At 55.3% G+C, this 57,671-nt stretch carries 52 protein-coding genes (2 of these 52 running past the window's edge); 14 read left to right on the top strand and 38 right to left on the bottom strand.

Annotated elements, in window-relative coordinates; all coding sequences use genetic code 11:
• The 19 genes from ACN06F_RS02155 to ACN06F_RS02065 all read right to left on the bottom strand — a co-directional run.
• Positions 1 to 708 carry the 5' portion of an amidohydrolase family protein gene (locus ACN06F_RS02155; protein ID WP_433924586.1) on the bottom strand. The gene continues 279 nt to the left of window position 1, outside the view, so only the first 708 of its 987 coding nucleotides appear in the window; it begins with the start codon at positions 706 to 708; its stop codon lies beyond the left edge, outside the window.
• Entirely contained in the window at positions 705 to 1,277 is a 573-nt protein-coding gene (locus ACN06F_RS02150) for a 3-hydroxyanthranilate 3,4-dioxygenase (protein ID WP_038480902.1), read from the bottom strand. Before ACN06F_RS02150 ends, ACN06F_RS02155 begins: the two co-directional genes overlap by 4 nt.
• A gap of 10 nt (positions 1,278 to 1,287) precedes the next feature.
• Entirely contained in the window at positions 1,288 to 1,710 is a 423-nt protein-coding gene (locus tag ACN06F_RS02145) for a RidA family protein (RefSeq protein ID WP_253486486.1), read from the bottom strand.
• A 21-nt stretch (positions 1,711 to 1,731) separates the two neighbouring features.
• Complete coding sequence (locus ACN06F_RS02140) at positions 1,732 to 2,499, bottom strand: 2-keto-4-pentenoate hydratase (RefSeq protein WP_253486484.1); 768 nt, start codon at positions 2,497 to 2,499, stop codon at positions 1,732 to 1,734.
• A complete protein-coding gene (dmpG, locus tag ACN06F_RS02135; protein ID WP_433925101.1) occupies positions 2,496 to 3,518 on the bottom strand; it encodes a 4-hydroxy-2-oxovalerate aldolase in 1,023 nt (340 codons plus the stop codon). The genes ACN06F_RS02140 and dmpG overlap by 4 nt, the downstream gene beginning before the upstream one ends.
• A gap of 11 nt (positions 3,519 to 3,529) precedes the next feature.
• Entirely contained in the window at positions 3,530 to 4,471 is a 942-nt protein-coding gene (locus tag ACN06F_RS02130; protein WP_433924585.1) for an acetaldehyde dehydrogenase (acetylating), read from the bottom strand.
• A gap of 11 nt (positions 4,472 to 4,482) precedes the next feature.
• Positions 4,483 to 5,295 carry a 2-keto-4-pentenoate hydratase gene (locus ACN06F_RS02125; RefSeq protein ID WP_120385843.1) on the bottom strand — a complete coding sequence of 271 codons (813 nt, stop codon included), beginning with the start codon at positions 5,293 to 5,295 and terminating at the stop codon, positions 4,483 to 4,485.
• Between the two features lie 14 nt (positions 5,296 to 5,309).
• A complete protein-coding gene (locus ACN06F_RS02120) occupies positions 5,310 to 6,776 on the bottom strand; it encodes a 2-hydroxymuconic semialdehyde dehydrogenase (RefSeq protein ID WP_271910900.1) in 1,467 nt (488 codons plus the stop codon).
• A gap of 223 nt (positions 6,777 to 6,999) precedes the next feature.
• Positions 7,000 to 7,932: a LysR family transcriptional regulator gene (locus ACN06F_RS02115; RefSeq protein WP_433924584.1), complete on the bottom strand. Its 933-nt coding sequence runs from the start codon at positions 7,930 to 7,932 to the stop codon at positions 7,000 to 7,002.
• 281 nt (positions 7,933 to 8,213) lie between these two features.
• Positions 8,214 to 8,669 carry a hypothetical protein gene (locus tag ACN06F_RS02110; protein WP_198350082.1) on the bottom strand — a complete coding sequence of 152 codons (456 nt, stop codon included), beginning with the start codon at positions 8,667 to 8,669 and terminating at the stop codon, positions 8,214 to 8,216.
• A 52-nt stretch (positions 8,670 to 8,721) separates the two neighbouring features.
• Positions 8,722 to 9,339, bottom strand: coding sequence for a rhodanese-like domain-containing protein (locus ACN06F_RS02105; RefSeq protein WP_120385846.1), 618 nt, complete (start codon positions 9,337 to 9,339; stop codon positions 8,722 to 8,724).
• 250 nt (positions 9,340 to 9,589) lie between these two features.
• Complete coding sequence (locus tag ACN06F_RS02100) at positions 9,590 to 10,972, bottom strand: L-serine ammonia-lyase (protein ID WP_038480876.1); 1,383 nt, start codon at positions 10,970 to 10,972, stop codon at positions 9,590 to 9,592.
• A gap of 281 nt (positions 10,973 to 11,253) precedes the next feature.
• Complete coding sequence (purU, locus tag ACN06F_RS02095; protein WP_253486478.1) at positions 11,254 to 12,120, bottom strand: formyltetrahydrofolate deformylase; 867 nt, start codon at positions 12,118 to 12,120, stop codon at positions 11,254 to 11,256.
• A 62-nt stretch (positions 12,121 to 12,182) separates the two neighbouring features.
• Complete coding sequence (locus ACN06F_RS02090) at positions 12,183 to 12,818, bottom strand: sarcosine oxidase subunit gamma (protein ID WP_083000855.1); 636 nt, start codon at positions 12,816 to 12,818, stop codon at positions 12,183 to 12,185.
• Entirely contained in the window at positions 12,811 to 15,861 is a 3,051-nt protein-coding gene (locus ACN06F_RS02085) for a sarcosine oxidase subunit alpha family protein (protein WP_433924583.1), read from the bottom strand. The genes ACN06F_RS02090 and ACN06F_RS02085 overlap by 8 nt, the downstream gene beginning before the upstream one ends.
• Entirely contained in the window at positions 15,858 to 16,199 is a 342-nt protein-coding gene (locus ACN06F_RS02080; RefSeq protein WP_038480866.1) for a sarcosine oxidase subunit delta, read from the bottom strand. Before ACN06F_RS02080 ends, ACN06F_RS02085 begins: the two co-directional genes overlap by 4 nt.
• A 25-nt stretch (positions 16,200 to 16,224) precedes the next feature.
• Positions 16,225 to 17,475: a sarcosine oxidase subunit beta family protein gene (locus ACN06F_RS02075; RefSeq protein WP_083000851.1), complete on the bottom strand. Its 1,251-nt coding sequence runs from the start codon at positions 17,473 to 17,475 to the stop codon at positions 16,225 to 16,227.
• A 47-nt stretch (positions 17,476 to 17,522) separates the two neighbouring features.
• Entirely contained in the window at positions 17,523 to 18,836 is a 1,314-nt protein-coding gene (gene glyA, locus ACN06F_RS02070) for a serine hydroxymethyltransferase (RefSeq protein WP_089039312.1), read from the bottom strand.
• A 289-nt stretch (positions 18,837 to 19,125) separates the two neighbouring features.
• Positions 19,126 to 20,232, bottom strand: a complete 1,107-nt coding sequence (locus ACN06F_RS02065; RefSeq protein ID WP_120387294.1) for a hybrid-cluster NAD(P)-dependent oxidoreductase — start codon at positions 20,230 to 20,232, stop codon at positions 19,126 to 19,128.
• A gap of 363 nt (positions 20,233 to 20,595) precedes the next feature.
• Here ACN06F_RS02065 and ACN06F_RS02060 point away from each other — a divergent pair, with 363 nt between their 5' ends.
• From ACN06F_RS02060 to ACN06F_RS02050, 3 genes are all read left to right on the top strand, one after another.
• Positions 20,596 to 21,882, top strand: a complete 1,287-nt coding sequence (locus tag ACN06F_RS02060) for an aromatic ring-hydroxylating oxygenase subunit alpha (RefSeq protein WP_095604661.1) — start codon at positions 20,596 to 20,598, stop codon at positions 21,880 to 21,882.
• Between the two features lie 180 nt (positions 21,883 to 22,062).
• Positions 22,063 to 22,689, top strand: coding sequence for a TetR/AcrR family transcriptional regulator (locus ACN06F_RS02055; protein WP_433924582.1), 627 nt, complete (start codon positions 22,063 to 22,065; stop codon positions 22,687 to 22,689).
• Positions 22,690 to 22,821: 132 nt separating this feature from the next.
• Positions 22,822 to 24,873 (top strand): FAD-dependent oxidoreductase, encoded by a 2,052-nt coding sequence (locus tag ACN06F_RS02050; protein ID WP_433924581.1) that lies wholly within the window; start codon positions 22,822 to 22,824, stop codon positions 24,871 to 24,873.
• A 40-nt stretch (positions 24,874 to 24,913) separates the two neighbouring features.
• Here the strand turns inward: ACN06F_RS02050 and ACN06F_RS02045 are convergent, their stop codons facing one another.
• From ACN06F_RS02045 to fdhA, 7 genes are all read right to left on the bottom strand, one after another.
• Positions 24,914 to 25,765, bottom strand: a complete 852-nt coding sequence (locus ACN06F_RS02045; RefSeq protein ID WP_433924580.1) for an ABC transporter permease — start codon at positions 25,763 to 25,765, stop codon at positions 24,914 to 24,916.
• 3 nt (positions 25,766 to 25,768) lie between these two features.
• Positions 25,769 to 27,022 carry an ABC transporter permease gene (locus tag ACN06F_RS02040; RefSeq protein WP_433924579.1) on the bottom strand — a complete coding sequence of 418 codons (1,254 nt, stop codon included), beginning with the start codon at positions 27,020 to 27,022 and terminating at the stop codon, positions 25,769 to 25,771.
• A 90-nt stretch (positions 27,023 to 27,112) separates the two neighbouring features.
• The gene (locus ACN06F_RS02035) at positions 27,113 to 28,216 is read right to left on the bottom strand and encodes an extracellular solute-binding protein (RefSeq protein ID WP_433924578.1); all 1,104 of its coding nucleotides are present in this window, start codon (positions 28,214 to 28,216) and stop codon (positions 27,113 to 27,115) included.
• Between the two features lie 79 nt (positions 28,217 to 28,295).
• Entirely contained in the window at positions 28,296 to 29,438 is a 1,143-nt protein-coding gene (locus ACN06F_RS02030) for an ABC transporter ATP-binding protein (RefSeq protein ID WP_433924577.1), read from the bottom strand.
• A gap of 273 nt (positions 29,439 to 29,711) precedes the next feature.
• Complete coding sequence (gene fdhF, locus ACN06F_RS02025; protein WP_433924576.1) at positions 29,712 to 32,546, bottom strand: formate dehydrogenase subunit alpha; 2,835 nt, start codon at positions 32,544 to 32,546, stop codon at positions 29,712 to 29,714.
• 11 nt (positions 32,547 to 32,557) lie between these two features.
• Entirely contained in the window at positions 32,558 to 34,276 is a 1,719-nt protein-coding gene (locus ACN06F_RS02020; RefSeq protein WP_433924575.1) for an NADH-ubiquinone oxidoreductase-F iron-sulfur binding region domain-containing protein, read from the bottom strand.
• 183 nt (positions 34,277 to 34,459) lie between these two features.
• The gene (gene fdhA, locus ACN06F_RS02015) at positions 34,460 to 35,653 is read right to left on the bottom strand and encodes a formaldehyde dehydrogenase, glutathione-independent (protein ID WP_009724036.1); all 1,194 of its coding nucleotides are present in this window, start codon (positions 35,651 to 35,653) and stop codon (positions 34,460 to 34,462) included.
• Between the two features lie 244 nt (positions 35,654 to 35,897).
• Here fdhA and ACN06F_RS02010 point away from each other — a divergent pair, with 244 nt between their 5' ends.
• Together ACN06F_RS02010 and ACN06F_RS02005 are read left to right on the top strand one after the other, a co-directional pair.
• Positions 35,898 to 37,478, top strand: a complete 1,581-nt coding sequence (locus ACN06F_RS02010; RefSeq protein ID WP_433924574.1) for a BCCT family transporter — start codon at positions 35,898 to 35,900, stop codon at positions 37,476 to 37,478.
• Between the two features lie 67 nt (positions 37,479 to 37,545).
• The gene (locus ACN06F_RS02005) at positions 37,546 to 38,433 is read left to right on the top strand and encodes a DMT family transporter (protein ID WP_038480844.1); all 888 of its coding nucleotides are present in this window, start codon (positions 37,546 to 37,548) and stop codon (positions 38,431 to 38,433) included.
• A gap of 157 nt (positions 38,434 to 38,590) precedes the next feature.
• On the opposite strand, the gene ACN06F_RS02000 is transcribed toward ACN06F_RS02005, so the two are convergent.
• From ACN06F_RS02000 to ACN06F_RS01970, 7 genes are all read right to left on the bottom strand, one after another.
• On the bottom strand, positions 38,591 to 39,433 hold the full coding sequence (locus ACN06F_RS02000) for an electron transfer flavoprotein subunit beta (RefSeq protein WP_433924573.1): 843 nt from the start codon (positions 39,431 to 39,433) through the stop codon (positions 38,591 to 38,593).
• Positions 39,423 to 40,730, bottom strand: coding sequence for an electron transfer flavoprotein subunit alpha/FixB family protein (locus ACN06F_RS01995; RefSeq protein WP_231658322.1), 1,308 nt, complete (start codon positions 40,728 to 40,730; stop codon positions 39,423 to 39,425). The genes ACN06F_RS02000 and ACN06F_RS01995 overlap by 11 nt, the downstream gene beginning before the upstream one ends.
• Positions 40,727 to 42,757 (bottom strand): (Fe-S)-binding protein, encoded by a 2,031-nt coding sequence (locus ACN06F_RS01990; RefSeq protein ID WP_231658323.1) that lies wholly within the window; start codon positions 42,755 to 42,757, stop codon positions 40,727 to 40,729. The genes ACN06F_RS01995 and ACN06F_RS01990 overlap by 4 nt, the downstream gene beginning before the upstream one ends.
• Positions 42,758 to 42,957: 200 nt before the next feature.
• Positions 42,958 to 45,030 carry a dimethylglycine demethylation protein DgcA gene (gene dgcA, locus ACN06F_RS01985; RefSeq protein ID WP_433924572.1) on the bottom strand — a complete coding sequence of 691 codons (2,073 nt, stop codon included), beginning with the start codon at positions 45,028 to 45,030 and terminating at the stop codon, positions 42,958 to 42,960.
• Between the two features lie 24 nt (positions 45,031 to 45,054).
• A complete protein-coding gene (locus ACN06F_RS01980; RefSeq protein WP_193061726.1) occupies positions 45,055 to 45,600 on the bottom strand; it encodes a DUF5943 domain-containing protein in 546 nt (181 codons plus the stop codon).
• 81 nt (positions 45,601 to 45,681) lie between these two features.
• Entirely contained in the window at positions 45,682 to 46,659 is a 978-nt protein-coding gene (locus ACN06F_RS01975) for a dipeptidase (RefSeq protein ID WP_089039341.1), read from the bottom strand.
• A 218-nt stretch (positions 46,660 to 46,877) separates the two neighbouring features.
• Positions 46,878 to 48,023: a GlxA family transcriptional regulator gene (locus tag ACN06F_RS01970; protein WP_433924571.1), complete on the bottom strand. Its 1,146-nt coding sequence runs from the start codon at positions 48,021 to 48,023 to the stop codon at positions 46,878 to 46,880.
• A gap of 363 nt (positions 48,024 to 48,386) precedes the next feature.
• On the opposite strand from ACN06F_RS01970, the gene ACN06F_RS01965 reads away from it, so the two are divergent.
• Positions 48,387 to 49,331, top strand: coding sequence for a co-chaperone YbbN (locus ACN06F_RS01965; RefSeq protein ID WP_198350095.1), 945 nt, complete (start codon positions 48,387 to 48,389; stop codon positions 49,329 to 49,331).
• An 11-nt stretch (positions 49,332 to 49,342) separates the two neighbouring features.
• Here the strand turns inward: ACN06F_RS01965 and ACN06F_RS01960 are convergent, their stop codons facing one another.
• Positions 49,343 to 50,506 (bottom strand): MalY/PatB family protein, encoded by a 1,164-nt coding sequence (locus tag ACN06F_RS01960; protein WP_433924570.1) that lies wholly within the window; start codon positions 50,504 to 50,506, stop codon positions 49,343 to 49,345.
• Between the two features lie 39 nt (positions 50,507 to 50,545).
• On the opposite strand from ACN06F_RS01960, the gene ACN06F_RS01955 reads away from it, so the two are divergent.
• Positions 50,546 to 50,977 (top strand): hypothetical protein, encoded by a 432-nt coding sequence (locus ACN06F_RS01955; protein ID WP_038480817.1) that lies wholly within the window; start codon positions 50,546 to 50,548, stop codon positions 50,975 to 50,977.
• Between the two features lie 32 nt (positions 50,978 to 51,009).
• Here the strand turns inward: ACN06F_RS01955 and ACN06F_RS01950 are convergent, their stop codons facing one another.
• Positions 51,010 to 51,252, bottom strand: coding sequence for a hypothetical protein (locus tag ACN06F_RS01950; protein ID WP_231658327.1), 243 nt, complete (start codon positions 51,250 to 51,252; stop codon positions 51,010 to 51,012).
• 232 nt (positions 51,253 to 51,484) lie between these two features.
• Between ACN06F_RS01950 and ACN06F_RS01945 the strand changes: the two genes are divergently transcribed.
• From ACN06F_RS01945 to ACN06F_RS01925, 5 genes are all read left to right on the top strand, one after another.
• Positions 51,485 to 52,291 (top strand): hypothetical protein, encoded by an 807-nt coding sequence (locus ACN06F_RS01945; RefSeq protein WP_038480815.1) that lies wholly within the window; start codon positions 51,485 to 51,487, stop codon positions 52,289 to 52,291.
• A 64-nt stretch (positions 52,292 to 52,355) separates the two neighbouring features.
• On the top strand, positions 52,356 to 52,763 hold the full coding sequence (locus tag ACN06F_RS01940) for an acyl-CoA thioesterase (protein WP_038480812.1): 408 nt from the start codon (positions 52,356 to 52,358) through the stop codon (positions 52,761 to 52,763).
• 39 nt (positions 52,764 to 52,802) lie between these two features.
• Complete coding sequence (locus ACN06F_RS01935; protein ID WP_038480809.1) at positions 52,803 to 53,102, top strand: hypothetical protein; 300 nt, start codon at positions 52,803 to 52,805, stop codon at positions 53,100 to 53,102.
• A gap of 15 nt (positions 53,103 to 53,117) precedes the next feature.
• A complete protein-coding gene (locus ACN06F_RS01930) occupies positions 53,118 to 53,639 on the top strand; it encodes a DUF501 domain-containing protein (protein WP_095604675.1) in 522 nt (173 codons plus the stop codon).
• 69 nt (positions 53,640 to 53,708) lie between these two features.
• Positions 53,709 to 54,260, top strand: coding sequence for a TIGR00730 family Rossman fold protein (locus tag ACN06F_RS01925; protein ID WP_038480803.1), 552 nt, complete (start codon positions 53,709 to 53,711; stop codon positions 54,258 to 54,260).
• 92 nt (positions 54,261 to 54,352) lie between these two features.
• Here the strand turns inward: ACN06F_RS01925 and ACN06F_RS01920 are convergent, their stop codons facing one another.
• Positions 54,353 to 54,865 (bottom strand): hypothetical protein, encoded by a 513-nt coding sequence (locus ACN06F_RS01920; protein WP_095604676.1) that lies wholly within the window; start codon positions 54,863 to 54,865, stop codon positions 54,353 to 54,355.
• Positions 54,866 to 54,913: 48 nt separating this feature from the next.
• Positions 54,914 to 55,408: a tetratricopeptide repeat protein gene (locus tag ACN06F_RS01915; protein ID WP_172419731.1), complete on the bottom strand. Its 495-nt coding sequence runs from the start codon at positions 55,406 to 55,408 to the stop codon at positions 54,914 to 54,916.
• A gap of 251 nt (positions 55,409 to 55,659) precedes the next feature.
• On the opposite strand from ACN06F_RS01915, the gene ACN06F_RS01910 reads away from it, so the two are divergent.
• Together ACN06F_RS01910 and yaaA are read left to right on the top strand one after the other, a co-directional pair.
• Positions 55,660 to 56,691, top strand: coding sequence for an NADP(H)-dependent aldo-keto reductase (locus tag ACN06F_RS01910; protein WP_433924569.1), 1,032 nt, complete (start codon positions 55,660 to 55,662; stop codon positions 56,689 to 56,691).
• Between the two features lie 105 nt (positions 56,692 to 56,796).
• Positions 56,797 to 57,579 (top strand): peroxide stress protein YaaA, encoded by a 783-nt coding sequence (gene yaaA / locus ACN06F_RS01905; RefSeq protein ID WP_433924568.1) that lies wholly within the window; start codon positions 56,797 to 56,799, stop codon positions 57,577 to 57,579.
• Positions 57,580 to 57,588: 9 nt separating this feature from the next.
• Here yaaA and ACN06F_RS01900 read toward each other — a convergent pair whose 3' ends face one another.
• A protein-coding gene (locus tag ACN06F_RS01900; protein ID WP_231658332.1) for an isochorismatase family protein crosses the window boundary here: on the bottom strand, positions 57,589 to 57,671 show its 3' end. Its footprint extends 493 nt past the window's final position; 83 of the gene's 576 nt are visible here — the last part of the coding sequence; its start codon lies beyond the right edge, outside the window; its stop codon occupies positions 57,589 to 57,591.

Raw genomic sequence — 57,671 nt, 5'->3', positions numbered from 1 at the left:
GTCGGCCCGCCCCAGCAAATAAGCAAAGCCACCACCCCCATGGGCAAAGCAGAGTTTTAGCGACGTAGGGATACGCTCAAAGGCGCCGGACAGGATCAGTGACAGAATCCCCAGCTGGGTCTCCGCTGGCATTGCCACCAGCCAGGGCAGCATCCACTTTTTCATGCGCCCATCGGTCATCATGTCCCAAGGGTGCACAAGCAGCGGTATGCCCTCCGCGGCACAGTGCTGCAGAAAGGTAACCAAGCCCTCCTCGTCCAGATCTTTAGGGCCGACATGGTTGCCAATCTGCACACCTAAGTGGCCATCCTCCTTGGCGCGGCTCGCTTCCCGGCAGGCAGCATCAATGTCCTGCAACGGAACCTGGGCGAGAACCTTTAGGCGATCAGGTGCCGTGGCTGTCATCTCAAGGGCTTTATCATTCATTAACCGAGCCCAGGGCATCGCTCGACTCACCGGTTGGTCGTAGCCGAACATCACCGGCGTGGCACACATGATCTGCACGTCGAGGCCCTGTTCGTCCAGATAACCCAGACGCTGCTCAGCATCCCAGAGGAGATCGTTGACCGGCCGGAAAGGCTTATCACCGACCATGATCTGGCCACTACGCCCCTCGGTTTTCAGCCAAGGCGCTCGCTCGGGATCAAGCTGTGCCGCTTCGGCCTGACTGATCCGCGGCATGAAATGAGAGTGAATATCAATTTTCATTGACCGTGCACCTCGCTGAGCATGCGATGCCAGGTTTCCCAGTCACGTCCGGGATGAATTTCGCCACAGTTGCTGCAACGACGCTCCTCCTCACTCGTGGCATAGAAGCGCTCGTAAACCGGCGGCAAGTCCGTGACGATGCTCTCCAGCTGCATTTCGTAGCGCTTGATGAGGTTGCCACAGCGCGCGCAGGACCATTGCAGCGCGTCATGCAGCCCCTGGGGCCGAGTCTTTTCGATAACCATGCAGAGACTGCCGGGCTCTGGACGCTGAGGGGAATGAATCACATGAGGGGCCATCAGATAGATATCTCCTTCCTTGAGATCAATTCGCTCATAGCGACCATCGTTCCAAATGTTCAGGTAGGCATTGCCCTTGAACTGGTAGAAGAACTCTTCCACCGGGTCATCGTGGAAGTCGGTTCGCTGGTTGGGGCCGCCCACCACGGTGATCATGTAATCGCTGTCTTTCCAGACCTGCTGGTTGCCTACAGGCGGTTTGAGCAGATGGGCATGTTCCTCAATCCAGCGATTGAAATTGAGCGGTGCGCTGTAGTGATGCTTATCCATGGAAGTCACCTCACTGAGTTGGTGCGTAAGCGATCGCTTTGATCTCGATACGCAGGTGGGGGTGGGGGAGCTGATGCACTGCCACCGTCGTCCGGGTCGGGCCCTGCTCGTCAAAATATTCGGCATAAACGGCGTTGTAGCTGCCAAAATCGTTCATATCGACCAGGAAGGTGCTGATCTCCACCACGTTAGCCAGGCTCGCTCCTTCGCTAGCAAGGATGTCGCGAATATTCTCAATCACTGCCCGCGTCTGAGAGCGAATATCAAGCTGAGTGGTCCCCATCTCATCGACGTCAACGCCTTCGAAACTGTTATCTGGGCGACGCGAGCTGGTACCAGAGACAAACAAAAAGTCTCCGGCGCGTTTGATATGAGGAAAAGCGCCCCGGGGTTTGGCCTTGCCCTGAACCAGGGTGGCACGGCTGGTATGCATGACATGCTCCTTGCTATTGGATTAGCGGCAGGTGAACGCGGATTCACCGAAACCGGCAACTTCTACACTGACGTGGACGCCTGGGCGCAACGCTTCAGCAGCGGTGGCGGCTCCGGCCATGATCAGGCTGCCAGCGGGCAGGCTGAGCCCCGCCTCGCTAACCAACTTGGAGGCCTCAGCCACGCTGCGCAGCGGATTACCGAGAATCGCGGCGGTGGAGCCGACCTGCGCCAGTTGACCATCCAGGCGCATCAGCACTCCGGCGTTGTCCAGGCCCGAGAGGTTCCGGGACCAGGGCCCCACCACCAAGCCAGAGGAGGAGCAGTTGTCTGCCACCACGTCTTCAAGACTAAATTTGAACGCCTCATAGCGGGAGTCGATAATCTCGATGGCCGGCGCGAATGCCTCAATATGCTCGGCAGCCTCCAATAGGGTCAGTGGGCGGTCGATAGCGCGACCAACCAGGAAGCACACTTCCGGCTCGGCACGAGGGTGGATATAACGCGACAGCGCCACTTCGCCACCGTCCTCTTCCAGCATGGCATCGGTAAGCCAGCCCCAGATCAGGCTGTCCACACCCATTTGCTGCATTTTGGCGCGGCTAGTGAAGCCCAACTTGATACCAATGCTGCGCTCGCCGTCTGCGTAGCGGCGCTGCATGGAGACGCGCTGGATCTCATAGGCCTGCGCCAAAGAAAAAGGCGTATGGGTGCTGAACTGAGCCAGTGGTTCGGCATGTCGAGCAGCCTGATCCAGTGCCGTGGCGATGGTGGAAATATTGATGCTCATGCGGGCTCTCCCTGTGTAGCCAGAAGATCCAGCGCCACGTCGACGATCATATCTTCCTGGCCACCCACCATCTTGCGGCGGCCCAGCTCCACTAAAATATCAATCGTTTTCAAACCATAACGCTCGGCGGCAGCCTCTGCGTGGCGCAGAAAACTGGAATAAACGCCCGCATAACCTAACGCCAGGGTCTCGCGATCTACCCGCACTGGACGGTCCTGCAGCGGTCGCACTATATCGTCGGCGGCGTCTATCAAGGTGTAGAGGTCAGTGCCGTGATTCCAGCCCATGCGTTCGGCAGCGGCAATGAAGACTTCCAAGGGAGCATTGCCAGCGCCGGCCCCCATGCCTGCAAGGCTGGCGTCGACCCGGTCACAGCCTGTTTCCACTGCAGCCATAGAGTTAGCCACGCCGAGACTCAGGTTATGATGGGCATGGATTCCTAGTTGAGTCGCTGGATTAAGCACTGCTTTCATGGCGCTTACGCGATCGCGCACACCATCCATAGTCAGGGCGCCGCCAGAATCCACCACGTAAATGGTCTGGGCACCGAAGGACTCCATCAGCCTCCCCTGCTCGGCCAGCCCCTCGGGCGTCTGCATGTGGCTCATCATTAAAAAGCCCACGGTATCCATACCCAGCTTGCGAGCATGCTCGATATGCTGACGAGAGACATCCGCTTCGGTGCAGTGGGTAGCAATCCGAGCCCCCCGGGCACCAGCAGCATAGGCTGCGTCCAGGTCATGTACGGTGCCAATTCCAGGCAACAACAGGGTGGTGATCATGGCATGCTCGACCACCTCGGCCACTGCGGCAATCCACTCCAGGTCACTGTGGGCTCCAAAGCCGTAGTTGAAGCTGGATCCTTGCAAACCGTCACCATGGGCGACTTCAATAGAGTCCACTTTAGCTGCGTCGAGCGCGCGGGCAATTCGCTGGACATCCTCAATGCTGTACTGATGACGCACTGCATGACTGCCATCACGCAAGGTCACATCAGAGATATAAAGTTTCTTGTTCATCATGAAGCTCCTCAGGCAATGGCGGCCAGCAAGCGGGTTTCAGCGAGGCGCTCAGCACAGCTTTTCGCAGCAGAGGTCATAATGTCTAGATTGCCGGCATAGGCGGGTAAATAGTGAGCAGCCCCTTCAACCTCCAGGAAGATCGAGGTCTTGAGACCGTGAGTTAGGCCTAGGCCGGGTAAGTTAACCGGACACTCCACGGGCACTGACTCGAACTGCACCTGCTGTTTAAGGCGATAGCCCGGCACATAGGCTTGCACCGCAGCCACCATTGCATTGATAGAGGCTTCAATGGCGTTTCGGTCTGCCTCCTCAGAGAGTACGAAAACGCTATCGCGCATGATCAATGGAGGCTCGGCAGGATTGAGAACGATGATTGCCTTACCCTTGGCAGCACCGCCACAGGATTCGATGGCCTGGGAGGTGGTCTCGGTAAATTCATCAATATTGGCGCGGGTACCCGGGCCAGCAGACTTGCTGGAAATAGAGGCGACAATCTCGCCGTAGTGCACTCTGGCAACCTGGGCAACTGCCGCTACCATAGGGATGGTGGCCTGGCCGCCACACGTAACCATATTGATATTCGGAGCATCCAGATGCTCATCCATATTGATCGACGGAATCACATAGGGACCAATGGCTGCTGGGGTCAGGTCGATGACGTTGATACCGCGATCTTGTAGCATCTCGTTGTGACGCTTATGGGCGCCAGCAGAAGTGGCGTCAAAGACGATTTTGATGTCGTCAACATTCTCCATGGCCAGCAGACCATCAATTCCCTCGGCAGTCGTAGGGACGCCGAAGCGCTGGGCGCGCGCCAAACCGTCTGAGGCCGGATCAATTCCCACCATGGCTCCCATTTCAAGGTACTGGCCGTGCTGCAGAATTTTAATCATCAGATCGGTGCCGATATTGCCGGAGCCAATGATGGCCACTTTGACTTTTTTGCTCATGATCTTTTCTCTCATTGTGGCTTGGCGAAAGCAGCGGTCACACCACCCAGGCCTTGTATTTCGGCGTGAAAGATATCGCCTGCTGCTGCGGGCACCATGGGGCCAAGAGCACCGGTGAGCAGAATGTCACCAGCGCGCAACGGCTCCCCGAAGCTGGCCATGGTATCGGCCAGCCATACGGCGGCATTCAAGGGATTGTCGAGACAGGCAGCACCCGCACCCACTGACACTGGCTCACCGCGCAAGGTCATCTTCATACCGCAACGCACTAAGTCGAGAACCTCCAGCTTCACTGGACGGCTGCCGAGTACAAAGCAGCCCGATGAGGCGTTGTCGGCGATGGTGTCCTCAAGGCGGATATCCCATTTAGCGATGCGACTCCCCACCACCTCAATGGCAGGTAAAGCGAAGGCGGTAGCCCGAATCAGATCCGCTAAGGTATGGCGCTCGTGATCCAGGTCATGCGCCAGCACCAGAGCGATCTCCGCTTCCACTTTGGGCTGAAGCACGGCATCCACTGCGATAGGCTGACCGTCACCCACCGCCATATCGGCGAAAAGCACTCCGAAATCAGGCTGATTAACCCCTAACTGCTGCTGTACGGAGCGAGAAGTAAGCCCTACCTTAAAGCCCACTTGGCGGCGCCCCTGCTCCCGGGCTAGGCGAGTGTTGTGCTGTTGGACGGCGTAGGCTAAGGCCACCGGGTCAGCGGCGTTCTCCTCCACCTGGGCACGGGCAATCAGCTCACGCACCGGCTTACAGGGCTGTCCTGTCGCCTGGGCTTGGCTGAGGCGCTCTGCGGCCTCGATCAGGGCAGTATGCATAGCAATCTCCTCGCTCACGGGTTAACGCAGATGGTGGTCAGTTCGGAATAAAAATCGAGGGAGTGGCGGCCGCCCTCGCGTCCAAGGCCAGAAAGCCGCGCTCCTCCGAAGGGCGTGCGCAAGTCGCGCAGGAACCAGGTATTGACCCATACCATGCCCACATGGAACTGACGAGAAACTCGGTGGGCACGGCCCAGATCCTGGGTCCAAAGCGCTGTTGCCAGGCCATAAACGGTATTGTTAACCCGCTCGATCACCTCATCCTCACGGTCGAAGGGGGCGATATGGCAGACAGGCCCAAAGACCTCCTCCTGGACACAGCGAGCATCGTCGGCCAGGCCGGTCCAGATAGTTGGCCGTACATAAGCCCCCTGATCGCGAGCATCGCCAAACGTTGGCACTTCGCCGCCAGTCACCACAGTGGCGCCCTCTTCCCGAGCTAATTCAAAGTAGCTGAGTACCTTCTCGCGATGCTGGCGAGAGATCATTGACCCCATATCAACACCGGGCTCATCCGGATAGCCGATTTTGAGCCCTTCGGCTTTCTCTTTGAGAGCGGCCACGAAACGCTCAAAAATAGGACGCTCTACATAGACTCGTTCGGAGCAGAGGCACACCTGACCGGCATTGGTGAAACTGGAGCGGGCCACGCCAGCCACCGCCGCCTCAAAATCACAGTCAGCAAAGACCACGGCGGCATTCTTGCCGCCCAATTCGAAGGAAACGTCACGAACACCCTCGGCGGCCACCTTCATGATTTCACTGCCGGTGCGAGACTCACCGGTAAAGGTGATAGCGTCTACGTCGGGGTGTTTGGTCAAAAACTCACCGGCGGAGCCTGGGCCAAAGCCATGGATCAGGTTGAATACGCCTTCGGGCAGCCCTGCGTCATGAATCACTTCGGCCAACAGAGTAGCTGTGGAGGGAGATTCTTCAGAGGGCTTAACCACTACCGAGTTACCGCAAGCCAAGGCGGGTGCCACCTTCCAGGTAAGCAACAGCATCGGTAGGTTCCAGGGGGAGATAATCGCAACCACACCATGGGGTTTACGCACCGAGTAGCTGAACACATCACTGCCATCGGGAGCACGCATCTCGAAGTAATCGCCGCCAGACTGGCGGATAAGCTCGGCAAAAGTGCGGAAGTTGTGCACACCACGCGCGATATCCAGACGGCGAGCCTGTTCCACCGGGCGACCGGTGTCGGCCACCTCTGCGGCCACAAATTCTTCAAAACGGCGCTCGATACCCGCGGCGATACGCATCAGCACATCGGCTCGTTCACTGGCACTGGTGCGGGCCCAAGGGCCAGATTGGGCGGCTTTGGCGGCACTAACGGCGCGCCCCACCAAAGCTTCGTCGGCTTCGCAGACCTGACTCAGCAAACGGCCATCGATGGGTGAGATATTGGGGAAAGTCTGTTCGGTGGCAAGAAATTCACCGCCGACATAATTGAGAAGCTGGGGGGCTATGGTCGACACGGTTGTCTCCGAAACGTTGTTTTAATTCATTTCGGAAGAGTGTAGGCAGGGCAGGTATCATTGCATAATCAATAAAAACCTATCAGGTATTTAAAAAAAGAATACCTGACCCTGTCAGCGCCCGGCCCCTCCCCATCAAGCCGCCAATCCAAAAAGGGCACCTGGTTATATAAGCGTTGTAAACTCATAGCCGTAGAACTCTGAGCGCAAAAATGCACTGAAGTCACGCCTCCTTGAGGCATTCACGAAACAGTTTTGCGGCAGGGCCTAGCTCTCGACCAGAAGCGGAAAAGCAACCGATATCGCCAAAAGCCAGCGACTTTCCGAGCTTAAAAACCTTGAGTAGCCCCGCCTCTGCGAAAGGCGAAGCCGCCTCGTAAGGCATCAAAGCAACGGTTTCTTGATCTTGCATCAAGGTTAAATTCGTCAGAATGGATAAAGACTCGACAACATTGGAGGGAACGGTCAAACCCTCTTCGGCAAAAAGCTTATCGGCAGTACGTCTTAGTAATGACTCTCGAGTAGGCAGGACCCATGGAAAGGGATGTAACTTCTCAAGGGTTAACAATTGGCTTTCGTGTAGGGGATGTTTCGCACCAGCGACAATGCATAACTCTTCACTGTAGAGGGTGTCCACCGTAAGGCTATTAGCCTCATCTCGCCAACGCCAGTCATCAGGAACACGCCCAACCACCAAGTCAACGTCGCCCACTTCCACTGCAGGAAACAGTTGATCCATCTGACCGACACGCAAAGACACCATGACGTTGGGTGCTCTTTGCTTAAGCAATCGGATTGCTTTTGGAAGTAAAGAAACTGAAGCCGAAATCAACGTGCCGACAACGACATGACCACTGGTTCCCTCCTGAAAAGCATTCACTTCGTCTGTCAGACTACGCAGCTCTGCCATCAGCAGTTTTGCACGTTTCAAAACAAGCTCACCTAGCTCAGTGGGAACTACACCTCGGTTTCCCCTAACGAGAAGCGGGCTGTCAAAATACACTTCTAAATCATGTATCACTTTGCTAACGGCTGGCTGTGTCAAATTGAGCATCTGGGAAGCTCGTAGCATTGAGCCGCTTAAAACCACCTGCTCAAAAACCATTAGCTGATGAAATTTCAACTTACGTGTAATAGAGGAATCTGTGTATTTCATAGCTTTATGGCATACCGAGTGGTTGGCAATCTTGAGACAAGCAAACCTCCATGGAACATGGTCATGCCGTGCAGAACAGCGCTGCCAGCGTTAGAACCAGTCACGTTTCCATGGAGCAACCACTCAAAAAGTGGGTAACCGTAAGTACACCCTACTAGTGGTATAAGTATCAATAATTTCTCAAGTATTGTTGGAAAAGCTCATAGTGCAACACTCCAACACACAGAAAAGCCGCTACTAAAAAGTAGCGGCTTCATACTTGCCAGCATGGCACTAACGTTTTAGAAGCTGAATACAGGAATGGCGGGATCGCGCATCATTTCTGCCATTGGTCCTGGCGCCGCAACACCAACGCCTTCAAGTAGATCTTCTTGGGTGTAATCGGTGTTAGGTAAGTAGATGGCACATACATCGACACTGACGCCTTCACCCATCAACATTTTCAACATACCTTCAGGTTTAACCTGCCCTGCAGGGTTACTGGGCGGGGTATTGACCGCTGCTTCACTTTCATAGCCATCTACCGCAAGATCACCCGCAGCATCACACAGCAAGATATGTAGATCCGTGCCCTGCTGACGCATCGCATTGCCTAATATCATTGCCATTGATTGCGTCTGTACTGCGTCGCTGGTCAGAATCATTAACGCTTTATCGCTTTCGGCATCGTGGTTATCTGCGCTAGCCACCATCGGTACTAAAGCCAACACACCGGCCATTACTAATGTTTTATGCATCGTTATCTCCTTATCAATCTGTGCGATTTGTTGCTTTAAATGCTTTTCTGCGCTACTTCGACTCATACCAAGCGGTGTCAGGATTAACGTCATAACTCCAGGGCAATCCCGAATTACGCCACCCATCACGCGCCCTCACACCTTTTGAGTCACCTTCAGCAAGCGTACCCCCTTCAAAGCCATCGCTAACCGAATACACCTGCGAAAATCCCATCTCTGCGATCAGATCTGCAGCGGGTGCGCTGCGGGTTGCTCCAGAGCGGCACATTACGATGATCGGAGTATCGTCATTTGCTTGATGCGCCTCGAGCGCGGCACGGATTTGTTCGGCAAAATTGGCGTTACGAACCGTTGGCCATGTTTTGCTATCAGCATCGAACTGAGTCGTGTCCGTTAGTACCCATGGCACATGAATATCAGTGGGTTCTGCAAAACCGGTGAATTTAATTTCGACGGGATCACGCACATCAATCAACAATGCATCGTCTTCTTGCTGTAGCAGGTCATAGGCTTCGCGAGCGGTCACATACAAGCCCAACTGCGTTTCTCGATAAGAGGGCGTATCTTCAGCCTGAGCGACGGTGATGACACTCATGCTCAGTGCCATCAAGGCGGCAAGGGCAGAATTACGGTACGGAAGCTCAGCAAAATAGCTTGCAACTCCAGACATAACAAAATCCTCTAAAGAAATAACTCTATGGACTTAATATAGCTGGAAAGGTGCAGAACTACCTGCGGCGTTTTGTCACTAGCCAGAAGTAGGAGACTGTTAGCTAGCCTTGACGTAACAATGCAAGACACCATCGCTAACAGCCTTCGTTGTGCCTAAACGAAGCAGTTCGCTTTTAAGCATTCAGTGGCGTTAAAACAACGCCCCCAAACGACTAATGGTTTAACTACCCTGCCGGATACATTAGCGATTAACATTCAATAGCATTGACGGCCAGTCCACCTTTGGAAGTTTCCTTATATTTATCAAGCATGTCTCTCCCCGTATCACGCATAGTGCGAATGACCTTATCCAACGATATAAAGTGAGTACCATCACCATGCAACGCCATTTGCGCTGCATTAATGGCTTTTATGGTGGCAATAGCGTTGCGCTCGATACACGGCACCTGAACCAGCCCTCCCACCGGGTCGCAGGTTAACCCTAAATTATGTTCCAGGCCGATTTCGGCCGCATGCTCTACTTGCTCGGGCGTTCCTCCCATCACATCCGCTAAGCCAGCTGCCGCCATGGCGCACGCCGAGCCAACTTCCCCCTGGCAGCCCACTTCCGCCCCCGATATAGACGCGTTCTTCTTACAGAGAATGCCAATCGCACCTGCCGCTAGCAGGAAATCCACGACGTTTTTCTCGCAAGCGTTGGGCTGAAATTTCATATAGTAGTGCAGAACGGCAGGAATAATGCCTGCAGCGCCGTTGGTGGGCGCCGTTACCATGCGCCCTCCTGCGGCATTCTCTTCATTAACCGCGAGGGCAAAAATATTCACCCACTCCATCGCTGAAAACGTCGATGCGATTAGACAATCATTCTGTTCAGCCGCTAAAAGCCGCTGATGCAGCAGCTTAGCTCTACGTTTTACGTTTAACCCACCCGGCAATATCCCTTCATGAGTTAATCCATTGTCGATGCATTCACACATGACTTGCCAGATTCGCCACAACTCATTTCTGACCTCGTCTTCCGTCCGCCATACTTTCTCATTCTCTAGCATTAAGCGGCTAATACTCAGCTGCTCTTTTTTACATAATGCTAGCAGCTCTTCAGCTGTATCGAAGTTGTAGGGAATAGTTGCCCCATCAAAATCCTCTAACGGCATATCTACCTGGGCTTGTTCAACAACAAAACCGCCCCCCACCGAGTAGTAGATATTTTCATGCAGCAATTCACCTTGATGTGTGAAGGCAGCAAGCCGCATGGCATTAGGATGATGAGGCAAACTCTCTTCATGAAAATAAATATCGCGATCCCAATCAAAAGCGATTGTTTTTTGGCGTCCAAGTTCTAATAACTGACTCTCTTTAAGCGACGCAATAGATGGCCTAATAATCAAAGGGTCAATCGTGTCGGGGCGCTCACCCATCAGCCCCATAATAATCGCGTGATCCGTTGCGTGCCCTACGCCCGTCGCTGACAGTGAGCCATAAAGATGAACGTCTAGATGGGCCACTTCATCAAGAAGGTCGGCGTCGCGTAGTGATGTAACATACTTAAAAGCGGCCTGCATGGGCCCGACGGTATGGGAACTGGAGGGGCCTACTCCAATCTTAAAAAGGTCGAAAACACTGATAGGCATTGGAGCACCTCTTGACGTATAAACAGGGAAAAATCAGGCGATGCCTGAAAATTTCAATAAGTTATTTATGTGATAAAAAATAAAACCAATCTATCTTTTATTGAAGATATTTTTATATTTATAAAACAATACGTTTAAGCACGACTTATCACACATAACTTCTCACATATAACAAGGGGTTGCATATCGCTCTGGCAAAAGCTTAGCAGCGACAGCAACCCAACTATAAAAGCGTGTTCGAACTGTTTGCGTTTACTAACAGTAGAATTAGATAAAAAGCATTAGTTACCAAAAACCACCGTGCGCCCCGAGTAAAAGAACACACGACGTTCTAAATGATAGCTAATCGCTCTGGCCAGGGTGAGACACTCAATATCCCGCCCCTTGGCCACCAGATCCTCGGGATAATGGGTATGGTCGACGGGTTCGACCCCTTGAGCAATAATTGGCCCTTCATCAAGGTCATTATTAATATAATGCGCCGTTGCACCCACTAGCTTAACCCCTTTCTCATACGCCTGATGATAAGGCTTAGCGCCTTTAAAACCGGGCAGTAGAGAGTGATGAATATTGATGGCTCGTCCGGCTAATAGTTCACACATTGAGGGGGAGAGTACCTGCATATACCTTGCCAGCACCACCAGCTCAGCGTCAGTATCCGCGATGATTTCGCGTATCTGCGCTTCCTGCTGCAATTTCGTCTCGGGCGTGATCGGCAGGTAGTGATAGGGCAAATCGTGCCATGCTGCCAACGGCTCCAGATCAGGATGGTTGGAAATCACCGCTTTGATATCCAGCGGAAGCTGGCCCGTCCGATAACGGTAGAGCAGATCATTCAAGCAGTGATCGGCCTTGGAGACCATAATCACGGTGCCTGTGCGTTTGCCCGGCGCCGTCAGTTCAAACTGCATATCGAATTCGCCTGCCCGCGCTGCAAAATCGGCGTGGAAGCGCTCTTCATGGAAGTCGTCTCGCTCTGGTCGAAACTCGGCGCGAATGAAAAAGCGTCCACCAAGCCGGTCATCGAAAGAGTTAAGTTCAGTGATATAGCACTGCTGCTCTTTTAAAAAGCGCGTGACGACGTCCACCGTTCCCAAACGGCTTGGGCATTGGGCGGCAAGTATCCAGGTATCACTCATTCGGCTCATAGTGCATGTATCTCTGTTAGCGGCAGAAAGTAGCGGCCGAAACAGCGTTTCGGCCTGCCTGCTTATTGTTCTACGTTCACGCCATACTCTGCTGCTGCATCCAGTAGCCAGCGGTAGCAGTAGTCGGCAAAACTGCGCCGCACGACTAACTCCCAACGCTCCTCACTGGGCCGACGAAGGATGGTCGTGGCCTTGGCGAAAACGGTAGTAACGCCTTTGCCCACTGGAAAATGGCGGGGATGAACGTCGTAGATCACCGCTTTCATCAACAGCTCGCGGGCCGCCTCTCCGGTAATCTCTAACACCGTCTGCCCACCGCTGACATCGCTGATGGCGTAATGGGAATCCCCTAAACGCTCCCGCAGCTGCGTCTCTAGCGGGAACTCCTCACCGCCAGGCACAATTACCAGCCACTCGTCAGGGGAAAGCCACTGAATAGAACGCTCGCCGCTGGCATCCTGCACCAGCGCCTGGGGCTTACCAGGTAAGCTAATCCCCAGCACGTCGCGCACCGCCTCATCGAGAACGATAGCACCGCCTCGTAAGATCAGATGCCCTAGCATTGCCCGCTCGCGTAGCTGAACCCGACTTGAACTACCAGCACGAGGAGCGCCGCTATGACGGTAGCTAAAGGCTAACGGAGACTCTACCGGGATAGCGGTATCAGTACGGGTATCGAAAGTGGCCGCATTAGACATTTTGGCGCTCTCCCTTGGGATCATAAAAAATGGTGCTGACGATTTCGGCTTCGTGAACTTGGCCGTCTGCCATGGGCAGATAGACGGTTTCGCCCATTTTCTTGAGGCCGCCCTTAACCACCGCTAAGGCAAATCCAGAGTCCATAATTGGGCTGTAGTAGCTTGAGGTCACATGCCCCACCATGGGCATCGGGATCGCATGCTTGGGATCAAACACAATCTGGGCGCCCTCTTCCAGCACCACCGTTGGATCCTTCGGTTTGAGACCCACCAACTGCTTGCGGTTTTCGCGCTTGGTATCCGTTCGTGTCAGGGCTCGCTTACCAATCCATGAGAAAGGCTTGTCGTAACCTACGCACCACTGCATGCCCAGGTCTTCCGGCGTTACCGAGCCGTCGGTTTCCTGGCCAACGATAATAAAGCCTTTTTCAGCACGCAGGACGTGCATGGTCTCTGTGCCGTAGGGCGTCAAGCCATACTTTTCGCCATGCTTGAACAGGGTCTGCCACACGTGCATGGCGTAGTTGGCTTGAACGTTAATCTCAAAGGTCAACTCACCGGTAAAGGAGATCCGATAGACACGCGCAGTCACCCCAGCCACTTTTCCAGCACGCCACTCCATAAACTTGAAGCTATCGCGGTCGAGATCGATATCCGTCATCTCAGCCAGCAGCTTGCGCGCTTCGGGGCCAGTGATCGTCATGGTGGCCCAGTGGTCAGTCACTGAAGAGAAGTAGACATCCAGTTCTGGCCACTCGGTCTGATGCCATAACTCCAACCATTCCAATATCGCTGCTGCACCACCGGTGGTGGTAGTCATCAAAAAGTGATTTTCAGCAAGACAGCTGGTCACACCGTCATCGGTGACCATGCCATCATCTTTACACATCAAGCCGTAGCGGCACTTACCAACCGCCAGTTTCTCCCACTTGTTGGTATAGACACGCGCCAGGAATTCACGCGCATCCGGCCCTTGAATGTCGATCTTGCCAAGCGTCGAAGCATCGAGAATACCCACTTTCTCGCGCACCGCTAAACATTCGCGAGCTACCGCTTCGTGCATGGTCTCGGTCTTGCCATTCACCTGCTGTGGGTAGTACCAGGGACGCTTCCACTGACCGACATCCTCAAACTCGGCACCGCGCTCAACGTGCCACTGATGAAGAGCGGTATAGCGCTCGGGATCGAACAGATCACGGCAGTGACGACCCACGATGGCGCCAAAGGTCACCGGCGTATAATTAGGCCGAAATACCGTGGTGCCCACCTCGGGGATGGAGCGGTTCAGGCAGCGAGCTGCAATGGCCATACCGTTAATATTGCCCAACTTGCCTTGATCGGTACCGAACCCCATCGCGGTATAGCGCTTAATATGCTCGATAGACTCAAAGCCTTCCCGGGTAGCCAGTTCGATGCCCGCCGCAGTGACGTCGTTCTGCAGGTCGACGAATTGCTTCGGCCCGCGCAGCGTGGATTTCTCATGGGGAATCTGAAAAAGTGCCACCGCAGGCCCCTGCTGGAGGCGTTCAACGCTAGGCAGGTTAACCGGCTGAGCCGCGTGGCCTGTGGCTGCTGCTGCTTTAACACCAGCCTCAACACCCTCGGCAAGTACGTCTCCCAGCGCATAGGTGCCATTAGCGCCACCGCAGGCATGAACGCCCTTCACTAGCCCTGGCACAAAGCCGAGGATATCGTCACGCCAAGTAGGCCGCGCGCCGGTATGGGAAGCCAAGTGGATGACCGGACTATAGCCACCTGAGCTAGCAATAGTGTCGCAGGCCAACTCCTGGACTGGGCCACTGACTCGGTAAGCGCCAATATCGATCTTGGCCACCCGAGCGGCAGTGACTCGGTTGCTGCCTTTCGCCTCGATAACGGCACTGCCGGTGATGATCTTGATACCTTGGGCACGGGCGGCATCGACCCAATCCCCTGCAGGCGCTTCGCGGGCATCAACAACCGCCACCACCTCGCAGCCTGCTTCCTTCCAGTCTAAGGCGGCGCGATAGCCATCGTCGTTGCTGGTGGAGAGCACCAGTTGGCGGCCTGGCACGACACCATAGCGTCGAATGTAGGTAGAAACAGCGCTTGCCAATAGGTTGCCTGGAACGTCATTTCCCGCATACACCAATGGTCGCTCGTGAGCGCCTGTGGCTAGGATCACCTGACCAGCGCGAACTCGATGCATACGGGAACGTACCGGTCGGCGGCCATTGACGACAGGCGCCGTTTCGCCCAGATGCTCAGTACGCCGCTCGTGCAGTGTCACAAAATTGTGATCGTGATAGCCGTTAGCCGTGGTGCGTGGCAGCAGTGTGACGTTCTCACATCCGGCTAGCTCTTCAAGCACTCGAGCAACCCACTGGTCTGCCGACTTGCCATCCAGAGTTTCGCGGCTACCCAACAGTGATCCGCCCATCTCTTCTTGCTCATCGGCAACGATCACCCGCGCACCGCCACGGGCAGCAGCCAATGCTGCAGACAAGCCAGCAGCGCCAGCGCCAACGACCAGCACATCGCAGTGTTGATGAAGGTGGTCATAGCTATCTGGATCGGCTTCCATAGGGCTGCGGCCCAGGCCTGCCGCCTTACGAATGTACTTTTCGTAGGTCAGCCACATCGACGCCGGTGCCATAAACGTCTTGTAGTAGAAGCCCGGCGGCATAAATTGCCCACCTAACTTGCCTATCAAGCCCATCAAGTCGCGCTGTACATTAGGCCAACCGTTGGTGCTACAGGCGGCTAATCCATCAAACAGTGCTTGCTGGGTAGCGCGAACATTGGGTACCTGTGCCGCTTCGGTACTGCCTAATTGAACAATGGCATTGGGTTCTTCGGCGCCTGCGGCGACGATTCCTCGGGGGCGCGAGTACTTGAAACTGCGGTTAACGATATCCACGCCGTTAGCCAACAGCGCCGAGGCCAGGGTATCTCCAGGGTGCCCTTGGTAACGCTGACCGTTAAAGGTAAAGCTCAACGTGCGAGAGCGATCGATTCGGCCACCTGTCTTTAGGCGGAACACTTGTTGCTTAGACTGACTCATGCCCGCACTCCTTCTTGATGGCTTACCGCTGCCGCCTCGCGAGGCTGCTTTTGGCTGTCGGCGGTAATCGTCGGCTGCTCGCCCATTTTGTAGGTCTCAAGAATCTCGTAGCTCACCGTGTGGCGCGTCACGTTGAAGAACTTGCGGCAACCCACCGCATGCACCCACATTTCGTGATGCACCCCTCTGGGATTGTTGCGGAAGAAAAGGTAGTTCCCCCACTCTTCATCGCTACACGCCTCGGGCTCTTTGGGTCGCTCAATATGCGCCTGGCCCTTGGGGTGAAACTCCTCTTCCTCACGGTGCTCGCCGCAGTAGGGGCAATAGATATAAAACATGGCGGATACTCCTCTCGTATTTACCCTAGTGGGCCACGCCGGCGGCGCCGTGCTCATCAATCAGTGCACCGCTATGGAAGCGGAACATGGAGAACGGCTCAGCAATGGGGTGCATTTCACCCTTAGCCAAGCTGGCAGCGAACACGTGACCCGATCCTGGAGTAGCTTTGAAGCCACCCGTGCCCCAACCACAGTTGAAGAACAACCCCTTCACCGGTGTTTTAGAGATAATCGGACAGGCATCCGGACAGGTATCGACAATACCGCCCCACTGACGATTCATACGCACCCGAGAGAAGATCGGGAACATCTCGACGATCGCCTGAAGGGTGTGTTCCACGGTAGGATAGCTACCGCGCTGACCATAGCCGTTATAGCCGTCAATGCCAGCGCCGATGACTAGGTCGCCTTTATCAGACTGACTGATATAGCCATGCACGTGATTAGACATCACCACGGTATCGAGAATCGGTTTGATCGGCTCGGAGACCAAGGCTTGTAGCGGGTGGGATTCCAAAGGCAACTGAAAGCCGCCCATATTGGCCAACACGCCAGAATTACCGGCGGTCACACAGCCCACTGTCTTGGCTTCGATATCGCCACGGTTGGTGTGCACACCGTAGATCCTACCGTCACGGATTTTGAAGCCGGTAACTTCGGTCTGCTGGAGAATGTCTACCCCGTGAGCATCAGCACCGCGCGCATAGCCCCAGGCCACAGCATCATGCCGCGCTACCCCAGCACGCGGCTGCCAGGAAGCGCCCATCACTGGGTAGCGAGCATTCTTGGAACAATCCATGATTGGCACCAGCGCCTGCACACCTTTGGTGTCCAGCACTTCGCCATCAATGCCGTTTAGGCGATTCGCGTTAACCCGGCGCTGGATATCGCGCATATCCTGCAAGGTATGCCCCAGGTTGAGCACCCCTCGCTGGGAAAACATGACGTTGTAGTTAAGGTCTTGAGAAAGCCCTTCCCACAGCTTCATGGCATGTTCGTAAAGGGCTGCCGATTCGTCCCATAAGTAGTTCGAACGCACGATGGTCGTATTACGGGCGGTATTACCACCGCCCAACCAGCCCTTCTCGATCACCGCGACATTCTTGACACCGAACTCTTTGGCCAAGTAGTAAGCCGTGGCCAAACCGTGGCCACCACCACCGACGATGATCACATCGTACTGCTTCTTAGGCGTGGGATTGCGCCATTGGCGCTCCCAGTTTTCATGGTGGCTCAGCGCGTGCTTGACCAGGCCGAAGCCGGAATAGCGTTGCATAATGGTCTCCTTAGTTCAGCCGCGCCGGGCCTTGCCGGCAAGCCGATTCAAGCAATAGATTCGACGGCTTCAGCGACAGCTTCAGCATAGACAGGGTGCCGGGCACACACGTCACTCACTTTAGCCAGCACCTCGGCCTCGATGGCAGCGGTATCACTCCCAGCAGCTAATACGTCTAGGATGTCGCAAATCCAGCCAGCTAGTTCGCCACACTCTTGGGCATTGAAGCCACGCGTGGTGACCGCGGGGGTACCAATACGTAGACCCGATGTCACGAAGGGGCTCTGCGGGTCGTTAGGCACCGTGTTCTTATTAACGGTGATATGCGCGCGGCCCAATGCTGCATCCGCATCCTTACCCGTGACGCCCTGCTGGATAAGCGAGACTAAGAACAGATGATCTTCGGTACCACCCGACACAACATCATAGCCGCGCTCCATGAATACGTTGGCCATGGCTTGGGCGTTGTCAATCACCTGCTGCTGGTAACGCACAAACTCCTGGCTCATGGCTTCCTTGAACGCCACCGCTTTCGCCGCGATAACATGCATCAATGGGCCACCTTGCTGGCCTGGGAAGACCGCACCATTAAGCTTTTTATAGAGCGCCTCGTCGCCATCCGCAGACAGAATCAGGCCGCCACGGGGGCCACGCAGCGTTTTGTGGGTAGTCGTGGTGACGACGTGGGCATGAGGCAGCGGGCTCGGATAAAGGTTAGCTGCCACTAAACCTGCAACGTGGGCCATGTCGACCATTAAGTAAGCACCCACTTCATCAGCGATAGTGCGGAAACGACGCCAATCCACCACGCGAGAGTAGGCAGAGAAACCGGCAATGATCATTTTCGGCTGATGCTCACGGGCCAAACGCTCAACTTCTTCGTAATCGATCTCACCGGTTTCCGGCTTGAGGCCGTACTGAACAGCGTTGTAGTGTTTGCCCGAGAAGTTAGGGGCGGCGCCGTGGGTTAAATGGCCGCCGTGGGCAAGGCTCATACCTAGAATAGTATCGCCAGGTTTGACGAGTGCCATGAACACAGCGGCATTTGCCTGAGCACCGGAATGCGGCTGCACATTGGCATAATTGGCACTAAATAAGTTGCAGGCACGTTCAATGGCTAAGGCCTCAACCTTGTCAACGAATTCACAACCGCCGTAGTAGCGACGGCCTGGATAGCCTTCCGCATACTTGTTAGTCAGTTGGGTACCCTGCGCTTCCATGACAAGTTGACTGGTGTAATTTTCGGAGGCGATCAGCTCAATATGCGCTTCTTGGCGTACCGTTTCTTCAGCAATTGCTTCTGCAAGCAAACTGTCGTAACTGGCCAAACGTGCTTTTGGGGAAAAATTACTTTGAAGCATTATCGCCTCCTGATGAGTGACTTTTTTATTAAGTGCTGGACGTTCTCTTTAACGCTGACAAACCAAGGTTTCTATCAACCAAGGTTCCTATCAACGTTTTCTTACCGCGATACTATCGTTGGTTTCCTGGCCCAAGATACTTGTTGACGTCACCACTCGATGCATTTGCGACATCGACATCAATTAGCCAGGCTGCGCAGATAGACCGTCATTGATTACCCATAAAAAAGCGCCCTAAACGGCAAAAACCATAAAGGGCGCTTTACTGAAGTATTAAAAAATGACTGCGTTAAAAATCGACGACGAGGTCCCCTTTAGGACGACTGCAGCAAGATAGAATGTATCCTTCTGCGACATCCTCATCCGTAATGCCCCCGTTATGCTCCATATCCACCTCCCCCGACTTGAGCTCTACGCGGCAAGTACCGCATATCCCCATACCACATGCTTTGGGGATATGCAGACCCAACTTCGCCGCTGCAGCATGCACCGTTTCGCTAGGCTGAATGCGCACACTTTTGCCGGTCGATGCGAACTCAATGCTGTGCAAGTCATTGCTATCAACATTTTCAGCATCGACTTCTGCTTGCTCGGCCAGCTCACGCACATCATCACGAACGTCGACAGGCGTGGCGCCAAACGACTCTTCGTGATAATGGCTCATATCAAAGTTATGGTGCTGCAAAATACGCTTGATGGCGTTCATATAGGGAGTTGGGCCGCAACAAAAGATCTCCCTCTCCATAAAGTCCGGCACCATTAATTCGAATAACGGCTCGGTGAGATAACCCCGGTAGCCAGCCCACGCCTCTCCAATATCCTCTTTACTCTCACAGATAATATGCAGTTTGAACTCAGGGATACGCGAAAACATATGCACCAATTCACGGTGATAAATGACATCGCGGGGAGCTCGAGCACTATGTATAAATTCAACATCCACAGCGGCATTAGTATCAAAAAGCCAACGTGTCATGGACATTAAAGGGGTAATGCCAACACCGCCGGAGAGGAACAACACTTTCTCGGCGGGAAAGTCGATCGAGTTAAAGTTACCGACCGGCCCATGCACCACCAGCTCATCGCCTATTTTTAAATTGGCATGCAGCCAATTGGAAACCTTGCCTCCCGGCACCTGCTTAACAGTGATCGAAAAGCTGTAAGGAATAGAGGGTGAGCTTGAGATTGTATAGGAGCGCATGATCGGCTGATTATCGATCTCAAGCTCAAGGGTCACAAACTGGCCAGGCTTGAAGAAGAACAGTACGGGTTGCTCCGCCATAAAACAGAACGTGCGTACATCTTGGGTTTCTTGGATCACCTTAACGCAACGTACCTGGTGGCGGCCGTTAGTCCAGGTTTGGGTCGTGACCGGGTTAAAGAAATTAGTTGTCATTATCGCCTCTGCCTGACCAGCCTTCATCGCTATGCATTACCGAACTGTATTCGCTATACAGCCCAGCACCGTTGATGTGCATTTTGGGGACGCTCCTCTTAGCCGACTTACCTGACAACGACGCGCACTTACCTCGTGCCACTCTTTATTGCTTAGAAAGCTCTTCTTTAGTCGCCGCTACGCCACCTGATGTCGCGGGCAGATAATTGGCAAGGATGTGCCTGCAACACAATCAGACACTGACATCAGGCCCCATTCGAATAAAACGCCAGGTTACGCAACAGAACAACAAGATAAACAATCTTGACTAACGGCCGCCACGCAGCCCTTGAGGGGAAAGCGGAGGTTTACGAGGATACTGGTATGGAAAAAAGTGTTTCTAATATGATGGACGACCCACTCGCTGCGGCTCGTGAGTCAACGGCCCATATGCTGCAGGAAAGGGCGCGTACCTTTTCTCTTCCGCAACCGTTTTATAACGATGCCCGCCTGTTTGCTCTTGATATGCAAGAGATCTTCGAAAAAGAGTGGTTATTCGCAGGCATGACATGCGAGATCCCCTCCAAGGGTAATTTCATCACCTTGGATATTGGTGACAATCCCATCGTTATTGTGCGCGGTAGTGAAGGCGTTATTCATGCGTTTCACAATGTGTGCCGCCATCGCGGTTCGCGTCTATGCGTAAAAGATAAGGGCAAGGTGGCAAAACTCGTCTGCCCGTATCATCAGTGGACTTACGAGCTTGATGGCCGATTGCTGTTTGCCGGTAGCGACATGGGCACTGACTTCGACCTCAACCAGTTTGGCCTCAAGCCGGTCAACGTCCAAACAGCTGGCGGCTTCATCTTTATCAACCTGAGCGATGAACCACCTGCAATTGACGATTTTCTGACAACGCTTGAGCATTATCTCGAGCCGTACCAGATGGACAACGTCAAGGTTGCCACCGAATCCAGCATCGTCGAGCAAGCCAACTGGAAGCTGGTCATCGAAAACAACCGCGAGTGCTACCACTGTAACGGCGCGCACCCTGAACTGCTTAATTCGTTGCAGGAGTTTGATGATACCGACGATCCCCGCGCAACACCCGCTTATAAAGCGCTGGTGGCACGTAAACAAGCAGACTGGGATGCCGAACAGGTGCCCTACCAGTTAAAACGGTTTGGTAAACGCAACCGCCTGACGCGTACGCCACTGCTGGATGGCATTGTCTCCATGACAATGGATGGTAAGCCCGGCAGCAAGAAACTGATGGGGCGTTTATCAAGCCCCGACATGGGCTCACTGCGCATCCTTCATCTGCCCAACTCATGGAACCATTTCATGGGCGATCACGCAGTGGTATTTCGCGTGTTGCCAATCGGTCCGCAGCAAACCGTGGTAACTACCAAATGGCTGGTTCACAAGGATGCCGTGGAAGGCGTCGACTACGACCCCGAACAGCTTCGCCGAGTATGGGATGCCACCAACGACCAGGATCGCCAGCTCGCCGAAGAGAACCAGCGCGGCATCAACTCAAAGGCTTATCAGCCTGGGCCTTATTCTGAAACCTATGAGTTCGGTGTTATCGACTTTGTCAATTGGTACGCCGCCCGCATGCTTGAGAATCTAGGCCACGAGGCTCCCGCGTTACAGTTAGCGCAAGGCTGACGTTTTGCAGAGTAATGTCCCCATCTATCTGGCCCGCTTATGCGGGCCAGACTTGTTTAGCGGCGCGCATAGAGACATTGATCGTCACCTTCACCAGAACTCAGCCGAGAGCGCCAACCACGTGTACACATAAAAGACACATGTGTACACTATATCGCAACATTTCTAAAGGTTAGCCCCATGCCCTCCCCCAATACGTCCGCCACCAAGGGCTCCCAAGACGTCTGGCTTGATGCAGCGTTTGAGACGCTACTGGAATCGGGCATCGATAGCGTACGCATTCTGCCCCTGGCCAAGCGCCTAAAGCTTTCTCGGACCAGTTTCTACTGGTTCTTTAAGGACCGTGAGTCACTGCTGGAAGCACTGATCGAACGCTGGCGTGAAAAGAACACCCAGGGACTGGTGCATCAGACCGAAGCTTATGCCGAGAATATCGTCGAGGCGATGCTTAATGTCTTCGACTGCTGGTTAGATCCTAACTTATTCGACTCCCCGCTAGAATTCGCCATGCGCAGCTGGGCACTGCAGTCGGCGCCGGTGGTGAGTGAAATCGAGGCTGCCGATGCCACACGTATCGAAGCCCTGACACGCATGTTCCAGCGCTATGGTTATGATTCACTGGCGGCCAACGTTCGTGGCCGCACGATCTACCTAACCCAGATCGGCTATATCTCGATGAAGACACAGGAACCGGTCAAAGTACGTATGCAGCGCATCCCCGCCTATGTCGAAATATTCACCGGCCAATCTCCTGACGCAAGGGAACTGCAACGCTTCCATGCCCGCCATGGGTATGTAGAAGAGTAGTAGGCCGATGCGATAAGCGACGGGTTTATGTCAGTTACCGCCCCATCAACGTACACCAATGAACATTAAATTGACAGGAATGAACATCGGCACCTAACTTTGTTAAATACACAACAAAATAGAGTGCTATCCATGGCTAACGATCCGCTGTTGCAGCCCTTCCAACTCAAACACCTGACCCTAAAAAACAGGCTTATGATGACAGCTCATGAGCCCGCTTATCCTGAGGATGGGATGCCCAAAGCACTCTACCGTGCCTACCACGTCGAGCGGGCCAAGGCAGGTCTTGGCCTGACCATGACGGCTGGATCCGCGGCGGTAGCAAAAGACAGCCCGCCGGTGTTCAACAATATTCTCGCCTATAAGGATGAAGTCGTACCTTGGATGCGTGAGCTGACCGATGCCTGCCATGAGCACGGTACCGCGGTGATGATCCAACTGACTCATTTGGGCCGACGTACCCGTTGGGACAAAGGTGACTGGTTGCCAGCGGTGTCGCCTTCGCATCGCCGCGAGGCGTCCCACCGCGCCTTTCCCAAGCAGGTAGAGAATTGGGATATCGAACGTTTGATCCGTGACTACGCCGATGCTGCCGAACGCATGCACGCTGCCGGTCTCGATGGCATCGAGCTGCAGGCCTACGGCCACCTGATGGATCAGTTTTGGTCGCCACTGACCAATACCTTAGAGGAACCTTATGGTGGGGATCTCGATAACCGACTGCGTTTCACCTTTGACGTGCTACGCGCCATTCGCCAGCGAGTTGGCGAGGCGTTCATCGTCGGCGTTCGCTATACCGGCGACGAAATGCTATCGGGTGGACTGACATCCAGTGATGGGCTGGAGATCTCACGACGCTTAAAGAGTAGCGGACTGATAGACTTCCTCAACGTGGTTCGCGGCCACATCGACACCGACGCCGGGCTCACCGACGTGATTCCTATACAAGGCATGCCTAGCGCCCCGCACCTGGATTTTGCCGGAGAAATACGTCGCGAGACCGATTTCCCTACCTTTCATGGCGCCAAGATCCAGGATGTCGCCACTGCCCGTTATGCCATCGCCTCCGGCAAGGTCGACATAATCGGCATGACCCGTGCCCACATGGCCGACCCGCACATCGTGCGCAAGATCGTAGAGGGGCGAGAGGAAGAGATCCGTCCCTGCGTTGGCGCCAACTACTGCCTTGACCGCATCTATCAAGGCGGTGCCGCCTACTGCATCCATAACGCTGCCACCGGGCGTGAAATCAGCATGCCCCACACCATTCCTAAGGCAGCACAGCAACGGCGAGTCGTCATTATCGGCGCAGGTCCAGCAGGATTAGAAGCCGCTCGTGTTGCTGGCGAGCGTGGCCATTCGGTGGTGGTATTAGAAGCCGCCAGCGATGCTGGAGGGCAGATACGTCTCACGGCACAGAGTGAGCGACGTCGCGAGATGCTGGGCATCATCGATTGGCGTTTAGCACGCTGCCAGGCGCTCGGAGTCGAGATCCGCTACAACGTCTGGGCCGAGGCCGAGGACGTGCTCGCCGAAAAACCTGATGTGGTGATCGTGGCTACCGGCGGCTATCCCCTGGAAGACCAACCCACCGTCGGCCACGACTTAGTGATCAACACCTGGGACATTCTTTCCGGGCACGTGCCGCCTGGCAAGCGGGTATTACTGTTCGACGATGCAGGCGACCATTCCGCTCTGCAGGCGGCAGAGATCATCGCCGCCACGGGAGCAGAGCTTGAGATTATGACGCCGGACCGCACCTTCTCCGCAGAGATCATGGCCATGAACCTGGTGCCCTACATGCGCTCCCTACAGCGCGCTAACGTCATATTCACGCCGACTTACCGACTGAATTCTGTGCAGCGCGACGGCAACCAACTGCTCGCTGAAATCACCAGCGATTATATTGCTCACGGCCAGCAGGATAGGGAGCATGCACGGCGCATCGACCAAGTGGTGGTCAACTACGGCATTACACCGATGGCCGAACTCTATTTTGAGCTAAAGCCACACTCCAGCAACCGCGGCGAGGTGAATTACGATGACCTAATCGTGGGCGCCCCCCAGAACATAACGCGCAATCCGGATGGCAGCTTCCAACTGTTCCGTATCGGTGATGCCGTCGAGTCCCGTAATACTCACGCGGCCATCTACGACGCGCTTAGGTTGGTCAAAGACCTTTAGTTTTCACATCAAACCGGCGCGGTAAAAACGCTGTTTGGGCTTAGTCGGGAGAGAGCCCCCGCAGACGCTCACTGCGCCGACGTAGCAGCTCAAGCGTGGTAAGCAGCAGCATCGAGAGCAGCACCAGCAGGGTTGCCACAGCGAGGATCGTTGGGCTGATCTGCTCGCGAATGCCCGACCACATCTGTATCGGCATGGTACGTTGCTCGGGCCCGGCAATGAACAGCACCACCACCACCTCGTCGAAGGACGTAATGAAAGCAAACAGCGCTCCTGATACCACCCCTGGTGTCACCAGTGGCAGCACCACCTTAAAGAAGGTTCGTGTCGGATTGGCCCCAAGGCTATGCGCCGCACGGATCAGCGTGGTATCGAAGCTCGATAGCGTAGCGGTTACGGTGATGACCACGAAGGGAATGCCGAGCGCCGTGTGGGCCAGGATCACGCCTAAGTAGGTCTGGGCGAGATTGACCTTGGAAAAGAAGAAGAACATCGCCGCCGCAGAGATGATCAACGGCACGATCATTGGCGAGATCAACAGCGCCATAATCGCGCCTCGCGCTGGCATATGCCGACTAGACAACCCTAGCGCCGCCACCGTCCCTAGCACCGTGGCCAGCAGCGTGGACGCAATACCGATGATGAAGCTGTTCTTGATGGCATTGAGCCACTCGCTCGATGTAAAGAAATCCTGATACCAGCGCAACGAATAACCGGCCGGGTCGAAAGTCAGCATTTCCTTACTGAAGGTGAAGTAGGGCTGCGCATTGAATGACAACGGTATGATCACCAATAGCGGCCCGATCAGAAACAGGAACACCAGGCCGCAGATAGCCAGAAAGATGTAATGCCAAATGCGCTCGCCACGGGTGGCATAGGAAGGAATAGCCATCGTTTACCCCAGCTTGACCTTGTCGACGCCGATCAGACGATTGAATACCAGATAACAGATAATCACCACGAACAGCAGGATGGAGGCAATCGCGGCCGCCAGCCCCCAGTTGAGCGATGTCTGCATATGGTAGGCGATGTAATTAGTGATGAAGCGACCCGACTGCCCACCCACCAACGCCGGTGTGATGTAGTAGCCAATCGACAGTATGAATACCAAGATGCCACCAGCGGCAATGCCTGGAATCGTCAGCGGGAAATAGACCCGGCGGAAACTGAGAAACGGCTTGCCGCCCAAAGAGCGCGCGGCGCGCATGTAGCTGGGTGGAATGGTCTTCATCACCGAGTAAAGCGGTAGAATCATGAAAGGCAGCAGAATATGCGTCATGGCGATGATCGTGCCCATCTTGTTGTGGATCATCTGCCACCGCGCCTCATCGGCGATCACGCCGAGGGCCACCATCACGTCATTGAGCACCCCCTGTGACTGCAGGATGGCAATCCAGGTGGTGGTGCGCACCAGCAGCGAGGTCCAGAACGGTAGCAGTACCAGGATCATCAGCAGATTGGAGTGACGCGTTGGCAGGTTCGCCAGCAGAAAGGCCACCGGAAAACCGAGCGCTAGCGTCAGGCCCGTGATGACAGCGCTCATCCATAGCGTTCGCCAAAACAGGGTGGCGTGGATCTGCATATGTTCCGGCACTTTGGCAATCTCGCCGTCCGCGTTCAACTGACGGTCGACCGCTGCCAGATAATACGAAATGGTGTAGGGCGACGCCTCACGCTGGATCAGCTTCCAGGTATCGAGTTCTCCCCAGGTATCGTTGACCTCGATCAGAGACTCGCGATACGGCGGCTCCAAGGTACCGACGCGGCGCGCCGTGCGGCTAATGGTCGAACGCATGCCCGACTTTTCATAATTCAGTCGGCTGGACAACAGCCCCAGGTTGCGTTCCTGCTGACCAACGCGAAGGTCCTCAGCCAAGGCGGCAAAGGCAGATTCATCGGGTAATGACTCCCCATTCCAGCCTTCCAGCGCCGAAACGGTTCGTGATAGATGGGTAGACACTTCAGGGTTATCGACACTACGCCACAGCATTTCGAACAAGGGCATCAGAAAGGCGATAAAAAGAAATGCCAGTAGCGGCGCAACCAGCAACAGCGCCTTGATTTTCGAGCGTCGCACGGTGCGACGCAGGCTAACCTTAAGCGGCACGCCATCGGCCGTTGTCAGAGGAGCTGCAGGCGGTTCGGACACGTAGATCTCTCCGTCAGGCAAGAAAAGCGATCAACAACGATCGGCTATCGGTATGCCGCCGCCCGCTTGTCGACGGACGGCGGCAGCGCCTTACTGGGATAGCCAGGCGTTAAAGCGCTGGGTCAGCTCATCGTTGTAGTCAGCCCAAAACAGGTCATCTTTTTGCAGTGCCGTTGCGAAGTTCGGTTCGTGGGTTGGCATGTGCGGCGTCATATCGATACCGGTTTCGGCATGGGTGGACACCAGCTCAGAGGAAGAAAGACGTGCCGGACCATAGGAAATGTACTGAGCCTGATCGGCGAGTCGCTGGGTATCGGTGGCGAAATGGAGATAATCCTTCACCTTGTCGAGCTTGCCGGTGGGCACAACCCAGCCATCCAGCTCGAACACCTGCGCATCCCAAATGATCTCGAAGGGTTGGTCTTCAGTGACCATGGCATTGAAGATCCGACCATTGTAGGCAGAGGCAAAGGCGACTTCCTGATCGGCCAACAGCTGAGGCGGCTGGGCGCCCTCTTCCCACCAGATGACTTCATCCTTGATGGTATCCAGCTTGTCGAAAGCACGCTGCACGCCTTCTTCGGTCTCAAGCATGGCGTAGACCTCATCACGCTCGACACCATCGGCGATCAAGGCCCATTCCATATTGTTAATCGGCTTGCGCAGCAGAGCCCGCTTGCCGGGGTAGTTTTCCAGGTCGAAGACATCCTCGATGGTGCTGGGCTGAGCGTCCTCTGGGAACATCTCGCTATTGAAGGCGACAATATTGGAATAAACGATGGACGCCACAAAACAGTCCCCCAAGGCCCCTTCGACGAAGTCCTCACTGGGCGGCGTGCCATCCGGGGCGTCGGCCAGCAGCTCATCATGGTCGAGAGGCTCGATAAGCCCTTCGTCACAAGCGATCATGGCATCGGCGGGGAGCATGTCGACTAAATCCCAGGTCACGTTGCCAGCCTGAGATTGAGCACGCAGACCGGCCAAAGCGTTACCACTGCGGTCGATATTGACAATCTCGTCACCAGTCTTCTCTATCCACGGCTTATCGTAAGCCTCGTGCTGGCTCATGCTGTAAGCACCGCCCCAAGAAACAATATTCAGCGTCTGCTGAGCATGGGCACTAACCGCCACGGCAAGTGCCGACATCCCCACGGCAGCGATACTTGTCTTAACAACGCGATTGCTGATTTTCATAGAGATTCTCCGTTTGCTGTTGTCATCGCCGCTGGCACCATCGGATACCGAGAAACGGCGCACTTGACTGCCGTCCGGCTCATGCATCCAACGCGCGGCAATCGGCACTCGACCAACCAACCTGAATTTGCTGGCCGGGGCGCATCACCCCACACCCTTGGGCATTGGGCGTTTTCAAAATAAAGTCCTCGTTACCGCACACCGACACTCGCGTGCGTAGATGGTCGCCAAGGTAGATAACCTCCTGCACCGTGGCAGTGAACTGGTTGTCGAACTGCGCGCCGTCGGTATCATCCGGCAGGATGCTGACCCGCTCGGGTCTCAGTGATAGCGTCGTACGCGAGCCCACGTCGCCCGCCACCACCGTTTTGGCAATCACTATGTCGCCGCTATCCAGGCGCACCTTGCAGTCACTACCGAGGTGCTCGATAACGTCACCCACCAAGCGGTTGTTCTCGCCGATGAAATACGCCACAAAGGCATTTTCCGGCCGTTCGTAGAGTTCGTCCGGAGAAGCCAACTGCTGCACAATGCCATCGTTGAAGACCGCAATGCGGTCAGACATGGTCAGGGCTTCGGTCTGGTCGTGGGTGACGTAAATCATGGTTACCCCAAGACGGGCGTGAATGCGCTTAATCTCGTACTGCATCTCTTCGCGAAGATTCTTGTCCAGCGCGCCCAGTGGTTCGTCCATCAGCACCAGATCAGGCTCAAAGACCAGCGCGCGGGCCAATGCCACCCGTTGCTGCTGGCCGCCAGAGAGCTGCGCCGGGCGGCGATCACCAAACTCTTCCAGGCGTACCATGGCCAGTGCTTTCGCCACTTTCTCCTTGATCTCCGCTTTGCTGAGATGGCGCACCTCAAGCGGGAAAGCTAGATTCTCGGCCACCGTCATGTGCGGGAATAACGCATAGTTCTGGAAGACCATGCCAATGCCACGCTTGTGCGGCGGCAAGCCACTAATTGGCTCGTCGTTCAGCAGAATCTCACCATGGGTGGGGGTTTCAAAGCCTGCCATCATCATCAGACAGGTGGTCTTTCCAGAGCCCGAAGGGCCCAGCAGGGTGACGAATTCGCCCTTGCGGATATCAAGATTGAAGTCCTTGACGACCAGTTCAACACCGTCATAGCTCTTTTGGACATTGACGAAGCGAGCAAAACTCGACGGCGCTTCTGCCGTTGCCTTCGTCGTGCCCCCAGCGTCTGCAAGGGTCTCATTCATGCACATTCCCCGTTAAAAATCCCGTTGCGCCAAGGTAAGTGCACAATTCAACACATGCCTCCACACATCTCCGGGCCCCTATTGATTTATATTTTTTTCCTAATACTTGTTAACGACAATAAGGCGAGCGTGTAGCGCATTACAATTTTCGCGGGGACAATTAGCGTTGAATCTCAACCTGTCATAGGCATAGTAACGTCAACTACGGGAGGGGCATTGAGACATAGCAACGCCCATGGAGGATTCCTCCATGGGCGTGAGCAGCGCTATCGATTAGGCCGCGTTCGAGCGGCTCAACCGGCAAGCGGCGTACTTGAACTCTGGAATCTTCCCATACGGATCCAGCGCCGAGTTAGTGAGTAGATTCGCCGCGGCTTCCTCGTAGCAGAAAGGTACGAAGACCATCCCCTCGGGCATGCCCGGATCCGTCCTGACCTTGAGGGTGATGGCTCCTCGCCGGGTGGTGATCGTTAGATCATCGCCTGGCGCCAAGCCCAGCCGGATAAGCTCAGCGGGCGCCAAGCTCGCCACGGCTTCCGGCTCCAGGTCATCGAGCACTTTGGCGCGGCGGGTCATGGATCCGGTATGCCAGTGTTCTAACTGACGGCCAGTGGTCAGCACCGTCGGATAGTCGTTATCTACCGGCTCATCCGGTGGCAGCGGACGCGTAGGTGCAAACTTCGCCCGGCCACTGACGGTTGGGAAGACCTCACTGAAGACCACGTCTTGTCCCGGTGCATCCTCCGCTGGGCAAGGGTAGGTCACCGACTGCTCGCGCTCCAAACGCTCCCAGGAAATATGATCGAGAGAGGCCATACCTTGCTTCATCTCGGCGAAAACGTCCTGCGGATGCTGGTAATTCCAGTCGAGGCCGAAGCGTTTGGCCATTTCCTGGATAATCCACCAGTCCGGCTTGGCCTGGCCCGGCAGTGGCAAGGCCGCACGCCCCATCTGCACTTGCCGATTGGTGTTGGTGACGGTGCCGTCCTTCTCGGGCCAAGCGGAGGCCGGCAGAATGACATCGGCGAATTGAGCAGTTTCAGTTACAAAAAGATCCTGTACTACCAGATGTTCCAGCTTGGCCAACGCGGCCCGGGCATGGGCCAGATCCGGGTCGGACATCGCTGGGTTTTCGCCCTGGATATACATGCCGCGAATGGTGCCCGCAGCGATAGCATCCATAATTTCCACCACGGTGAGACCCGGCGTGGGATCCAGTTTGGTATTCCACAGCTCTTCGAAAGCACTGCGTACCTGAGCATCGCTGACCGGCTGGTAGTCCGGCATCACCATGGGAATCAGGCCGGCATCAGAAGCCCCTTGAACGTTGTTCTGCCCCCGCAGAGGGTGCAAGCCAGTCCCAGGGCGACCGGTTTGACCGCAAGCCAGCGCCAACGAAATCAAACAGCGGGCGTTGTCGGTCCCATGGGTATGCTGAGAAATGCCCATGCCCCAGAAAATCATTGCCCGCTCGGCGTTGGCATAAAGCCTGGCCACTTCGCGAATGGTCTCTGGCTCAACGCCGCACAGGCCGCTCATCGCTTCGGGGGTCATGTCCACCGTATGTGTCTTCAGTGCCTCAAAGCCCTCGGTATGCTCGGCGATATAGGCCGTGTCATAGAGCTCTTCGCTGATGATCACATTGAGCATGGCATTAAACAGCGCCACATCCGTACCCAGTGAAAAGCGAACGCTGCGATGGGCGTAGGCATCCAACGCCTGACCACGGGGGTCAAGAATTACTATCTTGGTACCGCGCTTGGCGGCCTGTTTAAAGAAGGTGGCCGCCACCGGATGATTTACTGCGGGGTTACAGCCGGTAAGAATCACTACATCGGCCTGACTGGCCTGCATAAAGGAAGCGGTTACTGAGCCTGAGCCGATACACTCCATGAGCGCTGCCACCGAACTGGCGTGGCACAAACGGGTACAGTGATCTACATGGTTGGAGCCAAAGCCGGTACGCACCAGCTTCTGGAACAGCCACGCCTCTTCGTTGGAGCACTTGGCACTGCCGAACCCCGCCAAGGCATCAGGGCCATGATTCACTTTAAGGTTTACAAGCCCGCTGGCGGCCACTTCAAGGGCTTCGTCCCAGCTCGCCTCGCGGAAATGCGTCAGGGGCTTGGCGGGATCGAAGTCTGGGTCGATTCCCTTTGCGACGCCCTCACGCCGAATCAGCGGGGTAACAAGCCGAGATGGATGGCGCGGATAGTCATAGCCGAAGCGACCTTTAACACATAGTCGGTTCTCGTTTGAAGGACCATCGCGGCCCTCCACATAAAGGATCTTATCGTCTTTGATATGGTAGGTAAGCTGACAGCCAACCCCGCAATAGGGACACACCGAGTCGACCTTACGGTCAGCCACAGCAGAGTCTCCGTGCCCCTGCTCATCCACTAGGGTGGCAGGCATTAAAGCACCAGTGGGGCAGGCTTGAACACACTCGCCGCAAGCAACACAGGTGCTGTCCCCCATGGGGTCGTCGAAATCAAATACGATCTTAGACGCCGCCCCACGGTGAGCCATACCGATAACATCGTTAACCTGCACTTCGCGACAGGCACGCACACACAGATTGCACTCAATACAGGCATCAAGGTTAACGCGCATGGCAGAGTGACTGCTGTCTTGCTCCAGGCTACCCGCCCTAGGTGCCACATGATGCACGGTAGCCGTCTCACGCTCTTCGCGCTTGGGCAGCTTGCGGCGCACCGCCGTGGCATCAATGGCCAGCTGGTCAGCCATGGCCCAGAAATGGCTTGAGCTGTCGGGGCTCTCTTCGCGCTCAGGCTGGTCGACTAGCAGCATTTCCATGACCATCTTGCGGGCCGTGTGCGCGCGTTCAGAGCTGGCACTATTAACCACCATACCGGGTGCCGCTTCGCGCAGACAGCTTGCGGCCAAGGTGCGCTCGCCCTCGATCTCCACCATACAAGCACGGCAGTTGCCGTCGGCGCGATAGCCGCTGGCATCCTTGAAACACAGATGCGGAATGGTCTCGCCGGCGCGCTTGGCGACTTGCCAGAGGGTTTCACCGGGGTAAGCGCTGACGTCAACGCCGTCCAGGGTCAGGGTAAAGCTTTGGTTTAAGATCGGTTCACTCATGCTGATCTCCCTTATCCCTTGACGATAACGTTCTGGGCAGCCAGTTCACTGCGAAAATCCTTGAGCAAGCCCAATACTGGGTTCGGTGCCGCCTGACCCAGCCCGCAAATTGAGGCATCTATCATCACTTGGGAAAGCTGCGTCATAAGTCCAGCATCCCATTCATTACGCTCAAGCAGGGTGAGCATTTTTTCGGTTCCCACCCGACACGGCGTGCACTGGCCACAGGACTCATCGGCAAAGAAAGCTAATAGGTTGGCAGCAACCCCGCGCAGATTGTCCTGATCAGAAAGCACGATCACCGCAGCGGAACCGATAAAACAGCCGTGCTCCTGGAGAGTGTCAAAGTCGAGAGGAATATTGGCTTTAGTGGCGGGCAGAATGCCGCCAGAGGCGCCACCAGGCAGATAAGCCGCCAAGCGGTGACCTTCCGCCATGCCGCCACAATACTCGTCAATTAACTCGCTTAGCGTAATGCCAGCAGGCGCCAGATAAACGCCAGGCTGCTTAACGCGCCCCGAAACCGAGAAACTGCGCAGCCCCACGCGGCCATGGCGGCCCTGACTGGAGAAAGCCTCAGCGCTGCGCTGCCAGATCATCGGGATCCAGTAGACGGTCTCGACGTTATTGACCAGCGTTGGGCGGTCAAAGAGCCCTTTCTGAGCCACAAACGGAGGACGATGGCGGGGCTTGCCCGGTTTGCCTTCCAGGGACTCAATCATCGCCGACTCTTCGCCGCAGATGTAAGCACCCGCGCCGCGGCGCAGCACGATATATCCCAGCGCCACTAGGCCAGCGGCCTCAAGCTCGCCAATCGCCTCGCGCAGCACGACATGTAACGCTGGATACTCGTCGCGTAGGTAAATATACAGCGCCTCGGCGTCTACCGCCCAAGCACTGACCAAGGCACCTTCAAGAAACTGGTGCGGTGAGCGTTCCAGATAATAACGATCCTTAAAGGTACCGGGTTCGCCTTCGTCAGCATTAATGGCACAGTAGCGAGGGCCAGCCTCCTGACGCACAAAGTGCCATTTCTTAAAAGTAGGAAAACCCGCGCCCCCTAAACCGCGAAGGTTGGCCTGCTGCACCGCTTCCATCAATGCTTCGACCGTTACTTCCCCGTTGCGGCAGGCCTGGAGCAATGCAAAACCACCCTCGCTGCGATAGCTATCAAGTCGTTGCCAATCGATAGGCTCAGGGTGAGTGTTATCGCCATCGATGGCTGCCTGAACTTGAGCCGCATCGGCTCGACCTAAGTGGTGATGGCCGACCTCCACTACGGGTGCTGTGTCGCAGCGCCCCATGCATGGCGCGCGCAACACCCGCACCTGCTCGATATCGACGTTTGCTTCCAACTGCGCTTTAAGCGTCTCAGCGCCAGCTAACTGGCAAGCCAGAGAGTCACAAACGCGGATTGTCAACGCTGGGGGCACGTCCTGATCGTCATGGATGACGTCGAAGTGAGCATAAAAGGTAGCTGTCTCATAAATCGCTGCCATCGGCAGGTTCATATAAGTTGCCAGGGCACGCAGGTCTGCCAACAACAAATGCCCTCGGGCATCCTGAAGAGCATGCAGGTGTTCGATTAATAAATCGCGTCGACGCAAGGTGGCATCGTTGCGTTCATCGCCCAGCAGCTCACGCAATCCCTCAAGACGGATGGGATCGAGTTCACGGCCGCGGGGCTTGCCGCGAAAGCGGCGCTTGGGGGTCACGGTCTGGACGGTCATGGGTCACTCATTATTATCTTGATCGGCGGTATACCGAATGAACGAAGACGGCACCCCGCGGGGTGCCGTCTAGGGTCTTACTATCTATCCTGAACTATCTATACCGAACTATCTATTTCTAACTATCTATTTCTAACTATCTATCTCGTATCCCCTCCCTGCGGGCGGGCAGGTGCTTCCGCCTTATGCAGGCACACTGCCGTGGGGATCAATGACAAATTTCTTGGCGGCTCCACCATCGAAGTCGGCATATCCTTGGGGCGCCTGATCCAGGGTGATCATCTGTACATTTACCGCATCGGCGATCTTAACTTTTCCGAATAGAATAGCCTGCATCAGCGGGCGGTGGTACTTCATTACTGGGCACTGTCCAGTATGAAAACTGTGGGATTTGGCCCAGCCGAGGCCAAAGCGCATACTCAAAGCACCCTGCTTAGCGGCATCGTCAGCGGCACCTGGGTCTTCGGTCACATACAGGCCAGGAATACCGATTTGGCCACCCGCGCGAGTTAGCGACATCGCCGAGTTAAGCACGGTCGCAGGTGCTTCTTTACCATGGTTGCAGCCGCAGGCGTGGGCCTCGAAACCAACACAGTCGACAAAGGCATCGACTTCGCGCTCGCCGAGAATCACCTCAATCTTGTCGGCCATGTCGCCGTCCTGGGTCAGGTCAATGGTCTCGCAGCCAAAGCTTCGCGCTTGGGCTAAACGGTCTTCGACCATATCGCCGACAATCACACAAGCCGCGCCAAGCAACTGCGCAGAAACTGCCGCCGCCAGGCCCACAGGGCCAGCACCTGCAATATAGACAGTACTGCCGGGGCCAACACCAGCAGTAACACAACCGTGGAAGCCGGTGGGGAAGATATCGGAAAGCAGGGTTAAATCTTTGATTTTCTCCATCGCTTGATCGGTGTCCGGGAACTTCAGCAAATTAAAGTCCGCGTAGGGAACCATGACATACTCGGTCTGGCCACCCACCCAGCCACCCATATCGACATAGCCATAAGCAGCCCCTGGACGAGAGGGGTTCACATTCAGACAGATGCCGGTACGACCTTCTTTACAGTTACGGCAGCGACCGCAGGCAATATTAAACGGCACAGAGACTAGATCGCCGGGCTGGATAAACTCGACGTCGCGACCACACTCCACCACCAAGCCGGTGATTTCGTGACCCAGCACCAAGCCGGATGGCGCAGTGGTGCGGCCGCGCACCATATGCTGGTCGCTGCCACAGATATTGGTGGTGACGACTTTAAGAATGACGCCGTGCTCACACTTTCGATTACCGATGGCGAGCTCAGGATAGGCAATAGATTCGACGGCGACTTCACCCGGCCCTTTATAGACCACTCCGCGGTTGGCTGCATTCATGGCTAGCTCCTGTTGTTTATTGTTGTGCGCTTGATGGTGGATTGCGCTTTCCCACCCTATCCCCTCCGTGCCTAAGGACTTACCCCACAAAGGCACTCACATATCTATTCAAGACATCCTAGCCAAGACGAATAGCTAGAGGTCGCTTTCACGACACTCTTACCCTGAAACAGGCCCAACAATCCGTTGTGTCGGCGATGCGGGCGCATAGCCGATATCTAACAATAGCCACCAAGGACATCTAATGAAGAACAATGACGATCCTGTCCTGTCGCCCGGACAGGACAATACTCAGATAATGGGGTTAGATTTTCATAACCCCGTATTCCCACTCTCTGCTCTCGCCATTCTGCTATTCATTCTTTACGCACTGGTTTACCCGGATGCTGCTAACACGCATCTAGGGCTTGCCAAGAACTGGTCAATTGAACACTTTGACTGTCTGTTTATGATTGCAGGCAATACCTTTGTGGTGTTCTGCCTCGTACTGATTTGCTTGCCGCTCGGGCGAATTCGTTTGGGCGGCAGCGATGCCAAGCCGGAGTACTCGCGCACGTCCTGGTTCGCCATGCTTTTTGCGGCGGGTATGGGTATCGGCCTAATGTTCTGGAGCGTTGCTGAGCCAGTGGCCTACTACACCGACTGGTACGGTACGCCCCTCAATGCCCCCGCAGGCACGCCGGAAGGCGCTAGTGCTGCCATGGGCGCGACCATGTTTCATTGGGGGCTGCACCCCTGGGCAATCTACGCAGTCGTCGCACTCTCGCTGGCTTTCTTTGCCTATAATAAGGGCCTGCCACTCACCCTTCGCTCCGCATTTTATCCACTTCTAGGTGAGCATACCCGCGGCTGGGCAGGTCATATCATCGATATTCTTGCCGTACTCGCCACCATTTTTGGCCTAGCCACCTCGCTTGGCTTTGGCGCTACCCAAGCGGCAGGTGGGCTCGCCTATCTGTTCGGCACCCCCAACACTATTGGTACTCAGCTGGCGATTATCCTAGTAGTCACGGTGATTGCACTATTCTCGGTATGGCGGGGTATCGACGGGGGCGTAAAGCTATTCTCAAACATTAATATGATCATCGCAGCGATACTGCTTCTATTCGTTGTGATAGCAGGCCCGACCCTGATGATATTGACAGGGATTGGCACCACAACGCTAGACTATGTAAGCCACCTTTTGCCGCTATCGAACTGGATTGGACGCGAGGACGACACCTGGTACCACGGCTGGACCATCTTTTACTGGGCGTGGTGGATTTCCTGGTCTCCGTTTGTCGGCATGTTTATCGCTCGCGTATCGCGTGGACGTACCGTTCGGGAGTTTCTAATTGCCGTACTGCTGGTACCAACGCTAGTCACCTTGGTTTGGATGAGCGCCTTCGGCGGCACAGCGCTTTTTCAGGCGACTAACGGCGTAGGCGAACTGGCCAACGGCATCGGTGATGTCTCGCTTGCCATGTTCCATATGCTGGAACAGTTGCCTCTCACCAGCATAACGTCAACACTAGCCATTATCCTGGTGCTGGTTTTCTTCATCACTTCATCAGACTCCGGCTCGTTGGTAATCGATAACATCACCGCTGGTGGCAAAACCGATGCCCCTAAGGGCCAGCGTGTTTTCTGGGCCGCACTTGAAGGTGTCATTGCAGGAGTGCTGTTGTATGGCGGCGGTAGCACCGCACTCAGTGCGCTTCAGGCGGGCGCGGTAGCCACGGGGCTGCCCTTCACACTGGTACTATTAATGATGTGCGTCAGCCTTTACGTAGGCCTTAATAAGGAGTGGCAACAGCTTAACGCGATACCCAAAACCGCCAAGTAACCTCCCCCGCAACCGCCCGCTCAACTAGCGGGCGGTTGCTCTCTTTTACCGACCAGGAACCAAGACAATGCAGTCAAATTCTTACCAGCGCGGTCTGGCCATGGTGATACTGGGCGTGGTGTTCCTCAGTTTCGACGGTCTGCTGATCCGCCTAGCCAATACCGATGGCTGGACTATCGTATTCTGGCGCGGTTTTTTGATGTTCTGCGTACTGGGAGTCCTGTGCTGTGTGGGTAATCGATTAGGGGCACTGAGAAGCCATCCGTTTTCGTCACTCGCCTCAGCGCTGCTGCTGGGTCTAATGTCGAGCCTCTTCGTACTCGCAGTGATGAACGCCAATGTGGCCAACGTGGTAGTAATACTGAGCACAGCGCCACTGTTTGCCGCACTGTTTTCACGAGTTTTCCTACATGAAAAGGTGCCGCTAAGAACGTTGGTAGCCATTGCCGTCTGCATGCTGGGTATGGGTTTGGTGTTCTTGGGCGAAGGAGCCATGGGAATGCTGGCGGGTAACCTGTATGCCTTAACGGCTGCGGCGGCCATCGGCGGTAACCTGACCTTGCTACGCCGCTATCCAGCCATTGACCCCATGACGGTGATTGCTGGTGGCGGACTGCTCTCAGCAGCAATTGCTCTGCCCATGGCCTCACCGCTGGCGCTTGATGCCGAGCGTTATGGCGTGCTGGCACTGATGGGGCTAGTGCAGATGCCCCTGGCCACGGTGCTGATCAATAGCGCCACCCGCTACCTGCCGTCTACCGAGGTGGCACTGTTTTACCTGGTGGAAACCGCATTGGGCACACTATGGGTTTGGTGGCTACTAGGCGAGACGCCGACGGCATCAACGCTACTGGGCGGGGCCATCGTCATCACGGTACTAGTACTACACGCCTGGATGGGTTTACACCTGGAAAGACAGCGCCTGCGGCTTTATCCAGGCTTTACTGGCAAGTAGGTCATAACAACATAGAAGAAGATAACGACAGAGAACGTAAAGACTTAAAACGTAAAGGCTTCGAAAATAAAGACTCAGAGATTAAACAATAGATAACAAGAAGCCCGCCAACAGAGGGCGGGCTTTAAGATTGCTAACATGCCGTGATCAAAAAGCTTCAGCGCAGCACGCCCTCTTCCTTGAGCAGCTTGTAGATCGCCTCGGCGCCCTGCTCAGGGGTAACGTCGGTAAGCACTTGCCCGCCCTTGCCCTCGGCTTTGGAAGCCGCCGCCTTGAAGCGGTCTCTTGCAGAGGCGGCTTTGATGATTTTCAGACGCTTAGGCCGTTTACGTGCGGGGCTCAAGTGCCACTGGGCCAACTCACTGTCGGCTTCAGAGGTAGTGGGCGCCACCAAGAAGGTGGCTCGACGAGCCGGGCCGAAGGCGCTCTGACGCGCCGCCGGCGCTGCTTCATCCACGCTGATGATGGCGGGCAAGCGCACCTTGAGACGGCGACGCTGGCCCCGTGGCAACGCCTGAAGCAGCGTTATCACACCATTCTCCACTGTCTCTATCGACGCCAAGCTATTCACTAACGGCCAACCGAGATGCTCCGCCAACGCATAGGGCAAAAGCCCAGAACCTTCTCCGCGCTCGGCCCGGGCACCGGTGATCACTAGTTGGGGCGAGGTAGCGGCTAAATGTTCCACCAGCGGCAGAATAGCATCGCTGCCTTCAGGCTGCTCCAGCAAAGTCATGGACTCAAGCCCCATACCAACGCCTGTGGCCATACCCAAGTAACTGCGCAGAGCTGCCTCGCTGTCGACATCCTGAGAACCAGCGTGCAGTACGTCAATCCGACTACCCGGCAGTTCTGCTTCCATGGCTAGAGCAAGTTCCAGACCCCGTGCATCCTGCTCGGCGCGCCTCGCACGACCGGTTGTGGGGTGACGGCCTATGGAGACCAGCACCGCCACGTTGATACCCGGCTTTTGTTGTTTTTGCTGTTGTTCAGGCCGCATCGCGCTGCCCTCCTCGCTGCTGTTCCACCATCGCCACTAACGCAGCAAGAATTTGCGTGCTGTCGCCTATCACCGCCAGGTCTGCGCGTTTGATCATGTCGCACCCCGGATCGAGATTGATTGCCACCACCTTGTCGCAGCGCTGAATGCCCTGTAGGTGCTGGATCGCGCCTGAAATACCCACCGCCATATAGACTCGGGCGGTTACCCAGGTGCCGGTTGCACCTACCTGCCGATCACGAGCCATAAAGCCGTCATCCACCGCGACACGCGAGGCCCCTTCGGTAGCGCCTAGTACTTTCGCAGCATGGTGGAAGGCGTCCCACTGTTTAACACCATTGCCACCAGAGAGGATGAATTCAGCCTCGGCCAACGCCACGCCAGCGGGATCCACCGCCACCTGCCCCAGATCTTCAATGCGCGATAGAGTGATGGGAATTGGCGCCGCCAAGGTCTGGCACTCGGCCGCATGCCGCGTCTCATCCATCGGCTCAGCGCACTCGGCCAGTGCCAGGGCAACCCGCGGCAGAGGGCGCTGGATATCCAGGCTTCCAGCGGCGCCACGGGTAGTGCAGCGCCAACCCAAGGAGGCCTCATTATCAACTTCCACCTGCCACACCCCCGTGGCAGCGCGCTCACCCAGGCGTAAGGCAAGCCGCCGCCCCAGATCAGCTCCGCCTAGGGGGGAGTCCGGCAACAGCCAGAAGCGCGGCGTCATCTCACGTTCGACGGCACTTAACACCGCCAGCCGTGCCTCGGGAGCAAACCCAGCGTAAAGTTCATCATCAAGATGCACGACGCGATCGATCCCGGCGTCGCCAAGCGCTTCTTCCTTATGCTCGCCGTCCCCCTCGCCCTTATGCTCACCAAACAGGATCGCCACCACGGCACCAGGCTGTTCGGCGTCGGCATCCGCCACGCGTCTGGCTAGTCCTAACAGATCCTTATCATGGCTTGAAAGGCGGCCACCGGTCAGGTCAGGTACTACTGCTACCAGAAAAGCGGGCTGATCAATAGTCACCCTACGGCGACTATCGCGGGCCGCCGTGGTGGTCGCGGCGGCCTGTCTACCTTGCTGGAGGCCGCTACGATCAATCCGTTTGACGCCATTCGGGCCGATAAAACCAATGGCACGAGGATTCTTACGCACCACACCGTTGGGCCCCAGCCACTCACTGGCTGCTCCGCCGCCCTCACTGTTTACACCAAGAGCGGCGAGCACACTGGCGTGGTCTGGATGAAGACGGTTCCGGGCGATCCACTCGCGACGCGGATCGCGGCGAATAATCTCACTCATAAGGTCACCTCTTCAGCAGTCGTCACTGCAGTGGTTCGGCGGGATACCCCAGACACATCGCCAGCAGGACGCTCAACCAGGGCATCAGCTACCAGTTCGGCGATATCGCGCACTTCAGCACTGGCATCCACCACACCTTCCAGCATGGCAGTGCACTGTGGACAGCCCACCGCCACTAGCTCGGCGCCGCTCTCTTTAACATCATTCATGCGCATATCGGGGATTCGGCGCTCACCAGGGATATCCGTGATTGGCGCCCCACCGCCGCCGCCACAGCAGCGCGAACGGAACCCAGAGCGCTCCATCTCGGCCACCTGGATGCCCAGCGCTTTAAGCACTCGCCGAGGGGCTTCGTATTCACCGTTATAGCGTCCCAAATAACATGGGTCGTGATAAGTAACGCTGCCACCTTTCCAGGGAGCAAAGGTCAGCCGTCCTGCATCATACAATTCAGCAATAAAGGTACTGTGGTGACGCACCTCGTAGCTGGCATTGAAATCGCTGCCACCCTGCCCTTCTTGAAGAAAGTCGCCGTACTCATTGCCCAGCACATGAAAACTATGCGGATCACAGGTGACAATCTGCTGGAAGCGATACTTGGCCAGGGTGGCAATATTGCGCTTAGCCAGGGATTGGAACGTCGCTTCATCGCCCAATCGTCTTGCCACATCACCGCTGTCGCGCTCTTCAGCACCTAACACGGCGAAGTCTACTTCGGCAGCACGCAGTACTTTAACCAGGGCACGTAGGGTTCGCTGGTTACGCATATCAAAGGCGCCATCCCCCAACCACAACAGCACATCAACCTGCTTTAGGTCAGCCATTAACGGTAGGTTAAGATCCGCCGCCCAGTTGAGCCGTGAGCCTGGGTCGAAACCGCCGGGGTTGTCGGTAGCAATCAGGTTGTCGAGCACCTCAGCACCTTTATTGGGTGTCTTACCCCGCTCCAAGGTCAGGTGGCGGCGCATATCGACAATCGCATCCACGTGCTCAATCATCATTGGGCACTCCTCGACACAGGCACGGCAGGTCGTGCACGACCAGAGAGTCTCGGCGTCAACCAACGCCTTTCCCTCTTTCATAACAACAGGCGCCACGATAGGCGCATGGGGAGCGCCTTGGTGCTCTCCCACTGGCTTACCAGGATAAGGAGAACCGGCATAGCCAGCATCGCTACCACCGGCAAAACCCACCACCATGTCTTGAATCAGCTTTTTAGGATTGAGCGGTTGACCAGCAGCAAACGCAGGGCACACTGCCTCGCAGCGACCGCACTGCACGCAGGCATCGAAGCCCAGCAGTTGATTCCAGGTAAAGTCAGTTGGCTTTTCCACGCCCAGAGGCGCCGCTTCATCTTCCAGGTTCAGTGCTTTGAGCCCCGTTGACCGGCCACCACCAAAGCGCTCAGCACGACGGTGAAAGGCGAGATGTAAGGCGCCAGCGAAGGCGTGCTTCATTGGGCCGCCCCAGGTCATGCCAAAGAACATTTCGCCCAGACCCCAAACCACAACGCCCGCCAACACCAGCGCCAGAAGCCAGCTACCGCTGCCTTCTACTAACCCGTCAGGCAACAAACCTACTGTGGGCAGTGTGATCAGGAAGACGCCTATCGAAAACGCCATCAGGCTCTTTGGCAGCCGCATCCAGGGGCCTTTGGAGAGCCGTGCAGGAGGGTTAAGCCGCCGACGCGCTACAAAGAGGCTACCGACGAACATGGAGGTGCTAGCCAGTAACAGCAACCCGCCTAGCAATGGGTTGGCGATACCAAGACCATGCACCAGGATCATCAGCACGGCGGCAGCCACGAAGCCTCCGGCGGTGGCTACGTGGGTATTGGAGATCATTTTGTCGCGCCCCACGACATGGTGCAGATCCACCAAATAGCGGCGCGGCAGGGCCATCAACCCCTGGAGCAGGTTCACCCGCGAGGGGCGCCCCTGACGCCACAGGCGTATACGGCGTACAGCGCCGATTACTGCCAGGGCCAGGGCAGTAAAAATCAGTATCGGCAAGAGCGTTTCGAGCATGGTACTCACCTTATCTTTCGCGGCGGGGCTGCTCCGGCGGCAGACCTCTGCGAGGGCGCTGTAAACCCATCCCTGGGCGCTACATTTGCCATCTGACCGCCATGGATGGCGGAAATGCCGTAAACGTATGGAACTGTTTTACGGCCATGGCAAATGACCCTCGCTACGGTCTACCACCGGCGCCCCGGCTCTCGCTCAGGTCAAAAGTCCTTGCAGATTCGCAGGGCATCGTAGATGGCCGCATGGGTATTACGCGGAGCCGTGCAGTCGCCCAGGCGGAAGAGTAAAAAGTCGTCCCCTTCTTCGCTCAGGCTAGGCTGAGGCTGGATGGCATAGAGCGCCTCCAGATCCACCTGCCCTTTGTTGCGAGACTGCTCTTTGAGGGCGTAATAAAGCGCCTCGTCAGGACGCACGCCGTTTTCGACGACCACCTGATCAACCACGCGCTCTTCCAAGGCACCGGTGTACTCATTTTCGAGCACTGCCACGAGACTGTCGCCCTCGCGGTAGACCTTATGCAGCATCAAGTCAGAGGACATGATCACTTCTTTCTCGTATAGGCTGCGGTAATAAGTGGGGAAGGTGGTGCCGCCCACCGCCGCGCCGGGCTTGATATCGTCGGTGACGATCTCGACCTTGGCGCCCTTATCAGCTAGAAAATCTGCCGCTGAGACGCCGGAGAATTCGCAGATGGCGTCATAAATCAGCACGTTTTTACCTGGCGCCACCTTACCTGAGAGAATATCCCAGGTGCTGACCACCAGGCTCTCCTCAGCATTCTCTGAATAGCCCCACTCCGGGTGCTGGCTAAGGAAGGGTTGGCCACCGGTGGCTAGCACCACGATATCGGGGCGTAGATCAAGCAAGGTTGCCTCATCGGCGCGAGCCCCTAGGCGCAGGTCAACTTTCAGCCGCGCCAACTCCAGTTGGTACCAGCGAGTGATACCGGCGATTTGGTCGCGCTGCGGCGCCTGAGCAGCGATAGTGATCTGCCCGCCCAGGGCGTCAGCCGCCTCAAACAGAGTGACATCATGGCCGCGCTCAGCAGCAACGCGAGCTGCCTCCATGCCGCCGGGGCCACCGCCAACCACCACAACTTTACGCTTAACGCCCTCGGTCTTTTCAATGATATGCGGCAGGCCCATGTATTCCCGGGCGGTGGCAGCGTTTTGAATACACAGTACATCCAGGCCCTGGTATTGGCGGTCGATGCAGTAGTTAGCCCCCACGCACTGTTTAATCTGATCTATCTGCCCCATCTTGATCTTGGCGATCAGATGAGGGTCAGCAATATGCGCCCGGGTCATGCCCACCAAATCCACGTAGCCCCCTTCGAGAATACGCTGGGCCTGATTGGGATCTTTAATATTCTGGGCGTGGATCACCGGCACATTCACCACTTCCTTGATCCCCGCCGCCAGATGTAGAAAAGGCTCCGGCGGGTAGGACATATTAGGAATGACGTTGGCGAGGGTGTTGTGAGTGTCGCAGCCAGAACCGATAACGCCGAAGAAATCGACCATTTTAGTGGCATCGTAGTAGGCGGCGATCTGCTTCATATCGTCGTGAGAAAGACCGTCCGGGTGGAACTCGTCACCGCAAATGCGCATACCCACCACGAAGTCATCGCCCACTTCGGCACGTACCGCTTTGAGTACTTCCATGCCGAAGCGCATACGATTTTCGAAACTACCGCCCCACTGGTCCTCGCGCTTGTTGACCCGCGGGCTCCAGAACTGGTCGATCAGGTGCTGGTGAACGGCGGATAGCTCGACGCCGTCGAGGCCGCCTTCCTTGGCCCGGCGCGCGGCCTGGGCGAAGTCGCCGATGATGCGCCAGATCTCCTCCTCCTCGATGGTCTTGCAGGTGGAGCGGTGCACCGGCTCGCGGATACCAGAGGGGGATACCAGGGTCGACCAATCGAAGCCGTCCCAGCGTGAGCGGCGTCCCATGTGGGTAATCTGGATCATGATCTTGCCACCATGCTTGTGCACGGCGTCCGCCAGATTCTGAAAGTGTGGAATGATGCGGTCAGTGGAAAGGTTCACCGAGCTCCACCAACCCTGAGGGCTATCAATGGACACCACTGATGAGCCACCGCAGATACATAGGCCACAGCCACCCTTGGATTTTTCTTCGTAATACCTGACGTAGCGCTCAGTCGTCATACCACCGTCAGTGGCATGCACCTCGGCATGAGCGGTACTGACCACACGGTTACGGATAGTCAGCTTGCCGATCTCGATTGGCTCAAAGATTGCGTCAAATGCCATGGTTATCTCTCCTCACACCCAGGGTTAGTGGGCAGCATCGGGCAGCGGTTTGACAGCGAAGACGCCGACATCACAGCCGGGTTCGGCAGCGCTCTGCGTCTGCTCAGCAACGGTGCGCAGCGTACTACCCCGTGCAGCGAGAATTTGATTCATGGCCCCAGCAAACCAGCCAGTGAACATGTACTCGACCTTGCGCCCAACCTTACCCAGTTGGTAAACGAAGGCGCTATGTTCTAGCCGCACCTGAGCCGTGCCAGCGTCAAGATCAATCTGTTCGGTGATGAAGTGGCCCCAGCCACGCTGAGAGAGACGCAGCATGTAGTGCTCAAAAACGGCTTCACCTTCGAGGCCATGGCACTCGGCTTCTTTCTCACACCAGTGCCAGGCGCTCTTGTAGCCAGCGTGATAGAGGATTTCAGCGTACTTTTCAGCACCTAGTGCCTCTTCGACGGCCACATGGTTGTTGATAAAAAAGTGCCGTGGTACATAGAGCATCGGCAGCGCATCAGTCGTCCAGACGCCGGTTTCACTATCGACTTCGATAGGCAGTGCGGGGGCCAGTTTGGTCACGGGTATCATCCTCTACATCATTATTCTTGGCTAAGGAGCAGGCTTATCCCATCGCTCCTATCAATCTTATGGAGCAAGCGTTTAGGCGCCCCAGACATCCTTGAGGACGCGCACCCAGTTCTCACCCATGACCTTCCTTACCTGAGTTTCACTAAAGCCGCGCTTAAGGAGCGCCTCGGTGAGATTGGGGAACTCTCCGATGGTGCGAATGCCTTTGGGATTAATGATCTTGCCAAAGTCTGTCAAACGACGGGCGTAGCCCTTGTCGTGAGTCAGCCACTCGAAGAACTCTTGACCGTGCCCTTGGGTGAAATCAGTGCCAATGCCGATAGCATCTTCACCGACGATATTCATGACGTACTCGATCGCTTCGCAGTAGTCTTCGATGGTGGAGTCGATGCCCTTTTTGAGAAAAGGTGCGAACATGGTGACACCGACGAAACCGCCATGGTCAGCAATGAACTTAAGCTCTTGATCGGATTTGTTGCGCGGGTGCTCTTTGAGACCGGAGGGCAGGCAGTGGGAATAACAGACCGGCTTTTTGGATTCGAGAATCACCTCTTCAGAGGTCTTGGCACCGACATGAGAGAGATCGCACATAATGCCAACACGGTTCATTTCGGCGACGATCTCACGGCCAAAGCCAGACAGTCCGCCGTCACGCTCGTAACAGCCGGTTCCCACTAGATTCTGGGTGTTGTAGCACATCTGCACGATGCCTACGCCCAGTTGCTTGAAGATCTCTACGTAGCCGATTTGATCCTCAAACGCATGCGCATTCTGGAAACCAAAGATGATCCCTGTCTTGCCCTCTTCTTTCGCACGCGTGATATCAGCGGTGGTGCGTACCGGGCGTACCAGGTCGCTACACTCAGCCATCAGTTGGTTCGACTTGACGATATTATCGACCGTGGCCTGAAACCCTTCCCACACCGAAACAGTGCAGTTAGCAGCTGTCAAACCACCGCGACGCATGTCCTCAAGCAGCTCACGATTCCATTTGGCGATAATCAAGCCATCGATGACGATAGCGTCATCGTGCAGTTCTGAGGGTGTCATAGCTAAGCTCCAACATTGATTTATGTAGCGAGCATAGCGCTGACGTTGGGTCGGGCTGCTCTTGGAAACGACGACGGAAATTCCAAAAACGTCATTGTGTCGTGAACACGACAGCTACTTGAGATCTTTTGATAGTTGCAGCAGCGTGGCATCGATATAAAAAAACGTGCTACCCGACGCTGGGTAGCACGTTCTCATTGTCGGCTGCGTAGGAGATATCAGTTCAACAGCGTCACGCTGGCAAAGGTAGGCTCTCCCTGAGCACACGCCAGTGCCTGCTGAGCGCTTGAGAAAGGCTCATTGGTATTGGGTTCGCTCCCCCACCGCTTGATCAGCGGTAGCGACTTGGCGTGATTATTTCCTTGCCGATCGTGCACCCCGAGGCGCTCATTTCTCGGCGGTACGCCAAAGTATTCACGGTAACACTTAGAAAAATGGGGCGTAGAAACGAAACCACAAACGGAAGCAATCTCGATGATCGATAAAGGCGTCTGCTTGAGCAGCTGTCTAGCGCGCACTAAGCGCAGTTTGAGATAATAACGCGATGGCGAGCAGAGCAGGTAGCGCTGGAACAGACGCTCTAACTGACGACGCGAAACATTAACATAACGAGCGAGTTCATCGAGTTCGATCGGTTCCTCAAGGTTGGATTCCATCAGTGCGACAATTTCCAACAGTTTAGGCTGGGTAGTGCCGAGTACGTGTTTAAGAGGAACGCGCTGCTGATCCTGCTCGTTACGCACACGCTCATAGATAAACATCTCGGAGATACCTGCCGACAGCTCGCGTCCATGATCATGAGCAATCAGGTTCAGCATCATATCGAGCGGCGCTGTGCCGCCAGACGCCGTGAAGCGATCCCGGTCAATCGAAAACAGAAAGGTCGTCAGAATGACATTCGGGAAAGCTTCCTGCATGGAAGCCAAACACTCCCAGTGGATGCTGGTTTCATAGTGATCAAGCAGCCCCGCCTGGCCTAGCGCCCAGCTGCCGGTACACACCGAGCCTAAACGTCTTAGTTGACGCGACTGCGACTGAAGCCAACGCACATGCTCACGAGTAACACTATGCTGAGGCCCCACTCCTCCGCACACAACGACCCACTCTAGCGACAAGGGGGTGTGCATAGAGGCGTCAGGCGTTACTTGCAACCCATCACTGGCACGTACCGGCAAGCCGTCTTGGGTCAGGGTATACCAGCGGTATAGTTCACGGCCGGCCAATTGATTGGCCATCCGCAAAGGATCAATGGCTGAAGCCAGGGAAATTAGCGTGAAATTATCTAACAGGAGAAAACCAAGGGTTTGCGGTTCGCCCGCACGATGGAGATTTGCTGTCAGGTCTTTTGCTTTGTCTGATGTCATCGATTTACCCTCCGTCACCTTTAGATCATCAGTTTTTCTTTTTATTAGTATAGGTGGCGCTGGCGCTTCTTTAGTTTCCCATTACTGCAGTGAACACTCACTCGTGCCGGGGTGGCATTACTCTTGAGTCGCATTCTGGCACGAATACGCCGAATAGCGACAAAACCATCTTGCAAACTAAGCGATACGTCGTAAACGCAACAGTAGAGGTCGCTATTAAAACGCCGGATAAGTGACCCAGATTTCGATTCATGGGGAGCACTTTTTGTGGTGGGTACTTTATTTACTACTATTTCCTTGAATCCTTACCTGATTGCCTGCATATCATGACGTAATCCACTTCAAGCGATGCAGAGCTTAGCCATGTCCATTATTGACCCCCGTACCGGCAATCCGTTGACCACGGAACCCGCTAATACCAGCAATGAAGAAGCGGGCACAGTTCGCCCTTCCGTGACACCTGAAGAAGTTATTATTGAGCTTAACGCTGGCAATATTCAGCAAGTGCTCGAAGCATCGATGCAAGTGCCAGTGCTACTGGGCTGTTATTCGCCTTCAAACGCCAGTGGTAACGCTCTGCTAGCGGTGTTGGAAAAGTTAGTTGTCGAATACGCGGGGGCTTTCCTGCTTGGCAAGCTGGATATTGAAGCCAATCCGGAAATCGCCAGCCAGTTAGGCGTGCGCTCGGCCCCCGATGTTAAGCTCGTTAGCCAAGGCGGCTTGGTCGATAGCTTCCAAGGCGTATTACCTGAAAAGGAAGTGCGCGAGTGGCTAAACCGTTACTTCCCAGCCCCAGGTGATGCTCCGCCTAGCCCAGAAGATCAAGCCGAAGAGGCATTAGCAGCGGGCAATGCTGCAGGCGCGCGCGAAATCTATCAAACCTTGATTAGCCAGTATCCAGAGCATTACGCCTACCAGATCGGCCTTGCAAGGGCACTCGTGGCTGAAAAACGCGGAGATGATGCCCGCAGCGTGCTCGACAACTTACCCCCCGAAGAGCGCGATGCGGCACCTGCCCGCGGCGTGCGAGCCAGTATCGAATTTAGCGAGCAGGCTCTTTCTGTTGAAGAAGTCGCCGCGCTGGGTGATCGCAACGACAGTGAAGCGAGGTACCAGCGTGCACTGCGCCATGTTGCCGATGGCCAATACGAAACAGGCCTTGAGGGACTGCTTGGTTTGATGAAGGATGACCGCGCCTATAACGACGACGCGGCCCGTAAAACCTTATTGCAAGTATTCGACGCCCTGGGTGCCGACCATCCGCTAACCGTTACCTATCGGCGCAAGCTATTTGCTCTGCTGTACTGATTCAGTACTGATCAGGCTTTCAGCAGCTTATCCATTCTCGCTAATGCCGCTTCCAGTTGCGAAGCGGTAGTACCAAAATTAAGCCGCACGAACCCAGGGCAGCCAAACGCAGCCCCATCAGAAAGTGCCACGCCCGCCCGTTCCAGTAATGCTTTGGCGGGCGAAGCGCCTAGTCCTGCCCCGCGCATATCTAGCCACGCCAAGTAGGTAGACGCTGGCTCGCTCATGGTCACTCCCGGCCATAACGCTACCCGTGCCTGCAGCGTAGCGCGGTGATCACGCAGTACCGCTAACAGCGCTTGACGCCAAGGTTCACCTTCGCGATAAGCCGCTTCAGCAGCAACCAGCCCCAGTACATTGCCATCCGGCAAAAAGCCTTTTGTGGCCTCAGCAAAGCGCTTACGCAGCGCAGCATCAGGAATAACGGCACAGGCACTGGTCAGCCCCGCAAGGTTGAACGTTTTTGACGGCGCCCACAGCGTGATCGTTCGTTTAGCCAGTTCCGGGAGCATGGCAGCCAAGGGGCGATGTTGGGCTCCCTCGTTTAACAGCAGATCGCAGTGCAACTCATCAGAGACCACCCATAAATCATGCCGCTCAACGACCGCGGCCAACTGGGTAAGCTCCTGGTCACTCCATACACGCCCTGTTGGGTTATGCGGGTGGCACCACAGCAGTAGACGGGTTTGCGGTGTTATAGCGGCTTCTAACGCGTCAATATCCAACTGCCAAGGCTCGCCAGGGGACGCCGGCTCAGCTAACATCGCTTGCTGGGCCAGCCGTCCTGTACGTTCTGCAACGGCCAGGAAAGGTGGATAAATCGGGGCAATCGTGAGAACCCCTTCTCCGGGCTTGGTTAGCGCCATCGCCGCAAAGTGCAACGCGGGCACAACGCCAGGCAACCACTGTTGCCAATCGGGCTGAATAGACCAACCGTAGTGGTGGGCGCTCCACTGGCAGAGGGTTTCGGTTAACGTATCGGGCACTTCACCATAGCCATAGACACCGTGCTCCACTCGGGCACGTAGCGCCTCAATCACGGCGGGCGGTGAGCAAAAATCCATATCTGCCACCCACAACGGCAGTACGTTGGCATCATAACGGTGCCATTTTTGCGAAGCATAATCCCCTTTTGGAGAGCGTCGCTCGACGGGCGTGGCAAAATCAAACGCCATAATTAATCTCACTTATGTTCTTGGGAGTAACTATTGAGCATGCCGCAAGATGACTTTTATACCAAGATGCGCGCGGGACTATCGGCGTTGTTGCGGCAATGGCGTTCTCTTGGCCAAGCCGATACTGACCAACTGGCACTCATTTTGGCTGAAACGGCACGGGTCGCCAAACTAGGCACCCCCGATGAGACGCCAAGCGGTGCCATACTTGAGCAGTGGAGCCGCGAAGAGCATGGCGAGATACCGCTCTGGGCACCTCGCACCGCGGTATTTTTGCTCAACCAAATGCCTGCCCGCCCCACCCCACAAAGTGATGCGGAGGCCTGTGCCTGGGCTTACTGCTGGCTGCGCAACCGAGCATTTGATTCGCTGCAAGCCGCCCATGATGCATTGCCGCCCCACTTAAAAGTGCCGCTCGAAAATGCCTTAGAGGCTGCTTGGCGCGACCAACAAGGCCTACGTCTGGTGTAGCTAGCGAAAATCTCCACTGGCGATGTGTGTCACTAACGGCGTTTGCGCACTGGCGACTTTGGCTTAAAGCCAGCGGGCTTGGTGGCTAGCCAATCGACAAACGCGCGAATGTCATCATCACTCATTAGTGCTTCTAGGCTGGCAAAACGATCTGCTAACTCGCGCTCGCTGTACAGCCGATGAATATGCTTATGGCAAGGATGACAAAGCCAAACAATCGCGGTTAGGCGCTCTTCACGGCTGTAACGTTTTTGATAGCGCGGCTTATTATGCAAGGAGCGCGGTATCAAGTGATGTTTTGTCAACGAAGCTGACCGCTGGCACAGTTCGCAACCTTCAGGCTTTGGGGGCGGGGAAAGCGCATGGGTGCTTGAGTCAATTGAACGCGTCACGGTTTAGAAAGCCTCGTACGCTGGCAACACTTGAGACGATTTAAACACTAAAGCTGCTCAATAAAATAGCCGTGCAACACTAGTAACGACTTAATAACAGCAAGGAAAACACCGCATGATAGAGGTTCCTCTCACTTGGCAACTGGCAAAACTAGGTCTCTCAATTGGGATGGTGCTCGGGCTTGGTGCCATCGCGGTGCGTGCCAGTCCGCGTATGGCGGGGCTACTGGCGGGTTACCCATTAGGAACGGCGTTAGCGCTGTTTTTTATTGGTTTAGAAATTTCCCCGCTTTTTGCAACCCAAAGCGCGGTACATACACTGGCGGGCTTTACCGCAACGATGGCGTTAGTTGCAGGCTATTTAGTGGCAGGTCGCCAGCCAGGATTCAAAGGCATCGCTGGCGGCTTAGCAGGCGGCTTTATTGCGTGGTTCGCGGTTAGCACCGTACTTGCCCAATTCAATTTTACGCGGCTTAGCGGCACGCTACTGACACTCTGTGCTATCGCTGTATTCAGCCTGTTATTCCGCAGTATTCCTGATGTAAAAAGTCCCGCCAGTCGTGCCTTTTCGCTTCCTGCACTTGCCGCGCGAGCATGCTTAGCCACCGCCATCGTTTTTGTGATTACCTGGCTCGCTCATTGGCTGCCACCCGCTTGGGCGGGCACGCTAGCGGCTTTTCCAGTCACCATGCTGCCATTTCTGCTCATCCTGCATCTAAACTATGGGTTCGCGCCAGCGGCAACCGTGATCAAACACTACCCCATGGGGCTTGGCTCGTTGCTGAGTTATACGCTATGCGTTTCTTTGACTTACAGCACGTTAGGCCTTTTCTGGGGAACATTAGCGGGGTTCGCAACTGCCACACTGTGGCTACTTGGCTGGATGCAGTTCTCCGCATGGTATCAACGTCGCGCCACTTGACCAAGCGCTCGCTAGGGGTAATTCTGGTTAGCCTAAATTGCTAATAAACAATAAGGATATCCTGATGTTCACCCGTATGATTGAGCCAGCTTTCTACGACACCGATGCGCTAGGCCATATTAACAATACCCGTCTGCCAGCTTGGTTTGAGTTGGCACGTAACGACTTATTCAAACTATTTACGCCAGACCTCAACCCTAAACAGTGGCGTTTGATTATGGCGCGGATGGAAGTCGATTACCGTGCTGAACTGTTCTACGGCCACGACATCGAATTACGTACCTATTTGACACGTTTAGGTACCAGCTCGTTTACAGTGACTCAGGAGGCGCGCCAACATGGCACGCTGACCAATGTGGGGCATACCATACTGGTGCAATACGACCATCAAGAGAAACGTGCGGTACCTATTGAAGGTGATTTGCGTGATGCGCTATCCGCACACTTACACAGCGCGCCAACGCCGGCTTAATTCACTCCCCTCCGTTTGGCGGGGCGCTGGGAGATCCCCATGGCAATCCGTTATAATCTTTGGATCGATCCGGATAATACGGCGCAGCATCGCGCCGTTGAAGCCGACCTTGAGCGCTATTTTATGGAGCGCTTTGCTGACTACCCGCATATCCGCTTGTTCGGCGCAGACCCTTACGATTATGATGCCCCGTTCAATCGGCTTTACGATGTGTTAATGGCGCGGGCCGCAGAGTACTGCGAGCGGACATGGTGCTATGTGGCGTCTCCCGAACAGCTGAACCGCTGCTTCTTCCGTGCTGTTGGCCGCTCAAATAAGTTTATTCAAGATGACCGATAGTGAGATACCAACGTAATGGTAATTCGTACCGACCAAGCGCCCGATGAGCGCCAGCTAGCTATTATCACCCAACAGCTCGGGCGCGCTCCCCGCGGTATTGAAGCCGTTGCGGCTACCGATGCCCACGGCACTCCGCTTGTGCTACGTATGGCGCCGATTGTCGATGGCAAACCATTTCCCACCCTTTACTGGCTATGCTCCGATCTGCTCAAAATTGAGATCTCACGGATTGAAGCCGTGGGTGTCATTAAGTCGCTGGAACAACGCCTTCAGGAAGAACCTGAATTTCTAGATGCTTACCAACAAAGCCATCACGATTACGTTAAAGCACGCTGGGCGTATATGAGTGATGCCCAACGCGATGAAGTCGCTAAGCTTGGCTATAGCGATGTTCTCACCGAGCGTGGTGTGGGCGGCATTAGCAACTGGCAACAGGTACGCTGCCTGCACACTCAGTATGCCCACCATTTATGTGGCAATAACGTGATCGGGCAATGGATGGATGAACACTATAACGTTCAGAGCTGCCTAAGCTAACAGCACATTCATGGCTTGATAACTCACCGCTCATTTATAAGCAGCTGATCTGTCATAAGGACGCTTACCATGGCACGAATTTGTGTATATCTCGGCTCGCGTGAAGGGAACACACCCGCTTTTCGCCAAGCCGCCAACACGCTTGGCACCGCCATTGCCGACCGCGGGCACACGCTTGTTTATGGCGGTGCACGTATTGGTTTAATGGGGGCACTCGCCAATGCGACGCTGGATGCAGGCGGCAAAGTGATTGGCGTGATGCCAGATCACCTTGTTGAGCGCGAGCAAGCACACTTTGGCTTGACTGAGCTTATACGCGTGCCAAACATGCACGAACGCAAAGCGACCATGGCCGCCAATGCTGACGCTTTTATTGCCCTACCTGGCGGCATAGGCACCTTTGAAGAGCTGTTTGAAATCTGGACCTGGGGATATTTAGGGCTTCACGAAAAACCCATGGGTCTACTCGACACCGATGGCTTTTATGCTCCACTGCTTACCTTTTTGGATAGTACCGTCAGCCACGGCTTTTTGGCCCAAACAACACGCGATATGTTGATGGATGCGCCCACGCCCAACCAACTACTGGCTGCATTAGAAACACAGCTTGATTCAGCGTAAACCGGCTGTATTAAAGAGATATAGTAAAGGCAAGAACTTAAGGGCAGCGTTTAAAACCAATACTTAAGACCCGTCTAAGAACACTCCCAGCATCAGCGCTTAGTGCCTTCAGTTAGCATAAAGGTACGCTGATAAGTAAGTTGTAACAGACGAGCATCGTCACCCGCGCGATGACGGTGTATACCACGTTCAGCGATGACAGCTTCCTTTGTGTTACTCCACAGTGCTTGCTGCTCTTCGCTGAGCAAAATCCGTAATGCTTCTAAACGAAAGCGCGGCAGCATTCCCGCATGGTGAAACAGCAGCGACAACCAGGTGTTATCGTATCCCCAACTATCACTATAGGCTTTGCCTATCTCACGCAGTTCGTCGTTTAACCACTGTGCCACTTGGCGCACAGGGTAGCCTTCTCGCTGTAAGCGATCTCGGGAAATTCCGTGCAAAAGTTCAGCTTTGGAGTCCCAATGCGTCCACTCTTCCAACGGCTGAATGAGAAATGCGCAGCAGCTACCGTCAGCACGAGCAATGCCAACTTCAATAGGATAGCTGCCGCGCCCAAATCCTGACGCTTCAATATCTAGCACTGTAGGTAGCGTCTCGGACACTGATTTCCTCATTCACTGATCTCAGCGGCCAAACCACTGACTTATCTTCTAGGCTGCCGCCATTTCCGTCGTTGACTGACGATCAGCCAAGCATTGCCAATAAGCCGCTTGCTCACCGTCTACTGCCAAGCCTAGCTCACCTAACCGATAGGCGCGCGCTAGTCGCTCTGCGGCCAAATAATGGCCTGATTGGGCAGCTCGGGCATACCACGTCACCGCGTAATCCTCGCGCCGCGGATACTGAACACAGCCATGCTCATGAATTTGCGCTGCTTGATACTGTGATCTTATATCGCCAGCCTGAGCCGCTTCTAACACATAACGCGCGCCACGCGCCTTATCCTGCGGTGACAGGCTGCGATGAAACAGCATGTGACCGTAGATCGACTGTGCGTCCGGATGCCCCGCTTCTGCACAGCGTTTAAACAAGCGCATCGTCAAACGTTGGGTGCGCGGCGAACGCGGCAATAACCAGCGAGTATGAAACAGCTGTTCGGCTAGGCGAAACTCTAACCGGGTAAACAAAGTTGATGCCTGCGGCATGGCAAACCACCCTGCCTATCTGTTGAGATCTTCGGCTAGCCATCGTTCCTGCGATTTGACCGCTAACCATACGATTAACCAGCGCTAGGCTGGTCGATGGGCTGGCAAGCATACGCCTGCCTTTGCGCTTACTCAACCCTATTGATTTGCTGCTTTTGTAGCGCCTCGCTAACATGCCTCTCACGCGCCGTTATTAGCGGCGTTCATCACCGAATATCCTGAGGCAATTTCGCTTCATTGAGGAGACGATAATGCAAACGCGCCCACTGGGTAGAACCGGGATGGAGGTCAGCCGACTTTGTTTAGGCACCATGACCTTCGGCGAACAAAATAGTGAAGCAGAAGCCCACGAGCAGCTTGATCGCGCAGTCGCTTTTGGCATCAACTTTATTGACACCGCTGAAATGTATCCGGTTCCACCAAAGGCTGAAACGCAAGGGCTTACAGAGTCTTATATTGGCAGTTGGCTAAAAGCCCGTAGTGCCAGAGACGATGTCATTATTGCCACCAAAGCCGCAGGCCCTGGCTTAGACCATATTCGTGGTGGTCCAAGAATGACTCGCGACCATCTACATCAGGCTGTTGAAACCAGCCTTGCACGGCTCAACACTGACTATATCGATCTCTATCAATTGCACTGGCCAGACCGCAAAACCAACTTTTTTGGCCAACTGGGCTATGCCCATGAAGAGCAAGAAGACGCAACGCCGCTAGAAGAAACACTCTCAGCACTAAAAGAACTTGTTGATGCCGGAAAAATACGCGCCATAGGCCTTTCTAATGAAACGCCGTGGGGAGTCATGCGTATGCTGCAGTTATCAGAGCAGTTGGGGCTGCCTAGGGTCGCGTCTATTCAAAATCCCTATAACTTGCTTAACCGTACGTTTGAAGTCGGTCTCGCCGAGATCGCCCACCGTGAAGATGTGGGCTTGCTCGCTTACTCGCCACTGGGCTTTGGTGTGCTGTCAGGTAAGTATCTTGATGGTGCGCAGCCACCGAAAGGGCGCTTGACGCTCTATGAGCGGTTTAAACGCTATACCTCGCCAGAAGCAGAAGCTGCAACACAGGCGTACGTTCAACTGGCCAGAGAGCATGACTTGGATCCCGCCCAAATGGCACTGGCATTTGTGAACTCTCGTCGTTTCCTGACCAGCAATATTATTGGCGCCACCACGATGGATCAGCTTGAAAGCAACCTCGACAGCGAGAGCCTTAAGCTGGATGAAGAATTACTCACTACGATCGACGACATCCATCGTCGGATGCCTAACCCCTGCCCCTAATCACGTTTTCACTATCAAACCGATAGCCTCGGCCATCGTCGAGGCTTGGTATAATCGCATCAGTTACTTCTTCCTCTTTTTCTGTCACGGCATAAGGAGCACGCCATGCTGAGCGTTATTTCCCCCGCCAAAACGCTAGACTTTGAAACACCCTCAACAACCGATAAAGTCACCCAGCCCGACTTTCTCGACCATAGCAAACCGTTAATTGAGATTCTGCGCGATTATTCACCACAACAACTCAGCGATCTAATGGGCATCAGCGATAAATTGGCGGGCCTTAACGCTGCCCGCTTCGCTGACTGGCAACCGCCGTTCACCTTGGATAATGCCAAGCCAGCAGTTCAGGCCTTTCAAGGAGATGTCTATACAGGGTTGGAAGCCAACACCTTTAGCGATGACGACAACCTGTTTGCCCAGCACCATCTGCGTATTCTATCCGGGCTATACGGCTTGCTGCGTCCGCTGGACCTGATCCAAGCCTACCGGCTGGAGATGGGCACCAAACTACCCAATGACGCTGGCAAGGACCTTTACGCCTATTGGAAACCAACGTTAACGCAAGCACTTAATAGCGCCATTGAAGAAAGTGGCTCAAACGTGCTGGTCAACCTTGCATCTAACGAATACTTCAAGGCGATCGATACGAAGAAGCTAGGCGCTCGGATCATCACCCCCGTTTTCAAAGACGAGAAAAACGGCTCGTTCAAAATCATTAGTTTTTATGCAAAAAAAGCCCGCGGCTTGATGAGCGCATGGATTATCCAACAACAAATCAACGATCCCGAGCAACTCACTGCTTTTGACGTGGCTGGGTATCGGTTTGATCCTGCGGCCTCTCAAGGAGACACATTAGTGTTCACCCGTAACGAAAGTGCTCGTCCATGAACGCGCTCATTAGAAAAAAGTCACAGCGCGCGGCGAGCGCGGCTTTAGAAAGCGTTGGTGGACATCTTTGAACAGTGCCGTATCACAGCGAT

It is taken from the genome of Vreelandella sp. 21, assembly GCF_050995515.1.
GTDB classification, from domain to species: Bacteria; Pseudomonadota; Gammaproteobacteria; order Pseudomonadales; family Halomonadaceae; genus Vreelandella; species Vreelandella alkaliphila.
The sequence above is the reverse complement of the archived record's forward strand: the minus strand, read 5'-3'. Positions and strand labels throughout refer to the sequence as shown.

What these genes read in the sequence shown, in the direction of transcription:
- ACN06F_RS02150 (WP_038480902.1), bottom strand. Translation starts at nt 1,277, where the DNA reads ATGGATAAGCATCACTACAGCGCACCGCTCAATTTCAATCGCTGGATT.
- ACN06F_RS02145 (WP_253486486.1), bottom strand. Translation starts at nt 1,710, where the DNA reads ATGCATACCAGCCGTGCCACCCTGGTTCAGGGCAAGGCCAAACCCCGG.
- ACN06F_RS02140 (WP_253486484.1), bottom strand. Translation starts at nt 2,499, where the DNA reads ATGAGCATCAATATTTCCACCATCGCCACGGCACTGGATCAGGCTGCT.
- dmpG (WP_433925101.1), bottom strand. Translation starts at nt 3,518, where the DNA reads ATGAACAAGAAACTTTATATCTCTGATGTGACCTTGCGTGATGGCAGT.
- ACN06F_RS02130 (WP_433924585.1), bottom strand. Translation starts at nt 4,471, where the DNA reads ATGAGCAAAAAAGTCAAAGTGGCCATCATTGGCTCCGGCAATATCGGC.
- ACN06F_RS02125 (WP_120385843.1), bottom strand. Translation starts at nt 5,295, where the DNA reads ATGCATACTGCCCTGATCGAGGCCGCAGAGCGCCTCAGCCAAGCCCAG.
- ACN06F_RS02115 (WP_433924584.1), bottom strand. Translation starts at nt 7,932, where the DNA reads ATGAAATACACAGATTCCTCTATTACACGTAAGTTGAAATTTCATCAG.
- ACN06F_RS02110 (WP_198350082.1), bottom strand. Translation starts at nt 8,669, where the DNA reads ATGCATAAAACATTAGTAATGGCCGGTGTGTTGGCTTTAGTACCGATG.
- ACN06F_RS02105 (WP_120385846.1), bottom strand. Translation starts at nt 9,339, where the DNA reads ATGTCTGGAGTTGCAAGCTATTTTGCTGAGCTTCCGTACCGTAATTCT.
- ACN06F_RS02100 (WP_038480876.1), bottom strand. Translation starts at nt 10,972, where the DNA reads ATGCCTATCAGTGTTTTCGACCTTTTTAAGATTGGAGTAGGCCCCTCC.
- purU (WP_253486478.1), bottom strand. Translation starts at nt 12,120, where the DNA reads ATGAGCCGAATGAGTGATACCTGGATACTTGCCGCCCAATGCCCAAGC.
- ACN06F_RS02090 (WP_083000855.1), bottom strand. Translation starts at nt 12,818, where the DNA reads ATGTCTAATGCGGCCACTTTCGATACCCGTACTGATACCGCTATCCCG.
- ACN06F_RS02085 (WP_433924583.1), bottom strand. Translation starts at nt 15,861, where the DNA reads ATGAGTCAGTCTAAGCAACAAGTGTTCCGCCTAAAGACAGGTGGCCGA.
- ACN06F_RS02080 (WP_038480866.1), bottom strand. Translation starts at nt 16,199, where the DNA reads ATGTTTTATATCTATTGCCCCTACTGCGGCGAGCACCGTGAGGAAGAG.
- ACN06F_RS02075 (WP_083000851.1), bottom strand. Translation starts at nt 17,475, where the DNA reads ATGCAACGCTATTCCGGCTTCGGCCTGGTCAAGCACGCGCTGAGCCAC.
- glyA (WP_089039312.1), bottom strand. Translation starts at nt 18,836, where the DNA reads ATGCTTCAAAGTAATTTTTCCCCAAAAGCACGTTTGGCCAGTTACGAC.
- ACN06F_RS02065 (WP_120387294.1), bottom strand. Translation starts at nt 20,232, where the DNA reads ATGACAACTAATTTCTTTAACCCGGTCACGACCCAAACCTGGACTAAC.
- ACN06F_RS02060 (WP_095604661.1), top strand. Translation starts at nt 20,596, where the DNA reads ATGGAAAAAAGTGTTTCTAATATGATGGACGACCCACTCGCTGCGGCT.
- ACN06F_RS02055 (WP_433924582.1), top strand. Translation starts at nt 22,063, where the DNA reads ATGCCCTCCCCCAATACGTCCGCCACCAAGGGCTCCCAAGACGTCTGG.
- ACN06F_RS02050 (WP_433924581.1), top strand. Translation starts at nt 22,822, where the DNA reads ATGGCTAACGATCCGCTGTTGCAGCCCTTCCAACTCAAACACCTGACC.
- ACN06F_RS02045 (WP_433924580.1), bottom strand. Translation starts at nt 25,765, where the DNA reads ATGGCTATTCCTTCCTATGCCACCCGTGGCGAGCGCATTTGGCATTAC.
- ACN06F_RS02035 (WP_433924578.1), bottom strand. Translation starts at nt 28,216, where the DNA reads ATGAAAATCAGCAATCGCGTTGTTAAGACAAGTATCGCTGCCGTGGGG.
- ACN06F_RS02030 (WP_433924577.1), bottom strand. Translation starts at nt 29,438, where the DNA reads ATGAATGAGACCCTTGCAGACGCTGGGGGCACGACGAAGGCAACGGCA.
- fdhF (WP_433924576.1), bottom strand. Translation starts at nt 32,546, where the DNA reads ATGAGTGAACCGATCTTAAACCAAAGCTTTACCCTGACCCTGGACGGC.
- ACN06F_RS02020 (WP_433924575.1), bottom strand. Translation starts at nt 34,276, where the DNA reads ATGACCGTCCAGACCGTGACCCCCAAGCGCCGCTTTCGCGGCAAGCCC.
- fdhA (WP_009724036.1), bottom strand. Translation starts at nt 35,653, where the DNA reads ATGAATGCAGCCAACCGCGGAGTGGTCTATAAAGGGCCGGGTGAAGTC.
- ACN06F_RS02010 (WP_433924574.1), top strand. Translation starts at nt 35,898, where the DNA reads ATGAAGAACAATGACGATCCTGTCCTGTCGCCCGGACAGGACAATACT.
- ACN06F_RS02005 (WP_038480844.1), top strand. Translation starts at nt 37,546, where the DNA reads ATGCAGTCAAATTCTTACCAGCGCGGTCTGGCCATGGTGATACTGGGC.
- ACN06F_RS02000 (WP_433924573.1), bottom strand. Translation starts at nt 39,433, where the DNA reads ATGCGGCCTGAACAACAGCAAAAACAACAAAAGCCGGGTATCAACGTG.
- ACN06F_RS01995 (WP_231658322.1), bottom strand. Translation starts at nt 40,730, where the DNA reads ATGAGTGAGATTATTCGCCGCGATCCGCGTCGCGAGTGGATCGCCCGG.
- ACN06F_RS01990 (WP_231658323.1), bottom strand. Translation starts at nt 42,757, where the DNA reads ATGCTCGAAACGCTCTTGCCGATACTGATTTTTACTGCCCTGGCCCTG.
- dgcA (WP_433924572.1), bottom strand. Translation starts at nt 45,030, where the DNA reads ATGGCATTTGACGCAATCTTTGAGCCAATCGAGATCGGCAAGCTGACT.
- ACN06F_RS01975 (WP_089039341.1), bottom strand. Translation starts at nt 46,659, where the DNA reads ATGACACCCTCAGAACTGCACGATGACGCTATCGTCATCGATGGCTTG.
- ACN06F_RS01970 (WP_433924571.1), bottom strand. Translation starts at nt 48,023, where the DNA reads ATGACATCAGACAAAGCAAAAGACCTGACAGCAAATCTCCATCGTGCG.
- ACN06F_RS01965 (WP_198350095.1), top strand. Translation starts at nt 48,387, where the DNA reads ATGTCCATTATTGACCCCCGTACCGGCAATCCGTTGACCACGGAACCC.
- ACN06F_RS01960 (WP_433924570.1), bottom strand. Translation starts at nt 50,506, where the DNA reads ATGGCGTTTGATTTTGCCACGCCCGTCGAGCGACGCTCTCCAAAAGGG.
- ACN06F_RS01955 (WP_038480817.1), top strand. Translation starts at nt 50,546, where the DNA reads ATGCCGCAAGATGACTTTTATACCAAGATGCGCGCGGGACTATCGGCG.
- ACN06F_RS01945 (WP_038480815.1), top strand. Translation starts at nt 51,485, where the DNA reads ATGATAGAGGTTCCTCTCACTTGGCAACTGGCAAAACTAGGTCTCTCA.
- ACN06F_RS01940 (WP_038480812.1), top strand. Translation starts at nt 52,356, where the DNA reads ATGTTCACCCGTATGATTGAGCCAGCTTTCTACGACACCGATGCGCTA.
- ACN06F_RS01935 (WP_038480809.1), top strand. Translation starts at nt 52,803, where the DNA reads ATGGCAATCCGTTATAATCTTTGGATCGATCCGGATAATACGGCGCAG.
- ACN06F_RS01930 (WP_095604675.1), top strand. Translation starts at nt 53,118, where the DNA reads ATGGTAATTCGTACCGACCAAGCGCCCGATGAGCGCCAGCTAGCTATT.
- ACN06F_RS01925 (WP_038480803.1), top strand. Translation starts at nt 53,709, where the DNA reads ATGGCACGAATTTGTGTATATCTCGGCTCGCGTGAAGGGAACACACCC.
- ACN06F_RS01915 (WP_172419731.1), bottom strand. Translation starts at nt 55,408, where the DNA reads ATGCCGCAGGCATCAACTTTGTTTACCCGGTTAGAGTTTCGCCTAGCC.
- ACN06F_RS01910 (WP_433924569.1), top strand. Translation starts at nt 55,660, where the DNA reads ATGCAAACGCGCCCACTGGGTAGAACCGGGATGGAGGTCAGCCGACTT.
- yaaA (WP_433924568.1), top strand. Translation starts at nt 56,797, where the DNA reads ATGCTGAGCGTTATTTCCCCCGCCAAAACGCTAGACTTTGAAACACCC.